At 38.2% G+C, this 57,671-nt stretch carries 52 protein-coding genes and 1 tRNA gene (1 of these 53 running past the window's edge); 21 read left to right on the top strand and 32 right to left on the bottom strand.

All coding sequences use genetic code 11. The features are described from left to right. The 3 genes from ftsZ to CHB68_RS15560 form a co-directional block, all read left to right on the top strand. Positions 1-1,538, top strand: the 3' portion of a protein-coding gene (gene ftsZ / locus CHB68_RS15570; protein ID WP_089262320.1) for a cell division protein FtsZ. It extends 361 nt beyond the left edge of the window; the window shows 1,538 of its 1,899 coding nt (coding positions 362-1,899); its start codon lies beyond the left edge, outside the window; it ends in the stop codon at positions 1,536-1,538. A gap of 90 nt (positions 1,539-1,628) precedes the next feature. Next, a complete protein-coding gene (locus CHB68_RS15565; protein WP_089262318.1) occupies positions 1,629-2,072 on the top strand; it encodes a GatB/YqeY domain-containing protein in 444 nt (147 codons plus the stop codon). Positions 2,073-2,119: 47 nt separating this feature from the next. After that, positions 2,120-2,193 (top strand) — tRNA-Arg (locus CHB68_RS15560). Between the two features lie 56 nt (positions 2,194-2,249). On the opposite strand, the gene CHB68_RS15555 is transcribed toward CHB68_RS15560, so the two are convergent. Continuing rightward, positions 2,250-2,651: a hypothetical protein gene (locus CHB68_RS15555; RefSeq protein WP_089262316.1), complete on the bottom strand. Its 402-nt coding sequence runs from the start codon at positions 2,649-2,651 to the stop codon at positions 2,250-2,252. 404 nt (positions 2,652-3,055) lie between these two features. Between CHB68_RS15555 and CHB68_RS15545 the strand changes: the two genes are divergently transcribed. Genes CHB68_RS15545 through CHB68_RS15530 form a run of 4 tightly spaced genes read left to right on the top strand, consistent with a single transcriptional unit; the run spans position 3,056 to position 9,261 of the window. Beyond that, the gene (locus CHB68_RS15545) at positions 3,056-3,541 is read left to right on the top strand and encodes a GbsR/MarR family transcriptional regulator (RefSeq protein WP_089262312.1); all 486 of its coding nucleotides are present in this window, start codon (positions 3,056-3,058) and stop codon (positions 3,539-3,541) included. 22 nt (positions 3,542-3,563) lie between these two features. Then, positions 3,564-4,685 carry an efflux RND transporter periplasmic adaptor subunit gene (locus tag CHB68_RS15540; RefSeq protein WP_089262483.1) on the top strand — a complete coding sequence of 374 codons (1,122 nt, stop codon included), beginning with the start codon at positions 3,564-3,566 and terminating at the stop codon, positions 4,683-4,685. A gap of 21 nt (positions 4,686-4,706) precedes the next feature. Beyond that, positions 4,707-7,847, top strand: coding sequence for an efflux RND transporter permease subunit (locus tag CHB68_RS15535; RefSeq protein WP_089262310.1), 3,141 nt, complete (start codon positions 4,707-4,709; stop codon positions 7,845-7,847). Positions 7,848-7,857: 10 nt separating this feature from the next. Further along, the gene (locus tag CHB68_RS15530; RefSeq protein ID WP_089262481.1) at positions 7,858-9,261 is read left to right on the top strand and encodes a TolC family protein; all 1,404 of its coding nucleotides are present in this window, start codon (positions 7,858-7,860) and stop codon (positions 9,259-9,261) included. A gap of 64 nt (positions 9,262-9,325) precedes the next feature. On the opposite strand, the gene CHB68_RS15525 is transcribed toward CHB68_RS15530, so the two are convergent. The 13 genes from CHB68_RS15525 to tamL form a co-directional block, all read right to left on the bottom strand. Then, positions 9,326-10,300, bottom strand: a complete 975-nt coding sequence (locus tag CHB68_RS15525) for a YpdA family putative bacillithiol disulfide reductase (RefSeq protein WP_089262308.1) — start codon at positions 10,298-10,300, stop codon at positions 9,326-9,328. Next, the gene (rpe, locus tag CHB68_RS15520; protein WP_089262306.1) at positions 10,297-10,947 is read right to left on the bottom strand and encodes a ribulose-phosphate 3-epimerase; all 651 of its coding nucleotides are present in this window, start codon (positions 10,945-10,947) and stop codon (positions 10,297-10,299) included. Before rpe ends, CHB68_RS15525 begins: the two co-directional genes overlap by 4 nt. 60 nt (positions 10,948-11,007) lie before the next feature. Next, positions 11,008-11,928 carry a tetratricopeptide repeat protein gene (locus tag CHB68_RS15515; RefSeq protein ID WP_089262304.1) on the bottom strand — a complete coding sequence of 307 codons (921 nt, stop codon included), beginning with the start codon at positions 11,926-11,928 and terminating at the stop codon, positions 11,008-11,010. Between the two features lie 91 nt (positions 11,929-12,019). Beyond that, positions 12,020-14,662 (bottom strand): c-type cytochrome, encoded by a 2,643-nt coding sequence (locus CHB68_RS15510; RefSeq protein ID WP_089262302.1) that lies wholly within the window; start codon positions 14,660-14,662, stop codon positions 12,020-12,022. A 45-nt stretch (positions 14,663-14,707) separates the two neighbouring features. Continuing rightward, on the bottom strand, positions 14,708-15,163 hold the full coding sequence (locus CHB68_RS15505; protein ID WP_089262300.1) for a tRNA (cytidine(34)-2'-O)-methyltransferase: 456 nt from the start codon (positions 15,161-15,163) through the stop codon (positions 14,708-14,710). Beyond that, positions 15,160-15,387 (bottom strand): VF530 family protein, encoded by a 228-nt coding sequence (locus CHB68_RS15500; protein ID WP_089262298.1) that lies wholly within the window; start codon positions 15,385-15,387, stop codon positions 15,160-15,162. Before CHB68_RS15500 ends, CHB68_RS15505 begins: the two co-directional genes overlap by 4 nt. Positions 15,388-15,414: 27 nt before the next feature. After that, positions 15,415-17,403, bottom strand: a complete 1,989-nt coding sequence (gene pulA / locus CHB68_RS15495) for a type I pullulanase (RefSeq protein ID WP_089262296.1) — start codon at positions 17,401-17,403, stop codon at positions 15,415-15,417. A gap of 253 nt (positions 17,404-17,656) precedes the next feature. Next, positions 17,657-18,520 carry a sigma-70 family RNA polymerase sigma factor gene (locus tag CHB68_RS15490; protein WP_089262294.1) on the bottom strand — a complete coding sequence of 288 codons (864 nt, stop codon included), beginning with the start codon at positions 18,518-18,520 and terminating at the stop codon, positions 17,657-17,659. Between the two features lie 160 nt (positions 18,521-18,680). After that, positions 18,681-20,903 (bottom strand): polyribonucleotide nucleotidyltransferase, encoded by a 2,223-nt coding sequence (locus CHB68_RS15485; protein ID WP_089262292.1) that lies wholly within the window; start codon positions 20,901-20,903, stop codon positions 18,681-18,683. Between the two features lie 212 nt (positions 20,904-21,115). Continuing rightward, positions 21,116-21,385 carry a 30S ribosomal protein S15 gene (gene rpsO / locus CHB68_RS15480; protein ID WP_058106043.1) on the bottom strand — a complete coding sequence of 90 codons (270 nt, stop codon included), beginning with the start codon at positions 21,383-21,385 and terminating at the stop codon, positions 21,116-21,118. Positions 21,386-21,493: 108 nt separating this feature from the next. Continuing rightward, a complete protein-coding gene (gene accD, locus CHB68_RS15475) occupies positions 21,494-22,360 on the bottom strand; it encodes an acetyl-CoA carboxylase, carboxyltransferase subunit beta (protein WP_089262479.1) in 867 nt (288 codons plus the stop codon). A gap of 31 nt (positions 22,361-22,391) precedes the next feature. Next, positions 22,392-23,459 carry a class II fructose-bisphosphate aldolase gene (gene fbaA, locus CHB68_RS15470; protein ID WP_089262290.1) on the bottom strand — a complete coding sequence of 356 codons (1,068 nt, stop codon included), beginning with the start codon at positions 23,457-23,459 and terminating at the stop codon, positions 22,392-22,394. Between the two features lie 60 nt (positions 23,460-23,519). Further along, positions 23,520-26,078, bottom strand: coding sequence for a translocation and assembly module lipoprotein TamL (tamL, locus tag CHB68_RS15465; RefSeq protein ID WP_245838964.1), 2,559 nt, complete (start codon positions 26,076-26,078; stop codon positions 23,520-23,522). Positions 26,079-26,132: 54 nt separating this feature from the next. Between tamL and CHB68_RS15460 the strand changes: the two genes are divergently transcribed. Then, on the top strand, positions 26,133-26,852 hold the full coding sequence (locus CHB68_RS15460; protein ID WP_089262286.1) for a TrmH family RNA methyltransferase: 720 nt from the start codon (positions 26,133-26,135) through the stop codon (positions 26,850-26,852). A gap of 49 nt (positions 26,853-26,901) precedes the next feature. On the opposite strand, the gene porT is transcribed toward CHB68_RS15460, so the two are convergent. Beyond that, positions 26,902-27,597 carry a type IX secretion/gliding motility protein PorT/SprT gene (gene porT / locus CHB68_RS15455; protein WP_089262282.1) on the bottom strand — a complete coding sequence of 232 codons (696 nt, stop codon included), beginning with the start codon at positions 27,595-27,597 and terminating at the stop codon, positions 26,902-26,904. A 55-nt stretch (positions 27,598-27,652) separates the two neighbouring features. Then, positions 27,653-28,387 (bottom strand): bifunctional demethylmenaquinone methyltransferase/2-methoxy-6-polyprenyl-1,4-benzoquinol methylase UbiE, encoded by a 735-nt coding sequence (gene ubiE, locus CHB68_RS15450; RefSeq protein ID WP_089262279.1) that lies wholly within the window; start codon positions 28,385-28,387, stop codon positions 27,653-27,655. A gap of 227 nt (positions 28,388-28,614) precedes the next feature. On the opposite strand from ubiE, the gene trkA reads away from it, so the two are divergent. Continuing rightward, positions 28,615-29,964: a Trk system potassium transporter TrkA gene (trkA, locus tag CHB68_RS15445; RefSeq protein WP_089262277.1), complete on the top strand. Its 1,350-nt coding sequence runs from the start codon at positions 28,615-28,617 to the stop codon at positions 29,962-29,964. A gap of 1 nt (position 29,965) precedes the next feature. After that, complete coding sequence (locus tag CHB68_RS15440) at positions 29,966-31,459, top strand: TrkH family potassium uptake protein (protein ID WP_089262275.1); 1,494 nt, start codon at positions 29,966-29,968, stop codon at positions 31,457-31,459. Between the two features lie 70 nt (positions 31,460-31,529). Here CHB68_RS15440 and CHB68_RS15435 read toward each other — a convergent pair whose 3' ends face one another. Continuing rightward, positions 31,530-32,720, bottom strand: a complete 1,191-nt coding sequence (locus tag CHB68_RS15435) for a pyridoxal phosphate-dependent aminotransferase (RefSeq protein WP_089262273.1) — start codon at positions 32,718-32,720, stop codon at positions 31,530-31,532. Between the two features lie 15 nt (positions 32,721-32,735). Continuing rightward, the gene (locus tag CHB68_RS15430) at positions 32,736-33,836 is read right to left on the bottom strand and encodes a fatty acid desaturase family protein (RefSeq protein WP_089262271.1); all 1,101 of its coding nucleotides are present in this window, start codon (positions 33,834-33,836) and stop codon (positions 32,736-32,738) included. 119 nt (positions 33,837-33,955) lie between these two features. Between CHB68_RS15430 and rsmG the strand changes: the two genes are divergently transcribed. Further along, positions 33,956-34,591: a 16S rRNA (guanine(527)-N(7))-methyltransferase RsmG gene (gene rsmG, locus CHB68_RS15425; RefSeq protein ID WP_089262269.1), complete on the top strand. Its 636-nt coding sequence runs from the start codon at positions 33,956-33,958 to the stop codon at positions 34,589-34,591. A 567-nt stretch (positions 34,592-35,158) separates the two neighbouring features. Here the strand turns inward: rsmG and CHB68_RS15420 are convergent. From CHB68_RS15420 to CHB68_RS15400, 5 genes are all read right to left on the bottom strand, one after another. After that, positions 35,159-35,671, bottom strand: a complete 513-nt coding sequence (locus CHB68_RS15420; RefSeq protein ID WP_089262267.1) for a DinB family protein — start codon at positions 35,669-35,671, stop codon at positions 35,159-35,161. Positions 35,672-35,781: 110 nt separating this feature from the next. Next, positions 35,782-37,410: an L-glutamate gamma-semialdehyde dehydrogenase gene (gene pruA / locus CHB68_RS15415; protein ID WP_089262265.1), complete on the bottom strand. Its 1,629-nt coding sequence runs from the start codon at positions 37,408-37,410 to the stop codon at positions 35,782-35,784. Positions 37,411-37,493: 83 nt separating this feature from the next. After that, positions 37,494-37,880 (bottom strand): Co2+/Mg2+ efflux protein ApaG, encoded by a 387-nt coding sequence (apaG, locus tag CHB68_RS15410; RefSeq protein ID WP_089262263.1) that lies wholly within the window; start codon positions 37,878-37,880, stop codon positions 37,494-37,496. A 2-nt stretch (positions 37,881-37,882) separates the two neighbouring features. Beyond that, positions 37,883-39,007 carry a DUF3667 domain-containing protein gene (locus CHB68_RS15405; RefSeq protein ID WP_089262261.1) on the bottom strand — a complete coding sequence of 375 codons (1,125 nt, stop codon included), beginning with the start codon at positions 39,005-39,007 and terminating at the stop codon, positions 37,883-37,885. Positions 39,008-39,032: 25 nt separating this feature from the next. Beyond that, positions 39,033-40,274, bottom strand: a complete 1,242-nt coding sequence (locus tag CHB68_RS15400; RefSeq protein WP_089262259.1) for a type IX secretion system plug protein — start codon at positions 40,272-40,274, stop codon at positions 39,033-39,035. Between the two features lie 153 nt (positions 40,275-40,427). On the opposite strand from CHB68_RS15400, the gene CHB68_RS15395 reads away from it, so the two are divergent. From CHB68_RS15395 to CHB68_RS15360, 8 genes are all read left to right on the top strand, one after another. Beyond that, entirely contained in the window at positions 40,428-41,780 is a 1,353-nt protein-coding gene (locus tag CHB68_RS15395) for a Na(+)-translocating NADH-quinone reductase subunit A (RefSeq protein ID WP_089262257.1), read from the top strand. 3 nt (positions 41,781-41,783) lie between these two features. Continuing rightward, positions 41,784-43,064 (top strand): NADH:ubiquinone reductase (Na(+)-transporting) subunit B, encoded by a 1,281-nt coding sequence (locus CHB68_RS15390; RefSeq protein WP_089262255.1) that lies wholly within the window; start codon positions 41,784-41,786, stop codon positions 43,062-43,064. A 2-nt stretch (positions 43,065-43,066) separates the two neighbouring features. After that, positions 43,067-43,819 (top strand): Na(+)-translocating NADH-quinone reductase subunit C, encoded by a 753-nt coding sequence (locus tag CHB68_RS15385; RefSeq protein WP_089262253.1) that lies wholly within the window; start codon positions 43,067-43,069, stop codon positions 43,817-43,819. Between the two features lies 1 nt (position 43,820). Then, positions 43,821-44,468: an NADH:ubiquinone reductase (Na(+)-transporting) subunit D gene (locus tag CHB68_RS15380; RefSeq protein WP_089262251.1), complete on the top strand. Its 648-nt coding sequence runs from the start codon at positions 43,821-43,823 to the stop codon at positions 44,466-44,468. 21 nt (positions 44,469-44,489) lie between these two features. Then, positions 44,490-45,248, top strand: a complete 759-nt coding sequence (nqrE, locus tag CHB68_RS15375) for an NADH:ubiquinone reductase (Na(+)-transporting) subunit E (RefSeq protein ID WP_089262249.1) — start codon at positions 44,490-44,492, stop codon at positions 45,246-45,248. A 2-nt stretch (positions 45,249-45,250) separates the two neighbouring features. Further along, a complete protein-coding gene (gene nqrF / locus CHB68_RS15370; protein WP_089262247.1) occupies positions 45,251-46,558 on the top strand; it encodes an NADH:ubiquinone reductase (Na(+)-transporting) subunit F in 1,308 nt (435 codons plus the stop codon). Between the two features lie 71 nt (positions 46,559-46,629). Continuing rightward, positions 46,630-46,992: a Na(+)-translocating NADH-quinone reductase subunit F gene (locus tag CHB68_RS15365; protein ID WP_089262245.1), complete on the top strand. Its 363-nt coding sequence runs from the start codon at positions 46,630-46,632 to the stop codon at positions 46,990-46,992. Continuing rightward, positions 46,989-47,996: an FAD:protein FMN transferase gene (locus CHB68_RS15360; RefSeq protein WP_089262243.1), complete on the top strand. Its 1,008-nt coding sequence runs from the start codon at positions 46,989-46,991 to the stop codon at positions 47,994-47,996. The genes CHB68_RS15365 and CHB68_RS15360 overlap by 4 nt, the downstream gene beginning before the upstream one ends. Here the strand turns inward: CHB68_RS15360 and CHB68_RS15355 are convergent, their stop codons facing one another. The 3 genes from CHB68_RS15355 to gpmI are packed head-to-tail and all read right to left on the bottom strand — an operon-like array spanning position 47,997 to position 51,137. Further along, entirely contained in the window at positions 47,997-48,761 is a 765-nt protein-coding gene (locus CHB68_RS15355; protein ID WP_089262241.1) for a class I SAM-dependent methyltransferase, read from the bottom strand. 9 nt (positions 48,762-48,770) lie between these two features. After that, positions 48,771-49,589: a type I methionyl aminopeptidase gene (map, locus tag CHB68_RS15350; RefSeq protein ID WP_089262239.1), complete on the bottom strand. Its 819-nt coding sequence runs from the start codon at positions 49,587-49,589 to the stop codon at positions 48,771-48,773. Between the two features lie 30 nt (positions 49,590-49,619). Continuing rightward, complete coding sequence (gpmI, locus tag CHB68_RS15345) at positions 49,620-51,137, bottom strand: 2,3-bisphosphoglycerate-independent phosphoglycerate mutase (RefSeq protein ID WP_089262237.1); 1,518 nt, start codon at positions 51,135-51,137, stop codon at positions 49,620-49,622. A 305-nt stretch (positions 51,138-51,442) separates the two neighbouring features. Here gpmI and CHB68_RS15340 point away from each other — a divergent pair, with 305 nt between their 5' ends. Continuing rightward, positions 51,443-51,835: an ankyrin repeat domain-containing protein gene (locus CHB68_RS15340; RefSeq protein WP_089262477.1), complete on the top strand. Its 393-nt coding sequence runs from the start codon at positions 51,443-51,445 to the stop codon at positions 51,833-51,835. A gap of 243 nt (positions 51,836-52,078) precedes the next feature. Next, positions 52,079-52,462 carry an ankyrin repeat domain-containing protein gene (locus CHB68_RS15335; protein WP_089262235.1) on the top strand — a complete coding sequence of 128 codons (384 nt, stop codon included), beginning with the start codon at positions 52,079-52,081 and terminating at the stop codon, positions 52,460-52,462. A gap of 102 nt (positions 52,463-52,564) precedes the next feature. Here CHB68_RS15335 and CHB68_RS18840 read toward each other — a convergent pair whose 3' ends face one another. The 6 genes from CHB68_RS18840 to CHB68_RS18620 form a co-directional block, all read right to left on the bottom strand. Further along, complete coding sequence (locus tag CHB68_RS18840) at positions 52,565-52,732, bottom strand: DUF6747 family protein (protein WP_304435128.1); 168 nt, start codon at positions 52,730-52,732, stop codon at positions 52,565-52,567. A 135-nt stretch (positions 52,733-52,867) separates the two neighbouring features. Beyond that, positions 52,868-53,638 carry a M48 family metalloprotease gene (locus tag CHB68_RS15330; protein ID WP_089262233.1) on the bottom strand — a complete coding sequence of 257 codons (771 nt, stop codon included), beginning with the start codon at positions 53,636-53,638 and terminating at the stop codon, positions 52,868-52,870. Between the two features lie 39 nt (positions 53,639-53,677). Beyond that, positions 53,678-54,412, bottom strand: coding sequence for a M15 family metallopeptidase (locus CHB68_RS15325; RefSeq protein ID WP_089262231.1), 735 nt, complete (start codon positions 54,410-54,412; stop codon positions 53,678-53,680). A 121-nt stretch (positions 54,413-54,533) separates the two neighbouring features. Then, on the bottom strand, positions 54,534-55,667 hold the full coding sequence (locus tag CHB68_RS15320; RefSeq protein ID WP_089262475.1) for a gliding motility-associated C-terminal domain-containing protein: 1,134 nt from the start codon (positions 55,665-55,667) through the stop codon (positions 54,534-54,536). A 219-nt stretch (positions 55,668-55,886) separates the two neighbouring features. After that, entirely contained in the window at positions 55,887-56,534 is a 648-nt protein-coding gene (locus CHB68_RS15315; protein ID WP_089262229.1) for a hypothetical protein, read from the bottom strand. A 2-nt stretch (positions 56,535-56,536) separates the two neighbouring features. Further along, positions 56,537-57,671, bottom strand: a 1,135-nt coding sequence (locus CHB68_RS18620) for a hypothetical protein (RefSeq protein WP_179213216.1), incomplete at its 5' end; no start/stop codon positions are given.

The following is a 57,671-nucleotide window of genomic DNA, read 5'->3' as shown; positions in this document are numbered from 1 at the left end:
GTGCTGCTCCCGTCATTGCAAAATTCGCAAAAGAAATGGATGTTCTTACCGTTGGTATCGTAACCATGCCATTTCAGTTTGAAGGTAAAATGCGTGTAGACCAAGCGCATCGCGGTATAGAAAAACTACGTAAAAATGTTGATTCGCTGATTGTTATTAACAACAATAAACTAAGGGAGGTATATGGTAACCTTGGTTTTAAAGCTGGTTTTTCCAAAGCGGACGAAGTATTGGCAACGGCCGCTAGGGGTATTGCAGAGGTAATTACGCATCACTATACACAGAATATAGATTTACGTGATGCCAAGACCGTATTGTCCAATAGTGGAACCGCTATAATGGGGTCCGCTATTGCATCTGGATCGGCACGTGCCAACGAAGCGATCATGAAAGCATTGGATTCGCCCTTGTTGAACGATAATAAGATTCAAGGAGCTAAAAACGTATTGCTGTTAATCGTTTCTGGGGCACAGGAAATTACGATCGATGAAATTGGAGAGATCAACGATCATATCCAAATAGAGGCAGGTTATGGCGCCAACATCATTATGGGTGTCGGTGAGGATGAAAGTTTAGGAGAGGCTATTGCCGTAACGGTAATTGCCACGGGTTTTAATATTGAGCAACAGGATGATATTGTAAATACGGAATCAAAAAAAATCATCCATACCTTAGAGGACGGCCAACGTGCCGAGGCAATGTTGCTATCCAATACCAAAACCGTACATACCTTGGAGATGGATGAGGAAGAGGAGGAAGTAAAGCCCGTATCTAAATATCAATTTGTTGACGAAGCGGAATTTGATTTGATACCTACCACGAACTACATTAAGAATTTTAATGTATTTTATGAGGAGGTAGTGGCAGAAAACGTCTCCGAAGATGATTTTGTAATCGTAGATACTGCCGCAAGAAATATTGAAGTTGTAGATCCAGAGGTTTTAAAGGCCAGAGATCATGATGAGGAAATTGCCTTTAATTTTGATATGCCATCCAGGGAAGAGGAAAAAGAGAATGTTATCACCTTTAACCTTAATGATGAAGTTAAGGATTTGGACGTAAAGGATAGTATAGAGATCATTCCTGTTCTGGAATATAATAAAAATGGGGAAAAGCGCTATAGCCTAGATGACTATATGAAATTGGAAAGCAAGCTGACCGGTGCAAAGTCTAAGGCAGAGGAATTTGAACCGAAAATAGTGGAGGACGAATTGATTTTTGAGAAAAGAACGGTTGCTCCAGTTAGGGAAGAAAGACCTACCGATGCTCCTTTAGATCCAATGGAAACTCCAATAGAGGAATTATTGAGGGAAAGGGCAGATGATCGTAGAAGAAAATTAAAGGATTATAATTATAATTTCAAAAATACAAAGCCAAGTTCCTATGATGAGAACAAACCGGCTTACCAAAGACAGGGAATTCATTTAAATGATGCCCCAAGGGAAAAGAAAATCTCTAGAACCTCGTTAAGCGATGATAGTAACGACGAGATCCAATTGCGTTCCAATAATTCTTTTTTACATGATAATGTAGATTAAGTAACGTAAATGGCACAGCTATTTTAAACCCGAAATCCGTAATGGATTTCGGGTTTATTTTTTATCTTCGCAATCCAAAATATAAAAGCTATGGGTTTACAGCAAAAGGTTATGGAACAGTTGAAATTGGCTATGAAAGCCAAAGATTCGGTTGCCTTGGAATCTCTTAGAGCTATAAAGTCCGCTTTGTTGGTGGCAAATACCAGTGGTGGGGGTGAAATTACGGAAGATGACGAAATAAAAATAGTTCAGAAACTGGTAAAGCAGCGAAAAGATAGTGCAGCAATTTTTATAGAGCAGGGAAGACAGGATCTTGCTGATCCAGAATTGGCTCAAATTGCCGTTATAGAACAATTTTTACCGGAACAACTTACGGAAGAGGAAGTAGAGAAAGTAGTGGTACAGACCATTGATTCGGTAGGAGCTACCGGAATGAAGGATATGGGTAAAGTAATGGGTATTGTATCTAAGGAACTTGCCGGTCAGGCGGATGGAAAATTAATATCTACCATCGTAAAAAGAAAGTTGGCATAAACTAAATATAAAGAATGATGCTAATCATTCGGTTTTAAATAGAAACTGGCTCCGTGGCGCAACTGAATAGCGCATCAGATTTCGGCTCTGAGGGTTGGGGGTTTGAATCCCTCCGGGGTCACTAGTAAAAAAGCCACATCCTAAAGATGTGGCTTTTTATTTTATTGGGTTACTATATTAATCTCTATTGATTTCTAAAATAGTACCGTCTTTTTCCATTAAGGATATTTCGTGTTTTGAGTAGCCAAAGTAAGTATCGGGATAGTTTTCCGGTTTATCTATTTTATAAATGCGTGAACGTTTGGAAATCTCATAATCGTTCAACGAAAGAAACAGACTATCTTGGGTAATGCTTACCAATTTCATTGTAGAGTAATTTCCGTTATCTACACGATACTTATAAATATCACCAATTTCAGGTTCGGATAAATATAGCTTGGTGTTTAATTTATCTCTACCAGTTGTGTAAATTATTAAGCCAATAAGGCATATTAAAAGTAAAAGTCCGGAAAACTGCCAAGTAGGACCTTTGACATTGCCTTTAATGTTTTTGTATTGTAGTTGTAGTTGATCGGACATTTCCTTCGGTTTTAAAACTTGTTTGCAGTGACTGCAGAAGGAGTTTCCACTTTTTATGAACGGAAATACGGGAATCCAGAAAATATGAAAATGTTTCCGGTATATATTAATATAGATGGTGTCTTCATTTTTGCAATGTTGACAGGTAATATTTCTGGTTTTTATACTGGCAATATTGGCCGAACCTGTTCCAAAAAATATCATAGTTCTAATTTATTGTGGGGAGAAAATTATTTATTAATAACGTATAAACCCTTAAACTATTGTTTTTAATAGTATCTGCGGATACAAAGAACTTAGCTTACCCTGCCATTTCTATGGGAAAAATTAATTAACATATATTTATAATGATTGGTTCGGAACTTAACGAACTAAATTATAGTTTTGCTTTTTAAAATAATGTTATGGGTATTTGTTCACAGGAAAAAAAGGATTTGGTAGAAGAATTGGGTTTGTTCTTTCAGGCACGCCATAAGCTTACACCATTATCAGCTCGTATTTATTCTATCTTGGTTTTGACCTCTTCGGATGGGTATACTTTTGATGAATTAATGGAGATAACCCAAAATAGTAAAAGTTCCGTAAGTACAAATTTGAATTTGCTGGTTTCACTAAAGTTCGTTGAATACTATACTAGAACTGGGGATAGAAAACGCTATTTCAGAAACAATGGCAGTTATATTAAAAATATGCTACAAGAGCGTATGGAGTCGGTATCCAAGGAGCTGAAGATTGCGGAAAAAGTAAATACCTTCAATAAGAACAACAATCCGGTAAAATATCAGGAAAAAGGATTTATAGGCAGTATTTTCCTTTCCTACCTACAATCAGAAAGAGACAATTTGGAACAAGCTATACTGAAAATTAATGAATTTCAAGACAAAAATTAATTCAATCCAACATATCAAAAAAATGAATAAAATAAAACTTTCCATAGTAGCAATACCATTAATCTTCCTTGTCGCATGTGGGGATGGGGGTAAAACCCAAGGGCCTTTGGCCGTCGCCAAGCCTTTTGAGGTAGTTACCATACCTACCAAGGACGTAACCTCTTATACTACATATCCGGCAAGTATAGAAGGTATAGTAAATAGTGAGGTCAGGGCCAAGATTTCCGGTTATATAACCGATGTATTGGTAGATGAAGGTCAAAAAGTGAGAAAGGGAGAAGTGCTCTTTAGGTTAGAAACCCAATCCCTTTCACAAGATGCCGCCGCTGCAAGTGCCAATGTAAATGCGGCTCAAGTAGAAGTGGACAAATTAAAACCTTTGGTTGAAAAAAATATCATTAGTAACGTACAACTAGAATCCGCCAAGGCCAAGCTTCAGCAGGCCCAAAGTACCTACAATGCCGTAAATGCAAATATAAATTACGGTAACATTAAAAGTCCGGTGAATGGTTTTGTAGGTTCTATACGTTTTAGAAGAGGGGCGTTGGTAAGCCCAAGTGACCAGCAAGCATTGACCACCGTTGCTGATATAAGTGAAGTTTTTGCCTATTTCTCCATGAATGAAAAAGATTATTTGGATTTTATACAGGATACCGAAGGTGATGATATATCAGAAAAAATAAATAATCTTCCTAAGGTTAAGCTGGTTTTGGCCAATGGTCGTGTTTATGATGAAGAAGGAACTATTGAGACTATAAATTCCCAAGTAGATGAAGCTACTGGTGCAATTACGTTCAGGGCCAAATTTAAAAACCCTTCAAGAATTTTAAGTAATGGCAATAGCGCCAAGATACAGATACCAAAACGTTTTAAGGATGTATTGGTAGTTCCCAAGGAAAGTACATTTGAACGCCAGGGAAGTACATATGTATATAAGGTATCCAAAAAGGATAGTATGGCCGTTTCTACATCTATCTCTATTATAACCGCTGTGGATAATCTTTATTTAGTGGAAGGTGGAATACAGAAGGGCGATGAAATAGTGGCAACAGGAGTGGATAAGATCAGGGGTGAAACCAAAATCATACCGCAACCCGTTGTCTTTGATAGCATAGCCACGCCAATGCAAAAAGTATTTAGATAAATACCCAAATACCAAAAGAACATGTTAAAAAAATTTATAGAACGTCCCGTTTTATCTACGGTAATATCCATTATTATCGTAATTCTAGGAGTGTTAGGGTTATATACCTTGCCCATTACCCAATATCCTGATATAGCACCACCCACTATAAACGTAAGTGCCAGTTATCCCGGTGCAAGTGCAGAGACCATATTGGAAAGTGTTATTATTCCGTTGGAAGAGCAAATAAATGGGGTAGAGGGTATGACCTATTTGACCTCTACGGCCACCAATAGTGGTACGGCATCCATTGATGTATTTTTCGACCAAGATGTGGACCCGGATATTGCGGCGGTCAATGTGCAGAACAGGGTGGCCCGTGCAAATGCATTTTTACCCCAAGCCGTTATCCAGACAGGGGTAACCACACAAAAGCAGCAGACTAGTGCATTAATGTTTTTGTCATTCTATAGCAGTAATCCGGATTATGATGAAACATTTATTCAGAATTACTTAAAAATAAATGTCATACCTGAATTTCAACGTGTTAACGGAGTAGGTAATGTAAACGTATTTGGCTCTAAGGACTATGCCATGCGTATTTGGTTGCAACCGGAAAAATTGGCTGCTTATGGACTTATACCATCAGATGTAACAGCTGTGTTGAATGAACAAAGTTTAGAAGCTGCGGCAGGTTCGTTGGGTGAAAATGATGGACAGGCCTTTAGTTACACCATTAAGTATTCCGGCCGTTTTAAAACCGAGGAACAGTACAGCAATATTATCGTAAAAGCACTGGATAATGGACGTTTTTTACGGTTAGAGGATATTGCGGATATTGAATTAGGGGCACAATCCTATGCATCCGGTTCTACGACTTCCGGTCATCCGGCAGTGAATTTGGGTATTTTCCAGACCAAAGGTTCCAATGCCAGTGACATTATCAATGCCATAGAGGACAAATTGGAGATTATAGAGCAAAATATGCCAGAGGGTATGGAAATCTTTATCCCCTATAATACCAACAATTTTTTGAACGCATCTATAGAAAAAGTGGTCAGTACATTGATAGAGGCATTTTTATTGGTATTCTTGGTTGTATTTATTTTCCTTCAGGATTTTAGGTCCACCTTAATTCCTGCAATAGCGGTGCCCGTGTCCATTATAGGTACATTTTTCTTTTTAAATCTCTTTGGATATTCAGTAAACCTGTTAACCTTGTTTGCTTTAGTATTGGCCATAGGTATTGTGGTAGATGATGCCATTGTAGTGGTAGAAGCCGTACACGCAAAATTGGATGAAGGGGCACAGGATGCCAAAAAGGCCACTATTACGGCAATGAACGAAATATCAGGAGCTATCATATCCATTACCTTGGTCATGGCTGCAGTATTTATTCCGGTAACTTTTGTACAAGGTCCTACCGGGGTTTTCTATGAGCAATTTGGGGTAACGTTAATCGTGGCTATTATGATTTCCGCAGTAAATGCATTGACGTTGTCACCGGCATTGTGTGCCCTTTTGTTAAAGCCGCATAAAGAGGAACATGAAAAAAGCAAAAATTTTATACAACGATTCTTCGATGCATTTAACGCCGGTTTTAAGGCTACTACCCAAAAGTATGGTAAAGCGGTACATTTTTTATATAGGAATAAATGGGTAACCGCTGTCATATTGATTTTGGCCGTTGTGGGTATCTGGTGGTCATCTGGCAATGTCAAAACCGGATTTGTACCTGATGAGGATAGGGCCATTGTATTTATCAATGTAGAATTGCCTGCAGGTTCATCCATAGATAGAACCCATGCCGTTAACCAGGAACTGTATGCCAAGTTAAAACAAATACCTGGCGTTTTGGAAGGCTCTGTAATTGAAGGCCGAAGTTTTTTAGGGGGTTCGGGAAGTAATTATGGTCTAGGATTTGTTCGTTTACAGGATTGGGACGAACGTAGTGCAGATTCATTGTCCATTCAGAATATTACCGCACAAATGTTTGGGGCAGCGGCTACCATCCCTGAAGCGAATATCATTTTCTTTGCACCACCTAGTATTCCAGGTTTTGGAAATTCCGCAGGTGTAGAGGTAAACTTGTTGGACCAGTCCAGTGGTAGTTTTGAGGATTTGGATAAAACCAATCAGGAATTTATTACCAAATTGATGCAGCGTCCCGAGATACAATATGCACAATCATCCTTCAACACTAAATATCCACAGTATGAGCTAGAGCTTAACGTACCCAGGGCCAAAGAATTGGGAGTTTCCGTAAGCAGTATCTTTTCAACACTACAAGGATATATAGGAAGTATTTTTGCATCGGATTTTTCAAGGTTTGGAAAACAATACAGGGTCTATGTGCAGGCATTGCCAGAAGACCGTGCAGGCATAGACAATCTAGATCAAATGTATGTAAGGACCAATGCAGGAGTAATGACACCCATAACGGAGTTCATTACTATGAAAAGGGTATACGGTCCCCAATCTGTTACACGGTTCAATCTGTTTAACTCTACCAAAATTACCGCGGCCACCAATCCTGGTTTTAGTACCGGTGATGCCATTGCGGCAGTGGAAGAGGTTGCGGCTACCCTACCCGTAAATTATACCACTGCCTATTCAGGTCTTACAAGGGAAGAAGTCAATGCAGGTGACCAGACGACGACAATCTTTTTATTGTCCTTGGTATTTGTGTACTTTTTATTGGCCGCACAATATGAAAGTTATCTCATCCCGTTTTCGGTTTTGCTTTCCCTACCATTAGGGGTGTTTGGGGCATATTTTACCACTCAATTGGCAGGCCTTCAAAACAATATTTACTTTCAAATTGCCTTGATTATGCTTGTGGGCCTATTGGCCAAGAATGCTATTTTGATCGTAGAATTTGCTTTGCAGCGAAGACGTGAAGATATCAGTATCGTAGATGCAGCAATGCAGGGGGCAGAATCACGATTGCGTCCAATCTTAATGACCTCGTTTGCATTTATCCTCGGTTTAATGCCGCTGGTATTGGCAAATGGAGTTGGTGCCGCTGGCAACAGGTCTATCGGTACGGGAGCCGTAGGCGGGTTATTGATAGGAACTGTTACGGGAGTGTTCGTAATACCCATTTTGTTTATTCTTTTTCAATGGTTACAGGAAAAAGTAAGTGGAGCCCCAAGTACAAACAAATTAGAAAATGCAGAATAATTGTAAGCATATGAAATTTTCAAAGATTATAAGAATTACAAGCGTAATAATATTACCGTTATTATTGGTATCCTGCTTTTCGGCGAAAACTTATGAGCGTCCGGAAAGTGAATTGTTGAACGCCCAATACTTTAGGACCGATTCATTACAAAAGGATAGTGTTTCTATAGCCGCCATTTCTTGGAAACAGCTATTTACGGACCCAATATTGCAGGGGTATATAGAAGAGGGCTTAACCAATAACATAGATATTAGGCAGGCCATTCAGCAAATTATGATTGCCGAGGCGTATTTAAAGCAAGGTAAGGCAGGTTATTTGCCTACGCTAAATGCTTCTGCACAATATACCCACAATGAGCTTTCTGCCAATAGTCAATTTGGTGGACAGTTTGATAGATTGGACCAATATCAATTAAGCGGTGGATTGTCTTGGGAAGCGGATATTTGGGGAAAAATAAGAAGTAATAAACGAGCCAATGAGGCTACATATTTACAATCTGTAGCTGCGCACAAGGCTGTAAAGAGCAGATTGGTAGCAAATATAGCTTCGTTATATTATCAATTGTTAAGTCTGGATGAGCAGATTGCCATTACTGAATTGACCATAGCGACCAGGGAAAGCGGTTTGGAGACTACCAAAGCCTTAAAGGAGGCCGGAAATGTTACGGAAGTTGGGGTAAAGCAGACCGAAGCCCAATTGTATACCGCCCAAGCAATTTTAATCGATTTAAAGAACAATGTACGTTTATTGGAAAATTCTTTGTCCATTTTACTGGGAAGTGAGCCTAAGGATATTGCCCGTAGCAGTTTAGATGAACAGAAAATTTCTACTCCTTTAAAAACAGGAGTTCCATATGAACTTTTGGCAAATAGACCAGATGTTATAGCCGCGGAGTATGCATTGTTAAATTCTTTTGAATTGAGCAATGTGGCGCGTAGTAATTTCTACCCTTCACTGACCTTGACCGCTAACGGCGGACTCCAAAGCTTGGATTTTGATAAGTTGTTTGATTCCAGTTCCTTATTCACCACCATAGTAGGGGGATTGACCCAACCACTATTGAACGGAAGAAAGATAAGGACCCAGTATGAAGTTGCCAAAGCAAACCAAGAACAAGCCAAGTTACAGTTTAAATATACATTGCTCAATGCATCCAAAGAGGTTTCAGATGCACTTTATTCCTATAATGCGGCATTGGATAAAATTAAGGTGAAACAAAAAGAATATGAGGCATATACCGTGGCCAGGGAATATTCACAAGAATTATTGGATAATGGTTTGGCCAATTATTTGGAAGTTTTGAATGCTAGACAAAATACTTTGAGTACCAACCTTGACCTTACCGGAACAAAGTATGCCAGATTACAGTCTATAGTAGACTTATATGAAGCTTTAGGGGGTGGATGGCAATAATAGTTTTATACTAAAAAAAGCATTGGTTAACTGATAGCCAATGCTTTTTTTTAAAAATTAGAAATTACACGGATTGTTTTGAAAGTATATCCTTAACAATTAATTTGGCGTGAACCCTTGAGTTTTCTATAAACCATTTATGGGTTTCCATACCGCCACAGATAACGCCCGCCAAGTAAAGTCCTTCCACATTGGTTTCCATACTTTCAGGGTCATATTGTGGCAGCTTTTTATCATCATCACTGATGTGGACGCCCAACATCTCCAAAAAGTGGAAATTTGGTTTGTAACCTGTTAATGCCAGTACAAAATCATTTTCAATGCTTATTTCCTTACCTTCTACTTGAAGTGTTATTGAGTGTTCTTCAATACGCACAAGTGTAGATTTGTAATATGCCTTAATGCTACTTTCCTCAATTCTATTAATGATATCTGGTCTTACCCAATATTTTACACGTTGCCCAACTTCATCACCACGAATGACCAATGTGACTTCAGCACCTTTTCGCCAACATTCAAGTGCGGCGTCAATAGCAGAATTGCTTGCCCCTACTACCGCAACTTTTTGACCGGAGTAGTAATGAGGGTTGTCATAATAGTGTGCAACCTTGTCTAAATTTTCCCCGGGAATGTTCAATAGATTGGGGATGTCGTAAAATCCGGTAGCCAATACAATATGATTACTGTTGTATTTGTTTTTGGATGATATAATAGTAAATGTATTAGCTTCTTTCTTTACACTTTCTACTTTTTCGAACAAATGCATGTTCAATTTGTTAGAAGTAACGATACGTCTGTAGTATTCCAAAGCTTCATCCCTTTTGGGTTTGGCCTCTTTACTTATAAAAGGTATTTCATCAATCTCCAATTTTTCAGAAGAAGAAAAAAATTGCATATTGGTGGGATAATGAAACAAAGAGTTTACTATAGGGCCTTTTTCTAAAATGAGGTAATCCAGCCCGTTTTTTTTGGCTTCCAATCCACATGCAATTCCTATAGGTCCGCCACCAATGATGATAAGGTCATATGCTGTTTTCATCCCTTCAGCGCTTTTATGGTTGCTTGGGGATCTTGACTTTTAAAAACAAAACTCCCTGCCACTAATATGTCTGCACCTGCATCTACCAATTTCTGCGCATTATTTGTAGTAACGCCACCATCAATCTCTATTAATGTAGAAGCATTTTTTTTGGTGATCAACGCTTTCAATGACTTTATTTTATCATAGGTGTTTTCTATAAACGACTGACCACCAAAACCGGGGTTTACGCTCATGATGATTACAATATCAATATCCTTGATGGTGTCTTCCAACAGTTGCACGTTGGTATGGGGGTTAATGGCTACCCCAGCTTTCATACCATGGGATTTAATTGCTTGAAGGGTTCTGTGCAGATGTGGACAAGCTTCATAGTGAACGGTCAAGTGTGCCGCTCCTAAGCGGGCAAATTCCTCAATATAGCGGTCAGGATCCACAATCATTAAATGAACATCCAACGGTTTTGTAGCGTGTTGTTGAATTGCTTTTAATACAGGCATACCGTAAGAAATATTGGGGACAAATACCCCATCCATAACATCAATATGATGCCAGTCTGCTTCACTTGCATTCACCATTTCCACATCTCGTTGTAAATTACCGAAATCTGCTGCCAGAAGTGAGGGGGCTATTAATGTCTTGCTCATTTTCTATGGGTTAAACGTTCATACAAAAGTAAGGATTTGAGTTCTCCTAGAATAATGTAATCACTTTTGAAAATAATGTAAAAGGTCACTTTCGGCAGCAATATATCCAAATGAACTCCATGCGGAACTCTCTACTAGGTCAGTCATTAGTTTTTTGGCCGTTTTCTTATCCCCATTATAGAAATACCAATTGGCTACCCCGTAGGAAACTGCATCGTTAGTCGGGCTTCCTGTACCAATTTGTAGTAAGGAATCTACAGGAACCATATTCTTATAGAGTTTGCATAGTCGATAATAACTCTGATTTTCAATGACATCCATATGTGGGGTAATTGGTCTTAACATTTCATTGGCCAATTCTTTGTTTCCTAATCTGCGTTGAATCATATATAGCCAATGGGTACTAGAAACAATATTATCCGGTAATGTGCCGGATTTTCTACATTTCACATAGGCATCAAATGCTTTTTCATAATCATGTTTTAAGTAATAGGCAAGTCCTAAGTGATACCATATATTGCCATGTAGCGTACTTACGGGAATATTTTTGGCATTGGGCATCCCATCCGGTTCAATGGTATTCACTGTCCCATCAATTAATTTACCGGCATACTCCAAATCCGCTATGGCTTCATCAAATTTACGAACGGAGATATACCTATGACCGCGATGCCTATATAATCTAGGTTCATTGGGAAATTGTGCTATGCCCTTGGAATAAACGGTAATGGCATCATCATAATGGCCAAGATAGGCCGTTCTCCTACCGTACCATATTATTGCTTCTATGCTGTCCGGATATTTTTCGTAGGTAGCTTTAGCTTCAGTGTATTGGTCCAATATTTTTTGGGATGGGTTTTCAATCTTGAATTCCTTGCCCAAAGGAGTGGTAAAAGTTTGGGCTTGGTCCTGTATATTTTTAATTTGGATGTTTTCGGTCTTTTTTTCGGTCTTGCAATGAATGTTCAATACCAATAGCATGAGGACAAAGATTGTAGGTAATTGACATAAACATTTTAATTTAGAAATTAAGGAACTGAAGCGGAAAATGACCCTTTGGAAAACGCTGGATTTAATCATTATTGTCGACATTATAGATTTCATGAGTGGAATCTCCACCTGAGATGATATAGGCGAATAAATCCGCAACTTCTTGTTTGTTCAATCTGTTCAATAATCCCGGAGGCATTGGGGAAACAGGTGAAAGCTCTTTTTTTACAATATTACTTTTGGCGATGCCAATGGTATAATTTTCATTGAACGGATTAGGTAAAATGACTATAGAGTCGCCAACTTCAGATTTAACTCTACCGGCAATCTTGGTATTGTCGTTTAAATGGAATAGCGTGTTTGCATATTGGTCGGAAATCTCATCATTTGGACTATAAATAGCAAAAAACAAATCATAGGTACTGAATTTGCTATGAGCCTGTGTTAGGTCTGGACCAGCCGCACCTCCTTCGCCACGCATTCTATGGCATAGAATACACGTTGCTGCGGCAAATGCCCTTTTGCCATTTTCAATATTGCCTTTATAATTGTCCAAGCCTCCCCAAACAATATCTCCCATATCCTCACCTGTGTATATTTTTCCGGGTCCAATAGGTTGGGGAATTTCTGCAACTGCACTAGATGGGGAATAGACACCTGAAATTTCTTGAAAATAATCCCAATCTTCCTTTGGTACATGGACCATGGCCCGTTGGCGTACATTTTCCATATACGCCTTAAAGCTTCTACCGCCATTTGAACCAAGTACATCAAAATACCAGGAAAAATAGCGTGTTCTTAAATCCTTGTTCCAACCTTCTTTTGCATTGCTCAATAACATTCCATAAAATATAGCTTCGCTTGGTGGCATTTTAGAGATGACGTCCCTGATCAAAGGGCCATATTCTTCACTGCGCAACGTAGCTTCTTCAGAAAGCATTTCCACCCCTTCGGTTACGGTTTTTTGTGCGGTATGGAATTCTAACCGTTCCTCGAGTTTTTTAACTGTATTTTTTTCGTCCAAGAATAATAGAAGTTGGGCCAGTTCTTTGCTTACGGCATTTGAACTAGCAGGAAATAAGGGCGCTAAGGTGCGGACCAAACTTTGTTGGTCTCTATTGTCTGGTTTACCTGATCTAATAAAGTTTATGGAATAAGCCCTTAAGGCATCCAATAGCGTGCTATTGTCAAGGTCTGGCAGCGTTATACCCTGTAATTTGTTCAATACTAAGGATTGATGTTCGGTAAGGCCTTTGTGGCTTAAAGCAATACTAGCTTCAATGATTTTGCGAGTATTTGTTTCATTTTTAAATGTTGGTAACCAAGTTTCCAAAGGTTGGTGCTCTAATACTATTCTGGCGGCATACCGTATAAAACGGTCTGGATGATCCAAATTGTCCCAAGCCAACTCTGTACCTTTCAACGAAGCTACGCCATGATATTTTTCCAGTTCCTTGCGAAGATTACGTGCCGCTGTCCCATCCGTATTCTTAGGATTGTTCTGGACGATTGTCTCTTTGGTATAACTTAATCTATATAAGCGCGAATCTAACCGTCTTCCCCCAGTGGCAAAATAGACGTTACCGTCATTGCCGGCAATCATATCGGTTAACGGTAATGGAGTGCCAGATAGAAATTCTTCCCTTTTAGCTTCGTATGAACTTCCTTTTGGTTTTAGGTCTATAAAGTATACGGTACCAAAACTCCAATCCATTGCTAGAAGTCCATTGGTATATTTTTCAGGAAAATTTAATGTTGAAGTAGATAGTACGGCAGTAGGTGAACCCTGTTCCAAATTATGTACGGCAGGAAGATTGTCAGGATAATAAGAAGGCCATTTACCTGAACCTGTTCTCCAACCATATTCGCTAGCACTGGTGACATGGCAGATTCTAGTAGGTCTATACCAAGGCATACCAATGTCCCATTCCATATCGGCATCATAGGTGAACAGTTCCCCATCGGCATTGAAGGCCAGATCAAAAGGATTTCTGTAACCTACGGAAATGAGTTCCCAGGAGCTGCCGTCCTCATTGAATTTGGTAATCCATGCGCCTGGTGCCTTTACATCGTTAGCATGGCCGCGGGCGTCAAGAAAAGGAGTGAATAAATTATCCTCGCCCCAATTGGTAGGAATACGGCTGTTTTTTTTGACCTTATCAGGAATTAAGGTATGGTTGCCAGCAATAAAGTAGATTTCGCTACCATCTGGTGAAAGCGTAAAGCTATGGGGCCCGTGTTCACCGCTACCCTCTAAACGAAGTAACATGGTAACCGTGTCCAACCTACCGTCATTATCTTGGTCCGTTATCCGATAAATTCCGCTTCCTTTTTCTTGATCATCCGGAACATCATCTTTCCATCTTTTGTTTACGGCTACGTATAGACTGTTAAATGCCCATAACATTCCATGTGCTTCTCCAATGTTCAGTGCTAAAGGAATTATATTCTTTGGGTCTAGTTTATCACCTTTTTCCGGGATGGTGAACTGATAGATTTCCCCATACTGATCACAAGCAAACATTTGATTGTGTTCACCTTGTGCCAGCGCAACCCAAGACCCCTGTTCATGGTCGCTAGGGTGATAAATTTCTTCAAGCTCAAAACCGTCGGGAATTGTGAACGAAATCTCTTGCTGCTCTTTTGTATTCTTTTCTTCTACGTTGCACCCCAGAAATAGGAAAACAAAAAGGAGATAAAAAAGACGGTTGGTCGTTTTGGTCATGGTCTTGTATATTTTACACTTAAATATACAAAGTAACCCTATAATTTAGTGGCCTAATTGTCGTAAACCTTCATAAATTGAAACGGCAACTGCATTGGCCAGGTTAAGGCTTCTAATATGTTCGCTATACAAAGGTATTTTTACGGTATGCTCTGTATATTGTTGTAACAATGGTTTTGGCAGGCCCACTGATTCCTTGCCAAAGATCAAGAACATGTCATCATAGTAATCTATTTCCCAATGATATTTAGTTGCCGAGGCAGAAAAGAAAATCATTTTTTTATCCTTGTTGTGCTCAAAAAATTCCTGTTGGTTTTCATAGATTATGACGTTTAAATGTTGCCAATAATCTAGTCCCGCCCGTTTTAATCTTTTGTCATTGAGCTCAAAGCCAAAAGGTTTTACTAGGTGCAATGTGGAACCTGTGCCCAAAGCTAGTCTGCCTATATTACCGGTATTATTTGGTATTTCAGGCTCAATAAGGACTATGTTAAAGCTCATTTTTTTTTAAAGGATTGTAAATATAATTGTTCTACTTTTTCCCTGGCCCAAGGTGTCCTACGCAAAAATTTTAAACTTGATTTTATTGAGGGGTCTTTCTTAAAACAATTGATGTTCACTTGACCTGCCAAATCTTCCCATGAATATTTTTCGGTAAGTTTTTCCAATATGGTCACCAATTTTACACCGTGAAGTGGGTTGTTGGGTTGAGAATCTGAGCTCATGAAATATGGTTGTTAATAAGGCTAATATTATTGTTTAAAAGCAATATACATGGACATTGCCGGAATATCAATAGTGCCCTTTATAATTTGTGAACCTTTAAGGTCAAAGGTACTACCGGACACCGCTTGCTGCCAAATTCCGTCTAGTTTATAATTTATTTTTTTGGCCGATGCATTATATACTACTAAAATAGTGTTCCAGTAATCACCATTGGCATTATTTTCCAGCGTAAAGGATACAAGTTGATGTCCTATTTGATGGAATTTTAAATGATCGCGTACCTCATTGGCATTTTTCATGGCAAATGCGGGATGTGCTTTACGTAGTTGAATAAGGTTTTTATAATATTCAAATACATCTTCAAATTCTTGTTTTCTGTCCCAATCCAATTGGTTGATGCTATCCGGAAGGTTATAGGAGTTATGTGCTCCTTTTTTGGTGCGCAACATTTCTGAACCGGCGTGTAAAAATGGAGTTCCTTGTGAAGTCAATACTATGGCATTTGCCAATTTGTCCATGGCAATAAGTTCGTCCATACCAGCCTTGGGCCTTGAAATTTTCAACTTATCAAAAAGTGTGTGGTTATCATGACAGGAAACGTAGTTTATTGATTGCCAAGGTGCAAGTGTGTAGGGGGCATCTGAATAATTGACCTTGGAATAATTAATCTGTGGATGTGAAATAGCCCCTACTATGCCAAATTTTATGGACTCTTCGGTATTTAAGGCACCGTTGACAAAACCTAAACTTTTATCATCAAAAACAGAACCTTTTAACGCATCACGTAGGTCGTCGTTAAATGCTGCAATGTGGGGCAATTGCTGCATATGCTTTTTTAAGGCTCTTTGCTCATAGGGTAATGGCGATTCTTTTGCTGTCCATCCTTCTCCATAAATAATAATATTAGGATTTATTTTTCTTGCTTCTTGAGCAATTTGGTTCATGGTTTCAATATCATGAATTCCCATAAGGTCAAATCTAAATCCGTCAATATGATATTCCTTGATCCAGAATTTTATGGAAGCCAACATGAATTTTCTCATCATTGCTCTTTCCGATGCTGTTTCGTTGCCACAAGCTGCTGCGTCTGCATAAGTGCCGTCTTGCCATTGACGATAATAGTAATCTGGAACTTCCAAATTAAAATTAGAGGTAGTGGTCTTGCCGGTGTGGTTGTAAACAACATCCATGATAACACCTATATTTTGATCATGAAAGTTTTTGACCATTTGTTTGAACTCGGCAATACGTACTTCTCCACGATAAGGGTCGGTTGAGAACGAACCTTCCGGTACATTGTAGTTATTAGGGTCATATCCCCAATTGTACTGTGGCTTATCTAATTGGCTTTCATCAATAGAATAGTGGTCAAAAGTGGGTAAAAGATGCACATGTGTAACACCCAATTCCTTAATATGGTCTAATCCCGTAGACCTGTTTTGTGGGTTTTTGGTGCCAATTTCCGTAGCACCGGTATAGGTACCACGGTTTGTTACACCAGACTGGGCCAGTATAGTAAGATCGCGCAAATGCATTTCATAAATTATGGCTTCATTGGGGTGGTTTAATTTAGGGCCTTGGTCCAATTCCCAATTTTTGGGGTTGGTGGTTTTTATATCCAAAATCATGGCCCTTTTTCCGTTGACGCCAACCGCTTGGGCATAAATTCCAGGGGTTTCCGCCAACCATGCTCCCTTTATTTTTACTTGGTAAGTATAGTATACGCCATCTAAATTTCCATTGATTTCTTTCTGCCAAATGCCATTGTTTCCGCTCAATAGTTGATGTTGTGATAATGCTTTGGAAGAGTTACCGCTCTTGTATAAGCGTAATATAACTTCTTGGGCAGTGGGTGACCAGATTTTAAAAAGGGTAGAACTGGGTGTATATTGAATCCAAAGATTTTCATTTACGGGGGTAGGATAGTCATTAAAATTGGTATAGGATGTTTTGTTATCGCAGGAGTTGAATAGCATAAAGCCCATTAGCATAAGTGTCGGTACAATAAATTTCATTTCATAGAATGTCAATACCCTAATATAAGAAGATTATTTTGGGTCGTAGTAGAGTAAGCATTTGCTAAATTTTTTGAAGATGAATGCGTCTTAAATGAAAAAACTCCGGTAATCAGCCGGAGTTTATTCATCAATCAAAAAACGAACAGTCATGATAAACTGTTGTTACCGTTAAAATTACAATTAATATGCCATATTACCAATTTAAGGAATATTTAACCTGTAATTTTTATAACTTAAATGTATTGAATTTTTAACCCAAATACGTTTTTAATATTTTACTTCTGGAAGTATGCTTTAATCTTCTGATCGCCTTTTCCTTAATTTGGCGCACACGTTCTCTTGTAAGGTCAAATGTTTCACCAATTTCCTCCAAAGTCATGGAATGTTGGCCGGCAAGACCAAAATACAAACGTATAACATCTGCCTCGCGTGGAGTCAATGTCTCTAAAGCACGTTCAATCTCGGTACGTAATGATTCGTGAAGCAATTCCCTATCTGGGTTAGGAGACTCACCACTACGAAGAACATCATAAAGGTTAGAATCTTCACCATCTATAAGTGGAGCATCCATAGAAACGTGCCTACCGGAATTTTTCAAGGATTGTTTAACATCCTCAACGGTCATATCCAATTCCTTTGCAATTTCTTCTGGAGAAGGCATTCTTTCGTGCGCTTGCTCTAGAAAGGCAAAAGTTTTGTTAATCTTATTAATCGAACCAATTTTGTTCAATGGCAAACGAACGATACGGGATTGTTCTGCCAAAGCTTGTAATATAGATTGACGGATCCACCATACGGCGTAGGAGATAAATTTAAATCCCCGCGTTTCGTCAAAACGCTGTGCAGCTTTAATTAACCCAAGGTTGCCCTCGTTAATCAAATCTGGTAAAGTAAGGCCTTGGTTTTGGTACTGTTTAGCAACTGAAACCACGAATCTGAGGTTGGCTTTTGTAAGTTTTTCAAGAGCGACCTGGTCGCCTGCCTTGATCTGTTGTGCCAACTCTACTTCTTCATCAGCGGTAATCAAGTCTACCTTTCCAATTTCTTGTAAGTACTTGTCCAAAGATGCGGTCTCCCTATTGGTGACCTGTTTTGTAATCTTAAGCTGTCTCATTAAAATAAATTAAGTTCAAATTGCATAGACTGCATATACTTATACGTAAAAAACTTATGAATGTTACAAAAGGGTAAAAAAAAATTGATTTTTCCGTTGAAATGCATAAAAAAAGCCCCAACATTAAATGTTAAGGCCTTTTTTTATAAACTTAAGAAGATTAATCCCTTCTTGGCTTTCTGTCACGATCGCGATTACGGTCGTTTCCACGGCGGTCATCTCTACGCTTATCGTCACGTGGCGGTCTTTCCTTAAAACCTTCCGGTTTTGGTAAAAGTGCTTTACGAGATACTTTTTCCTTTCTTGTTCTTGGGTCTATGCCAAAATATTTAACATCGAAAACATCGCCCATGTTAACAACATCGCTCACGTTTTCAGTTCTTTCCCAAGCCAATTCGGAAACATGAAGTAGTACTTCGTTGCCAGGAGCATCAATATACTCCACTACGGCACCAAAATCTAACATTTTAATGACTTTGACTTCGTATACGCTACCAACTTCTGGTTTGAACAACAAAGCATCAATTTTTGCCATTACGGCATTAATGCCTTCATTACCAACACCTAATATTTCCACGATACCTTCTTCGGTAACTGGATCTTCGTTGATAACGATCGTTGTTTCTGTTTCTTTTTGCATTTCCTGGATAACCTTTCCGCCTGGTCCGATCAATGCTCCAATGAATTCGTTAGGAATTCTTCTGGTAATCATTTTTGGTGAATGCTCTTTTACGTCAGCATTCGGTGCAGCGATGGTATCGGTCAATTTTTCCAAAATGTGTAAACGGCCATCCCTTGCTTGTTTTAATGCATTTACTAAAATTTCATAGGACAAACCTTTTACTTTGATATCCATTTGGCAAGCGGTAATTCCATCTGCGGTACCCGTAACTTTAAAATCCATATCTCCTAAATGATCTTCATCACCTAAGATATCTGAAAGAACCGCATATTTGCCGGTTGATGCATCGGATATCAATCCCATAGCAATACCGGAAACTGGTTTTTTCAATTGTACACCGGCATCCATTAATGCCATAGTTCCGGAACAAACCGTTGCCATAGAGGAAGAACCGTTAGATTCCAGCACTTCTGAAACAACTCTTACCGTGTATGGGCAATCTTCAGGAACCATACCTTTTAATGCACGTTGTGCCAAATTTCCGTGACCAACTTCCCTACGTGAAGTACCACGAATTGGTCTTGCTTCACCTGTTGAGAATGGAGGGAAATTATAATGAAGGTAAAAACGCTCTTCACCTTCTTGTGATGGCATGTCTATTTGGTTGGCATCTCTAGATGTTCCTAGTGTTACCGTTGCCAAAGCTTGGGTTTCTCCCCTGGTAAAGATTGCAGAACCGTGGGTTGATGGTAAGTAGTCCACCTCACACCAAATTGGTCTGATGTCAGTGGTCTTACGGCCATCTAAACGCAACCCTTCGTTTAATGTAAGGTCTCTTACGGCAGCTTTTTCCGCCTTATAGTAATATTTGGAAATCAACGAACCATAGTCTGCTTGTTCCTCTTCGGTAAAAGAAGCGGTGATTTCATCTTTTATCTCACTAAATGAAGCACTTCTTTCATGCTTTGCGGATCCGGCCTTTGCTACTGCATAAACCTTATCGTACGCCATATCATGAATTTTTTTGGCTAGCTCCTCATCTTCTCTTTCCGGCTCGTACTCACGTACTTCTTTTTTGCCAAAAGCTTCGGCCAATCTAATTTGTGCGGCACATTGTACTTTAATGGCCTCATGGGCAAATTTAATGGCTTCTGTCATTTCCTCTTCGGAAATTTCATCCATTTCACCTTCAACCATCATTACAGAATCGGCAGAAGCACCAATAACCATATCAATATCACACTCTGCCAATTGGGACAAAGAGGGGTTAATGATGAATTTTCCGTTAAGTCTACCTACCCTTACTTCAGAAATGGCACATTCAAACGGGAAATCTGAAAGTTGAATTGCTGCCGAAGCGGCTAGTCCTGCCATAGCATCTGGCATAACTTCCGGATCATGTGACATTAATTGGATCATTACCTGGGTCTCGGCATGATAATCCTTAGGAAAAAGTGGACGTAATACGCGATCTACTAAACGCATAGTCAATACTTCACCATCACTTGGTCTAGCTTCTCTTTTAAAGAAACCACCAGGGTAACGACCTGCGGCCGCAAATTTTTCACGGTAATCTACCGTAAGTGGAAGAAAGTCCACATCACTTTGTTTGTAATTGGAAACAACTGTACATAATAACATACATTTTCCAGATTGTACAACAACAGAACCATGGGCCTGCTTTGCCAATTTACCGGTTTCAATAGAGATTTCCCTACCGTCACCAAGGTCAATGACCTCTTTAAATACTTTTGGAATCATAAAATTCGATTAAAATCTGTGCATGACAGATTTGTTAAACAATGGTCTTTCCGACTTAATCTTCTCTGGTCGGAGTTGTTGTGTTGTTGTGTTGACCAATGAAAAACCGTGTGTAGCTTTTTGTGTTCGCCTTTACCAATGATAGGTGTAATCTCCCAAGGCACGGAGTAATCTTAAAAAAAGGGGATAGTTGCCTATCCCCTTTTGCATTATTATTTTCTAATACCAAGCTCTTTAATAAGCTCTCTGTATTTTACAATATCATTTTTGATCATATAATCAAGAAGACTTCTTCTCTTACCCACTAGTTTTACAAGTGAACGCTCAGTGTTGTAGTCTTTGTGATTTTTTTTCAAGTGACCGGTTAAATGGTTGATACGGTGAGTAAACAAAGCAATCTGTCCTTCCGTAGAGCCAGTGTTCTCTGCACTACCGCCGTATTTTTTAAAAATTTCGGCCTTTACTTCTTTAGATAAATACATTCCAATATTGTTTTAAATGATTTTTATGTATGTTGATTGATTTTCAATCAGGGCGCAAAGATACTCTTTTTTTGAAATCTGAGAACTTTTTAAAAAGAAAACATAGGATTACGCTTCTTTTCTTACCGGATTGTTTTGTATCAAATCTATATAAAGGTTAATTTTTCTTTTAAGGTCCTTTCTATGCGAGATAAAATCCAAGAACCCGTGCTCCAATAAAAACTCAGAGGACTGAAAGCCTTCGGGAAGTTCTTTCCCTGTAGTATCCTTGACAATACGTGGGCCTGCAAATCCGATCAATGCGCCCGGCTCTGCAATATTAATGTCGCCAAGCATGGCATATGATGCCGTTGTACCCCCTGTTGTTGGATCGGTACATAAGGAAATATACGGTAGTCCGGCTTCTGATAATTGGGCTAATTTGGCCGATGTCTTTGCTAGTTGCATTAATGAAAGCGCGGCTTCCATCATACGTGCACCACCAGATTTTGAAATCATCATAAAGGGTACCTTCTTTTTAATGGCATAATCTATACCTCTTGCAATTTTCTCTCCAACAACGCTACCCATTGATCCACCAATGAACTTAAAGTCCATACAGCAAACCACTAAATCTTTTCCTAGAGATTTGCCATATCCTGTTCTGACCGCATCCTTTAAGCCGGTTTTTTTCTGTGCCGCCTTTAAACGTTCCGCGTATTTTTTGGTATCCTCGAACTTTAATGGGTCCTTTGAGGTCAATTTGGCGTCAAGCTCGGTAAATTTGTTGTTGTCAAATAAGATTTCAAAATATTCCTTACTACCAATCCTTACATGGTAATCATCTTCTGGACTTACGTAAAAATTTTTGGCCAAATCTTCTGACTCCACAATTTTACCTGTGGGAGATTTGTACCACAGGCCTTTTGGTGTGTCTTTCTTCTCTTCCGTAGAAGTCTGTATTCCTTTTTCCTTTCTCTTAAACCAAGCCGTCATATCATCCATTTATAAGTTACCTTAATGTTGGTTATAGCGTATTAACGTTATTTAAATCTTCAAACGCTTTCTTTAAACGCTCTACAAAGGTAATTTCCCCTTTTCTTAACCAAACTCTTGGATCATAGAATTTTTTATTTGGCTCGTCCGCACCTTTAGGGTTACCGATCTGTGCCTGTAAGTATTCGTTGTTATCTTGAACATAGTCACGAACACCTGCTAAAAATGCATATTGCAAATCTGTATCTATATTCATCTTAATAACACCATAGCTAATACCTTCCCTTATTTCCTCTACGGTAGAACCGGAACCACCATGGAAAACAAAGTCAATATGGTTATGTCCTACATTGTATTTTTTAGATATAAACTCTTGTGAATTCAAAAGGATTTTTGGGGTCAACTTTACGTTACCAGGCTTATATACGCCATGAACGTTTCCAAAAGCTGCTGCTATGGTGAATTTTGGACTGACCTTTGAAAGTTCTTCATAGGCGTAAGCTACTTCTTCCGGTTGTGTATAAAGTTTGGAATCATCAACATCTGAATTGTCGACACCATCTTCTTCACCGCCTGTGATACCTAATTCAATTTCCAAGGTCATTCCCATTTTGCTCATGCGCTCCAAATATCCTTTACAGATTTCTATGTTCTCTTCCAATGGTTCTTCTGAAAGGTCTATCATGTGTGAGCTGAAAAGTGATTTTCCGGTTTCTGCATAATGCTTTTCACTGGCATCCAATAGTCCGTCTATCCAAGGCAATAATTTTTTGGCACAGTGATCCGTATGTAGGATTACTACAGCACCATAAGCTTCTGCCAATTGGTGTACATGCTTTGCTCCGGCAATTGCACCTTGTATAGCTGCTTTTTGGCCTTCGTTAGAAAGTCCCTTGCCAGCGTTGAACTGTGCTCCACCATTGGAGAATTGTATAATTACGGGAGAATTTAAGGTTGCTGCGGTTTCCAGAACGGCATTAATGGTGTTTGAACCAATAACGTTAACGGCTGGCAAAGCAAAACCCTTTTCCTTTGCGTAATTGAATATTGCTTGAACTTCGTCTCCGGTAGCTACTCCCGGTTTGATATTGTGAGCCATAATTGAGTGGTCTTTTAGTTTCTTAAAAAATGAAAAACAAAAGTAATAAAACAATTATATTTAAAAGGGATAGTTAATGCCTATTTGTAAAACGGCATTGGCAAAATTGTAATCTTTGAACCATCTTTCTGACTGTATTTCAGCAGGGTTATAGGTTTTAAAGCCTAAATCCAAACGGAACAGGAAATATGTAAAATCATAACGTAAGCCAAGGCCCGTGCCCAGTGCAATGTCCTTTAACGATGCAAAACTGTCAAAAGTGGCATTGGAATCCTCTACATTGTCAAATACGTTCCAGATATTTCCCGCATCCGCAAAAATAGCACCATTGATATCGCCTACAATAGGAAACCTATATTCTAGGTTTAGCGCCAATTTTAGATTGGCCTCGTTAAAATCATTGACTGCCGAAACACTTCCTGGACCTAGGGAATAGGGGAACCAAGCACGGTTATCATTAGATCCACCTGCAAAATAACTTCGTACAAAAGGAATGTTGTCAGAATTTCCGTAGGGTATGGCAATGCCGAAAAATGCCCTAGTGGCCAAAACGTTGGAGCGGGAGAGGTCCCAATATTTAACATATTCGAACTCATTCTTGATATATTGTGAAAACGGCACGCCAAATACCAATAATTGCTCATCGTCATTTTTGTTGAAAGGAATAAAGTTCGAAAAGGCGGACAGCAGATTGCCGGCACTTTCTAGTTTCCACCTAAATTGATAAAAACTATTATCCACAATACCCTCCCTATTGGTTTTGTTAAAGGTGTAGTTGGTAGCAAAGATGAGGTTGTTGTCCGTTAATCTTTTTCTTCTTTCCTCTAGCCTAGTGACATCGTTAAAGTCCGTTGTTGAGGTGGCAATGATTCCGTTTTCCACAGCATCGATAAAACCTGTCGTTCCTGATGGGATGATTAATGTGGGGTCATCCGGGTCAGAGTCAGATTCAAAAAATTCTGCCAGTTCAGGTTCGGTTTCATATCTATCTGCAATATCGTCCAAACGTTCAAAGGTATTTCGGTATACATTGAAAAACCTATTGCTGTTCACATTTCTAACAAATTGTATATTAAGTAATTCTACATTATGGTTAACAAAATCACTGGGGACCCAATTGTAACCCAATACATTGTTGAACGTCTGTTTGTCAAGACCTATATTGTTCTGAAAACTGGTGCCAATGGCAATACGGGTCTTTGGCAGGGTATAATTGGGAATTAATTTGGACGTATTGATAAAGGGAAACCAGATACGTGGAAAATCTAACGTAATATCGCCCCCAAATTCTGAAAAATAGTTGGCTTCAAAAGTATTGTTACTTAATAAGCCATAAGCACCATCTGCAGAGATACTTAAATTTTCTGCCCCTTTAAAAATATTCCGTATAAGTAAGGTGGTTCCAAGCCCCACACCTAATCTTCTCAGGTTAGATCTGCTTACTTCAAAATTGGTTCCCAGTGAATATTTGGGTTTGGGTGCCAAATAAATATTGGTATTTACTTTATTTCCCAGACTATCCGCTTCAAAAATAATATTGGGATACTTAAATATGTTTAAGGCATTGAGTTGTCTTGAGGTGCGTATTTTATCAACATCACGGTAAATACTGTCCTTTTTAAAAAATATGGCATTGGCCAATGTTTTTGGCTTAATGTCAAAATTGGGGGAGTAGTGGATGGTATAGTCCCCATACTCAATAATGTTGATGGAATCTAAAGTTGAAGTCGATAAATAATCAGTGTAAATATTAATTTTGTTGATCTTTTCTACCTTGTAGGCAGATGTAGTCACTTCATTTTCGCCTCTTATTTTTAGATCGCCTATGTTAAGGGTAATGTTCATTTTCTGGTCATCCGCAGATTTAACGGTGTCCCTAACAATATCAAATGTTATGGAGCTTTCCTGAAAGTTGCGTATACCACTGTTTCTGAATATTCCGGTTAGTCGCTCCCGTTCCATATTAAAATTGGCCAAATCAAACTGTTGACCCTCTTTGACCAATGAATTAGCGGAATTTAAAAAATAAAGCGAATCAATTGCCGTAGAAGAAATATCGTTGGAAAGCGAGTCTATTATATAGGGTTCCCCAAGGGATACTTGATAATTGACCTTGGCTTTTCTTTTGTTTTTGGTGGTATCGATTACATAGCTGGTATTATTTGTAAAATACCCTTTACCTTGGTAATAGGCGCTAAGCCTCGCAAGGCTCAGGCGTGTTCTTGTGGTGTCCAGTATTGTTGGTGCTTCACCTATATCCTTTAGCCATTCGCTTAAGCCTTTGACCAGAAAGGATTCTCCCAAACGGTTTACTTGCTTGGTGGACAAGAGTTTTTCTAGTCTTTTTTTTCTATTTTCCTTATTATTTAACCATGCATTGTACGATGAATCTGGGTTTTCTTTGGCGAGATTGTATAAATTAAGTCGCAGAGGGTAGCCTAAAACTGTAGAATTTGGTTTTTGGTATATGAGACTTTCCAGTTCTTCATTATTAATTTTTACAGAATCTGCATAAATTAGGTTTTTGGTCACCAAATATTCATCTTCCTCTACTTTTTTAAGTGAGTTGCAGGATAGCAAGACTATTGCCAGTAGGGATAATAAGCTTAATTTAGCCATGTTGTTTTTGGAGCAAAGTGCCGTCCTCATAGAAATCAAAAATACATTATTTGTATGGTTGTCAAAAGTGAATTGAAACTTATCAAAAGTCTACAGCAAAAAAAGTACCGAAATGAACACGGGCTGTTTGTTATTGAAGGAAAAAAGTCCGTTGAGGAATTGGTGGGCTCTAATTTTAAATGCTACGGAATTTTTGCAACGGCACCCAATGAGCTTAACTTGGGAGACAGTAGGGTCAATTTAATTTCTGCAAAAGAATTGGCACTGATCAGTAGTTTAAAGAACCCCAATGGGTATTTAGGGGTTTTTCACATCCCAAAAAAAGAAATGGATATTCTGTCTGACTGGATTATGGTGTTAGATGGCGTACAGGATCCGGGTAACTTAGGGACTATCATACGTTTGTGCGATTGGTTTGGGGTAACGGATATAGTCTGTTCGTTGGATACCGTGGATTGCTACAATGCCAAGGTTCTACAGGCCACTATGGGATCTATTGCCAGGGTTAACGTACATTATGTAGATTTGGATTCCTTTTTAAGATCAACAGACCTGCCCGTTTATGGCACTTTTATGGATGGGTCCAATATCAATACCTATTCATTGCCTAAAAAAGGAATTATGGTCATGGGAAACGAAGGCAAGGGTATTTCAAGTAGAGTTACTGAATTGTGTACAGACAAAATAGCCATACCGCAATTTGGTAACCAAACTACGGAAAGTTTAAATGTAGCTTCCGCAACGGCAATTTTATTACATGAAATAAGAAAGTAGTGGGGTGTAAACCATTACTTTTTTTTTGACTTTTACTAATTTCAAATGTCTATTCGAAGGTAAAATTGATGAAGATGCCGCGAGTTTTCATGGATTCAATATTTCCCGTCCACGGGCTGTTGGGGTCAAGGTCCGGTACCAGTTCATCGGTTATGGCAAATACGCCACGGATAGATGGGGTGAATTTAAAGTATTCCAAATAAAAATCAATACCAAAACCTAGTTCGTAATTGTAGACCCATTTTTTCATTCTAAAGGTACCAGAGCTATTATCGTCCAAACTTTCTTCGTTGCTACCAAGGTTTAAGCTTCTAGAGCCCCCGCCAATAACAAAAGGTTTCCAGTTTCCAAATCTTTTGGCGCTCGCCTTTAATAGGATAGGAAAATTGATGTAAGTTGATTTTACTTCCCTAATGGCATCGCGTTCCTCGTCAAATCCCGGAAAACCCAACAATCTAGAACCATAATGAAGTCCGGGTTCAAAACGCAAGTCCAAATGATCGTTCAAACGCATTTCTCCTATAAGTCCCACGTTGAAACCAAAACTTTTGCTAACTAGAATATCAGGTGCATTTTCTTTGTATTCAAACTTAAAGTCATATTGGTTCAATCCTAGGAAATAGCCCCAGTTCAAGAACTTTTTGTCTTCGTTCTGCTTGTTTAGTATAGGGTTTTCGTTAAATTGGGCACTTAACGAAGTTGTTGTCATCAATACCAATACGGGTATAAAAAACCATATCTTCATATATCCTGGTTTACGATTGTAAAGCAATTAATTCATAAAGCAAATTTTAATTTCCTTAAGCGGACTTTTTTGCAATATAGATAGATGCCACCCCAAATGTTTGAGGTTTGTTCGTTACATCTATAAACCCAATTTCCCGTAAAATATTGTTGAACTTTTCACCATGTGGAAAAACCGAGGCAGATTCACTTAAATAACCGTAAGCGGAATTGTCCTTGGAGAAAAGTTTTCCTATTAATGGAAGAATGTTTTTGGTGTAAAAACGGTACCCTTGTTTATATGGGGTTTTGGTGGGTACGGAGGTTTCCAGGATAACCAAGGTTCCATTTGGCTTTAAAACACGTAGTATTTCGGCCATTCCTGTGGTTAAGGTCTCAAAATTACGCACCCCAAAAGATACGGTAACGGCGTCAAAAGTATTGTCTTCAAAACTTAGGTTTTCACTATCGCCAACGACCATCTCAATAGTATGGTCCAAATCTTTATTTTTTACTTTCTCTTTTCCAACGGAGAGCATACCGGGAGATATATCTAAGCCAACTATTCGTTTAGCCCCTGTATCGACTAGGGCTATGGCCAAATCTCCTGTACCGGTGGCAATGTCCAAAATAGATTTTGGCTGTTCTTTTTTTAATAGTTCAACCACTTTTTTTCGCCATTTAATATCTATACCAAAAGAGATTACACGATTTAAGCCATCATAATTTGTAGAAATGGTATCGAACATCTTGGTGACCTGTTCTTTTTTGCCAAGCTCAGAATCTTTGTAAGGTGTAACTTTTTGTGACATCGCAAATTTTTTCACAAAGATACAATATACCACATGCTTAATTCTAATTTTATGGTCAGGGTTGCACCATGTTAGGTTAAAGAACTGAAAATAAATAATAAACTAATTAAATTATGTAATTTTGCCCCATAATAATTGCTACGATTATCAAGATAGTTTTACCATTGTTCATAGGTAAAGAAGTAACTTCTAGTAATATCTTGATGTTTAGCGGTCTAACAATATAAATGAAGATTATAATTGCTGGTGCTGGAGAGGTTGGCTTTCATTTGGCCAAATTACTTTCCTATGAATCACAGGATATAACCTTGATCGATAGTCAAAAGGAAAGTCTTGCATATGCGGACAATCATTTGGATATACGGGTTTTAAAAGGCGATGCAACCTCTATTGAAGTATTGCGTGATGCCCAGGTTCAGGATTCTGATCTAGTTATTGCGGTAACTTCCTCTGAAACAACGAACTTAACGTTGTGCATGTTGGCAAAACAATTAGGTTGTAAACGTACCATTGCCAGGATTTCCAATACAGAATTTATAAAGCACAAAGACCTTTTAAGGTTTTCTGATCTAGGGATCGATGAATTGATTTCCCCTGAGGCATTAGCTGCTACTGAAATACAATTGTTGCTGAACAAATCCGCTTTTAACGATACTTATGAGTTTGAGGAAGGGGAGTTGATCATGGTAGGGGTTTCCTTAATAAAATCAGCCCCGTTCGTGGGTAAAATGGTAAAGGAAGCCGCAAATATTTTTCCTGAACTTCATTTTATGCCCATTGCCCTGCAACGTACGGGTACACAATACACGGTAATTCCCAGAGGAGATACCTTGTTCAAGGAAGGTGACCAGGTATACTTTATAACGGTTAAGGAAGGTGTTGATGAATTATATAAACTTACAGGAAAGAAAAAGGCCGAAATAAAGAATGTAATGATATTGGGTGGCAGTAAGGTAGGATACAAAACTGCCCGCGATCTATGTGCCAATAAATTCAATGTTAAGTTAATTGAAAAGAACAAGGAAAAGGCATTTGACCTGGCAGATGAATTGCCCAACGCGCTAATCATCAACGGGGATGGTAGAAATGTTGAATTATTGGAGGAGGAAAGTTTAGAATCCATGGATGCGTTTATTGCCGTAACCGGTAATTCCGAAACCAATATCATGTCTTGCCTGGTGGCGAAGTCTAAACATATAAAAAAGACCATTGCCTTGGTAGAGAATATGGATTATTTTCAGCTTTCGCACTCTATTGGTATAGATACGTTGATCAATAAAAAATTATTGGCGGCCAACAATATTTTTAGGCATATTAGAAAAGGTGAGGTCGTAGCTTTAATGCGCTTGAACAATTTAAATGCAGAACTGTTGGAATTTATCGTCAAAAGAAATTCCAAGGTTACCGGATCTATTATTAGGGACTTGGATTTTCCTAAGGCAGCTACCATAGGTGGAGTTGTAAGGGATGGAGTTGGCCATATTGCCCTAGGTGGATTCAAGATCAAGGAAGGTGACAGGGTCGTAGTATGTTGTTTGCCATCAGAGATTCCTAAAATAGAACGAATGTTCCTTTAGTATGCAGCTTAATCTAAGAATCATATTCCATTTAATGGGACTCCTTTTACTCTGTAATGGGGGGTTTATGCTTTTGGCCGCGGTGATCAGTGGTTTTTATAAGGACGGTGCTACATTAAGTATAACCTTGGCTTCCATTACAACAATGTTTGTAGGCGTTTTTGCCATGTATTATACAAGGGGTCATAAAAAAGAAGTAAAGCAAAAAGAAGGATATATTATAGTAACTTTTGGTTGGATCGTGATGTCCATTTCCGGTATGTTGCCCTACCTGTTTAGCGGGGCTATACCAGATATCACCAATGCTTTTTTTGAGACCGTTAGCGGGTATACTACTACGGGAGCTTCCATAATGGACGATATTGAAGCCATGCCGGAAGGTATTTTGTTCTGGCGAAGTTTAACCCATTGGATAGGTGGTATGGGAATTATTGTATTGGCCATAGCAATATTGCCTCTATTGGGAATAGGCGGTATGCAGCTTTTTTCCGCAGAAGCACCTGGGCCAAGCGGGGATAAATTGCACCCTAGGATTACCGATACGGCCAAACGTTTATGGTTGATCTATTTTGGATATACCATAGCGGAAACCATACTTTTGCAAGTAGCCGGAATGTCTTTTTTCGATGCTATAAACCATGCTATGGCTACACTGTCCACAGGTGGTTTCTCCACTAAAAATGCTAGTCTTGCCCATTGGAACGATCAGCCCTTAATACAATATATCGTTATCTTCTTTATGTTTTTGGCGGGAAGTAATTTTGTATTGAGCTATTTTGCTTTTAAAGGAAGGTTTCAGAAAGTCTTCAAAGATGAAGAGTTTAGATATTATGCCGGTTTTGTTCTGGTCTTTACACTAATTGTCGCAGTCGTAATTTATTATAAGGCTAACATAACGGATATGACACCGGGGTATCCTATGGTTTTAGGAAATGCTGAAAGTGCTTTTAGACATGCACTTTTTCAAATTGTATCGGTGATAACCACTACTGGTTTTGTTAGTGCGGATTTTACACAATGGACACCATTTTTGACCGTATTCTTTTTTGGCCTATTTTTTTTAGGAGGGTCCGCAGGTTCTACCGCTGGGGGCATTAAGGTAATGAGGCATCTGCTTATTATAAAGAATGGTGTGTTGGAATTTAAACGAACCTTACATACCAATGCCATAATTCCCGTTCGTTATAACAATAAAACGGTCAAGGAAAAAATTGTCTATAACATCATTGGTTTTTTTGTGCTTTATATGTTGTTGTTTATCATAGGCGCCCTAGTATTAGGTTTTATAGGGTTGGATTTTGAATCTGCCATAGGCGGTTCCGCATCTTCGTTGGGCAATGTAGGTCCTGCCCTAGGTAGTTTAAATCCTGTCAGTAACTTTAATGGCTTGCCGGTATTGGCCAAATGGTGGTGCGGATTTTTAATGTTGGCCGGCAGGTTGGAATTATTTACCGTATTAATTCTCTTAACGCCTTATTTTTGGAAGAATACCTAATTGAATTTGGGCAATAAAAAAGTCCCTTCGTTAGAAGAGACTTTTATTTACGAATAAGTAAGCGGTAATTTTATTTTAACGCTTCCTTAATTCTTGACATTGCATCTTTAATTTCCTTTACTGAGGCGGCGTAAGATATACGAATACAATTTCCATTGCCAAATGCATCGCCTGTAACGGTGGCAACATTGGCAGCCTCTAAAATATACATGGAAAAATCAGAAGCGTTATTTATTGTTGTACCATTGAATGTCTTGCCAAAAAAGGAAGTTACATCTGGGTATACATAGAACGCCCCTTCAGGCTCATTGCATTTAAAACCTTCAATATCGTTCAATAGGTCCAATATTAATTTGCGACGTTCCTTGAACTCATCTACCATATACTGAATACGGTCTGGAGATTCTTCCAATGCTGTAATTACCGCACGTTGTGCAATACAGTTTGATCCACTGGTAACTTGGCCCTGTAGTTTGTTGGTAGCTCTGGCAATATAAGCTGGTGCACCAATATATCCTATTCGCCATCCGGTCATAGCAAATGCCTTTGCAACACCATTTACGGTTACAGTGCGATCGTACATGTCCTCAAACTCTGCCATAGAAGCATGTTTTGTGACACCATAATTAATATGTTCGTAAATTTCATCACTTACCACTATGATTTGCGGGTGTTTTTGTAACACATCGGCCAAGGCACGTAACTCCTCTTTACTATATATAGAGCCGCTAGGATTACAAGGTGAGCTATACCAAAGCATCCTGGTTTTAGGCGTTATGGCCGCTTCCAACTGCTGTGCGGTCATCTTAAAATCGTTCTCTAAAGTTGTAGGAACTTCCACGGGGACCCCATCTGCCAGTTTTACAATATCACTATAACTTACCCAATATGGACAAGGTAAAATAACTTCGTCACCAGGGTTCAAGATTACCTGGGCTACATTGTACAATGATTGTTTTGCACCTGCGGAAACAACAATTTGTGCAGGGTCATAAGTAAGGTTATTATCTCTTTTGAATTTAGTGATAATTGCCTTTTTTAAATCTACATACCCATCTACTGGAGAGTATGAGTTGTAGTTGTCGTTGATGGCCTGTATAGCCGCCTCCTTAATATAATCAGGAGTATTAAAATCCGGTTCGCCTAAACTTAAGCCAATAATATCTTTTCCAGCAGCTCTTAATTCACGGGCCTTTGCAGCCATTTCTAAAGTAGCTGACGGTGTAACACTGTTAATCCTATCCGAAAGTTGATTGCTCATAGGTACTTTAAATTTCTAATATTGTAATGAAGGCTCCTTGCCTAATTCCTTTAAATGTTTAAAGTGCGAAATTATAGCTTTTCTGGTAGTTTTATACTCGTGGTATGGCAAATTAAACTCCTGTGCGGTCTGTTTCACAATTTTGGAAATTTTTGTGTAATGTACATGACTGATATTTGGAAAGATATGGTGCTCTACTTGATGGTTCAAGCCACCGGTAAACCAGTTTACGATCTTGTTCTTAGTTCCAAAATTGACCGTAGTAAACAATTGGTGAATGGCCCAAGTGTTTTTCATTGTTCCGGATTGATCTGGTAACGGAGTGTCCGCATCATCTACAATATGTGCAAGTTGAAAAACTACACTCAGGATAACACCCGCTACATAATGCATTAGAAAAAAGCCGATCAATATTTTCCACCAAGCAATATCCAATATTAGCATAGGAATAACGATCCAAATAGTAATGTATAAAATTTTGGTAATGATCAATGTACTCCAATTTAATGTGGCGCTCGGTAGTTTTCCATATGATAATTTACGTTTCATATACCGGTACATTTGCTGAAAATCTGTAGTAATGGCCCAATTGAAGGTCAATAGGCCGTATAGGAAAACAGAGTAAAAATGTTGAAATCTATGGTGTTTTTTCCATTCGGCATGTTTGGAAAAACGTAATATTCTACCAGCTTCCATATCTTCATCATGTTCATGGATATTGGTATAGGTATGGTGTAGTACATTATGCTGTACTTGCCAATTGTAAACATTACCGGCCAATATGTAAATACTGCTGCCCATTAGTTTATTTACCCATTTTTTATTGGAGTATGCGCCATGGTTGCCATCGTGCATTACGTTCATGCCTACACCTGCCATACCAATTCCCATTACTATTGTTAAAAGTAAATTGGCCCAAGTGGGCAAGCCTAATGTCAATATTAAAAAATAGGGTGCAAGGAAAAGGGTGAACATTACTACCGTTTTAAGGTGTAATTTCCAGTTTCCTGTTTTTTTCAACTTATTGGTTTTAAAATAATCGTTTACTCTGCTGTTCAAGGTCTTGAAGAACTTTGCAGAATCCGTTCTTGAGAAACGTATGGTTTTTTGTTCCATAATGGGGTAATATTAATTTTTTATAACTTAAATGAATGTATAATAGTTTGATAGCTTAATTAAAAGCGAAATCTTTGCAAAAGTGAATATACTAATAAAATCTATTTACAAAGATACGGATGACTGTTGAAACCATATTTGAATATTTTCCCAATTTATCGGAAAACCAAAAAGAACAATTTAAGAAGTTAGAAGAATTATATAAGGATTGGAATCAAAAGATTAACGTGGTATCCAGAAAAGATATCGATGAATTATATCTTAGACATGTCTTACATTCTTTGGCTATTGCAAAATTCACTTCGTTCAATAATGGAGCTTCAATATTGGATGTGGGTACTGGAGGTGGTTTTCCTGGTATACCTTTAGCCATTTTATTTCCTGAAGTTCATTTTACCTTGGTAGATTCCATAGGAAAAAAAATAAAGGTGGTCAATGAGGTTGTTGAAGGTTTGCAGTTGACCAATGTTACTACCGTTAACAAGCGTGTAGAGGAAATACCTGGGCAATTTGATTTTATCGTGAGTAGGGCGGTTGCCGCTATGCCTACCTTTGTACATTGGGTCAAAGGAAAAATAAAAAAAGAGTCCGTACATGAAATCCGTAATGGAATACTGTATTTAAAGGGAGGTGATTTGTTAGAGGAACTTAAGGATTACAAGACGGCCAAAATTTATGATTTGACGGATTATTTTAAGGAAGATTTTTTTGAAACTAAAAAAATGGTGTATCTCCCCTTAAAATTTAAGGGGTAGTATACATTGTGTTTCAATATTTACAGGCTAAAGGCTTGGTAGTAAGCTCTTCTGTATTTTTGAACAAATAGTTTTACAGCGTTCCAAGTTGCAATATGGAAACTAGCTTTTTTAACAATCTTTGTTGAAGTTTTCATAGCAGACTAAATTTAAGGTGAACTTGAATTTCGTAAATTTACCTCTAATTTACAATTAATTAACGTTAAATTTACATTGATATTGTGTTTATCATTAATGCGCTTATATGTATATAGACCTTCGCCGTTTTAAACTATTCACTTATTATGATTTTTGTTCATATAAAAATCCGTAGCATGGTAAAAAATTGGAATTGATCTAAATATTAAAGAATTTATTTTTTTTCAATTAACCATTGCATTCAAAAATTATCTACAGTGATGTATTTTAGGTTGTAGTCCTTATAAGGGCAAGCAGTATGAAGGGCAATTGGCTTTGTTGTAAAAACAGTTTTTTGGAAGATTCCATGAAAGATAAATAGTTTCGCAAAAGAAAAAGCCTTCAATCAATGAATGATTAAAGGCTAGAATTACTTAATACTTTTTGATGTTATTTGCTCCAAGGTGGAACAATATCGTTTGATCTGGCATAAGCTATTAGTTGTCCTTTATGTTCGCCGTTATGTTCCATAATCGCAAGAAGTCCGCCTAATTTATTTGCTTTCATAAACCCAAAATCCACTTCATCGTTTAATTGTCCGTCCTCTATCATGGTGATCTTTTCAAGGACAAAATCATTGGATTTTTTTAATGCTGCTATAATATTTTCCTTACCGGTTATTTTGCCCAAGTTCATTACATCGACATCTTCTGGGGGAGCAAAACCCAGTTTAGAGGCTAAAAAATAATTTCCGCCCGCTACATGTAATAAAGCCTCGCCAACCGAATTGACCCCTTCCGTAGGTCGCCAATCATATTTATCGTCAGGGAAAGCTTCAGCAAGTTGTATAACTTGAGATTGGTTACCGGCCAAAACCGCCTTAATGGTGTTTTGTGCCAGTTCATCCTGTGCATATGAAATACAGGAGCAGCTTACTGCAAGTAACAATAGTAACTTTTTCATAATTAGTGTGTTAAGTGAGAAATAAGAGATTGATTAATTCTTCAATGTACCTCTTTATTTTTAGATTTTCAATAAAAAAGGCCGAATTCAATTTCGGCCTTTTTTAAAAATTACCCTAAAAAGGGATATCTATAATCTTCTGGGGTGACAAAGGTCTCTTTTATTAACCTTGGGGAAACCCAGCGCAATAAGTTTTGTGCGGACCCAGCCTTATCGTTTGTTCCGGATGCTCTTGCGCCACCAAACGGTTGCTGGCCAACTACTGCTCCGGTAGGTTTGTCATTAATATAGAAATTACCTGCGCAATTCTGTAACGCCTTGGTAGCCTCTTCAATAGCATATCTATCCTTTGAAAGTACTGCGCCTGTCAAAGCATATTCAGATGTTGTGTCTATCAATTTAAGGGTTTTGCTCCATTCTGCATCATCATAGATATATACGGTAACTACAGGGCCAAAAAGTTCCGTTTCCATGGTTGTGTATTTTGGGTCTGTAGTTACAATCACGGTAGGTTCAATGAAATAACCTTTTGTTTTATCATAATTACCTCCGGCAACAATTTCTGCTTGGGTATCTTTTTTGGCCTGGTCAATATATTTGGCCAATTTATCAAAAGAGCCTTCGTGGATAACTGCTGTTATAAAGTTGGACATATCTTCTGGAGAACCAGGTTTGTTAAAAGAATCGATATCCGCTTTAACCAAGTCCAAAATTTGCTTAGATGTGGATTTGGGAAGATAAACCCTAGACGCCGCACTACATTTTTGACCTTGGAACTCAAATGCCCCCCTGGATATTGCCGTAGCAACTTGTTTGGTGTTTGCGGTAGGGTGTGCTAAAATAAAGTCCTTGCCACCGGTCTCCCCAACAATTCTTGGATAGGTTTTGTAGGTATCTATATTGGTTCCAATTTGTTTCCACAATGATTTAAATACATGGGTGGAGCCAGTAAAGTGAATTCCCGCAAAATCTGGACTGGCCAGTACGGTATCCGTAATCATTACCGGGTCTCCATATACCACATTGATTACCCCGTCCGGTAAACCGGCCTCTTTAAAGATATCCACGATAACCTTTGCTGAAAATATCTGACTATCGCTAGGTTTCCAAACCACAACATTGCCCATTAGGGCAGCACTTGCTGGTAAGTTACCGGCAATTGCGGTAAAGTTAAAAGGTGTAATAGCGTATACAAAGCCTTCAAGCGGTCTATATTCCACTCTGTTCCAAATTCCTGCAGCTGATGCGGGTTGCTCAGCATAGATTTGGGACATGTATTCCACGTTGAACCTTAAAAAATCAATTAGTTCACAAGCAGCATCTATTTCAGCTTGGTGTATATTTTTTGACTGGGCGATCATTGTAGCCGCATTGATTTTTGAACGGTAAGGACCTGCGATCAAATCGGCCGCTTTTAAGAATATAGAGGCACGTTGTTCCCAACTTAAATTGGCCCATTCCTCCCTAGAGGTAAGGCAATTGTCAATGGCATCTTGAATATTTTTTTTGGTAGCCGTATGGTAGGTGCCAACTATATGCTGATGGTCGTGAGGTGGTGACATAGGTTTTGTATTTCCAGTACGCACTTCATCAGGACCTATATACATAGGTACATCTATTTGGTCATTATAATATGCTTTATATTGTTCCAGAACCAATGCCCTTTCAGGACTGCCTGGAGCGTAGCTTTTAATTGGTTCGTTAATTGCTTTTGGAACTTGAAAAAAACCTTTTCCCATTGTCAAATTTTTTAAATTAAAAAGTTGACCAAAGGTACTAAAACGGTGTTGGACTTAAAACTAATAAGTAGTTTAAAAAAGTGTTAGTTCAGGGCAAATGGGGCACTAAACTTAAATGTGGGTATGTAAACCCTAAATTTTTCTGAGGTGTTAAAATTGGACATGTTGTAGTGACCTTTCATGGCACCGATAGGTGAAGTCAATAAGCAACCGGAATTATAGGTATGTGATTCTCCTGGTTGGATAACAGGTTTTTTTCCTATAACGCCTTCACCGTCCAATGTTTCCATATCATTTAGGGAATCATATATTTTCCAATGGCGAGATGTGAGCTGTACTGCATCCTTACTTTGGTTTTCAATGCATATCGTATACCCAAATGCATAATGCATTTTATAGTTTTTAAAGAACGTACCTTCAAAACTGGTCTGAACCGATATTTTTATGCCCTTGGTTACCTGTGTGATCATACTTAATATGTAAATACGCTAGCAGCTATTAAAATTGTAATTGCAATGATTCCTAAAATTATAAAAACAGAATTCAGGAATACATATTTTACAATCGTTTTAAATCGTCCTTGTTGATAGAAATTTCGCATTGCCTTGTACAGATAGAGGGCGAAAATCAATATAAAAATACCCTCACTGCTAAAGTTGAAAATGGCATTTACCAAATAGCTAACAATGAGCAAGATAAATAATAACGATTGATTGTGAAAACTAAAGATTAAATGATCGGTATAAGTGTGTTTTTTTCTGATGTAGGCCAACCATATGAACAAAGAAAAGAAAGGTAGAAAGAAGAATGTGGCAAAGGGTGATTTTGAAATTAAGGTATTTACGAAAGTACCCGGTCTTTTTTCTATTTCCACCAAACTATTGGATAGGTTGTAGGCCATTTCATTCTCGGTAGAGTTGGCCAGATCATATTTGGCTACACTTTCCGTGAAACTAAATATCGTATCATTTTTAATAGCGGCATTGAAGAACTGTATCTTGTTAAAAAATCTTTCCGTAACCCCATCGTTATTTATATTTTTAAAATGAAGAACTGGGTTAGAAAGGATTATGGAATCCTTATTATTGATTTTATTGCCAATATACTGTTGTTTTTTCAACGAGTCTATAGCGGCCAATGCTTGTTTCTTTTCTTCTTCAGAATCAAATTCAATATTATTGATCTGCTTTTGGAAATTGAAGATGGATTCCTTGTTTTCCGAACCAAATTTGTTCAAATTTTCAAATTCACCGCTAATACTGATCAATAGAAAATAAATTATGGCCAGGCTTAGTAAAAATCTAAAAGGATTGGTGTAAGAAAGGCGTTTACCCGCAATATAGTCCCTCGTTATTTTTCCTGGCCTTAAAAGAAGCGCGGTAAGCGTTTGTAGGATTTTGGAGTCATAAGAAAGGATATTGGTAAAATACTCTTCAAAAAAATCTAAAAGTGAAAGTTTTTTAGTGCTGTTTGCTTGGGAGCAATTTGGGCAGTATTTATCGCTAAGGTCTAAGGGATGACCACAATTAAGGCATTCAACGCCTCTATATTGCAATTTGTATCTGCCGGTTGTTCTGGTGGTTGGTGGGTTTTTCATAAGCGATGAAAAACGTAAAGATACATTAGTTGGTTATATTTCTTGAATTGGCGGATCCTACGCCAATAATACTGTCGTACATATCTCCAAAATTTCTGTAATAAACCAAAATAACATAATTATTTTCGGTAAAGTGGAAATTTCCGTCTACGGCGTTCAAATCTATACCCTTATTGTTTTTTAATACATATTTATAATTGTAGAATCCTTGCTTCATTTTAATAGTTGCTTCCATCATGCCCGTATTCTCGTTGTAGGTCATTTTGTTTTCATCCGTCAATGCATAATTATTGAATTTTCCAAAAACGTATACATCGTCCAATGCTATATATTCGGTATAGGGCAGGCTAAAATGAACCAAGGAATATTCAGCTTCCCTAGAAGCATCGTCACCTTGTAATGTTCGGATGACAAAATCTCCGTTAATATCGGGAAAATAGGTGTATGACTGGTCGTTCCTTGGGCTATCCGCAAATAGGTAATGGTTGTACAGATCAGAAAGTTCTATACTGGATATTTGGGAACTGGGCGCTCTAAGGTCGCTCGTATCGAACAGTAAAAATTCGTTACCACCATAAAATGCAGTTTCTTGGTCGTATTTATAAACAAGTTCACTGCCAATGGTGTATTGTGGAGATATGTCATATATGGCTGTGGGCCAGTAATAATTTTGTAGAATGGCTACCTTGACCTCTTTTTTGGGGTTCACCAAACGTAAACTACTGGGCTGAATAGTAAATTGGACCACTTGCTTTTCGTTCAAATAATTAAAATCGCGCGAACGTTTAATACTGGCCCCCACATTGACCAAATCCTTATAGACAACAAATCTTCTTGAAAACTGTAGTTCGTAATTGTTGTTGTAAATTTCAATTAGATAGTTGCCGCTTACCTTGAGCCGTACATTATCATTAGGTATGGTCAATTGATAATTGCTATAAGTCTCTAAAGTTGTGTAGCTGTTTTCGTAATTGATGATACGCTGGTTGTCCACCCCATCAAGATACTGGGATTTTAAAAGTGCAGATTTGTTCCAATCGTAATCACAATGTGTAATTTTATAATAATAGTCCTGTTCGTTGGCCAGTATATCATCAAATTCAAGGTAAATAGGCTCACCTATTTTTATGATGGGAAATTGATCGTCCGTTGGACCTTTAAATATGATGGATTTAATATGGTTTGGCGGATTTACCTCTTCCTGGACCTGTGCAGCAACGTTTTGAAGAAATGCCAATAGTATAATAAGTTTAACGAAATAACGCATTTAATAGCTTTTTACGTGGTAAAGGTAAACAAAAACGATACCTAAAAAATATAGCTCGTTGTATTGTCTAAATTATGGGGTAATAATTATGAAAACGAAGTTTTTGTACTTAAATTTGCGTCAAATTTTGTTAACCTAAAGGTCTACACGCAAATGTCCAAAGACATACGAATTAAAAAAGGGCTCAATATTAACCTGGTGGGCGCCGCGGAACAAGCTACTTCAAAAGCTGTTCTAAGTAATGTTTACGCAATTCAGCTTAGTGATTTTCATGGTATTACCCCTAAGATGTTGGTAAAGCAAGGTGCCGAAGTCAAAGCCGGTGAGCCGCTGTTCTATAATAAGAATATAGAAGAAATGCTTTTTGTTTCTCCAGTAAGTGGTGAGCTTATTGAGATAGAAAGAGGGGATAGAAGACGCATTTTGACATTGAAAATCTTGGCGGACAAAACACAGGAGTCCGTTACAGGGTCTGTGTTAGATGTGGAAAAAGCGTCTAAGGCAGAGATCAAAGCTTCATTGTTAAAAGGTGGATGCTGGCCGTTCATTAAGCAACGTCCTTATGATGTTATCGCTAATCCTGATACAACGCCAAAATCAATCTTTGTTTCAGGCTATGCCAGTGCCCCGTTACAGGCAAATGTAAATTATGTGCTACAGGGCAAGGAAAAGGAATTGCAGGCGGCAATTACCGCATTGGGTAAATTAACGCCGGGTAAAGTGCATGTCTCCGTAGATGCTAAAGGAACTTCTCCTTTATCAACTTTAAAAGGGGTGGAATTACATAAAGTATCCGGTCCACATCCGGCAGGTTTGGTCGGTACCCAGATCAATAGAATAGACCCAATTAACAAAGGGGAATTGGTATGGACGGTATCTCCCCAAGATTTGGTTATTATTGGCGAATATTTACTTACAGGAAAATATAATGCGGAACGTATTGTTGCTCTTGTGGGATCTTCGGTTAAAGCGCCTAAATATTATCAAACCAAAATTGGTGCGGAAATTTCTACCTTTTTATATGCCAGTGGTGTAAATGAAGAAAATTTTCGTGTAATCAATGGTGATGTGTTAACCGGTTCCAAAAGTAGGCCAGATGGTTATTTAGGAACTTATAATAATACGGTGACCGTAATACCAGAGGGTGATGACTATGAGTTCTTTGGATGGAACAAGCCGGTATTCAATAAAATTTCAGCTACCAGGGCATTAACGTTTTCATGGTTACAGCCAAATAAAAAGTATGATTTAACGACCAATACCAATGGTGAGCACAGGGCCTTTGTGGTAACTGGCCAGTATGAGGAGGTTTTTCCATTGGATATTTATCCTATGCAGCTTTTAAAAGCGTGTATGGTAAAGGATTTGGATGAGATGGAACAGTTGGGCTTATATGAAGTGGCTCCGGAAGATTTTTCGTTAACGGAGTTTATATGTATTTCCAAACAACCACACCAAAAAATTATTCGTGAGGGGTTAGATTTATTGCAAAAAGAAATAGGATAAGAAATGAGTTTAAAAAGTAAATTACACGAACTTAAACTAAAGTATCAGGGTAAAAAGATGGCGCCTGCCTTCAACGCTTTTCATACTTTTTTGTTTGCGCCGGATGAAACTACCCATGCAGGTGGTACACACGTAAAAGCGGCAGATGATTTAAAACGAACAATGAACACGGTAATCATGGCTTTGATTCCGGTGTTGATATTTTCTATGTTCAATGCAGGGTATCAGCATTACTCTGCCATAAATGGATTTCCTACGGATTTTTCATTAATGAACGATTTCCTTACTTGGGACAATTTTTGGATCGGTATTATAAAGGTATTGCCGTTAGTGGTGGTTTCCTATGGTGTAGGTCTTATAGTGGAATTTATATTTGCCGTTATCAAGGGTCATGAAGTTGAGGAAGGGTATTTGGTTACCGGTATGTTGGTTCCTCTAATAGTACCTATAGATACTCCGTTATGGATGTTGGCCGTAGCCGTAATATTCGGTGTGGTAATCGGTAAAGAGGTGTTTGGTGGTACCGGAATGAATATTTTGAATCCGGCATTGACAATTAGGGCATTTTTATTCTTTGCTTACCCTACTTGGATGAGTGGTGATAAGGTTTGGGTACATGGTGCACGTGAACGATCGGAGGAAATTTTGGCCGGTGCTAATTTGGACGCCATTTCAGGAGAAACAATTTTAGGATATCTGGCACAGAATAAAGGAGCGGAAATGTCCTATTCCGTATCGGATATGTTTTATGGATTTATTCCTGGTTCTGTAGGTGAAACCTCTGCTTTTCTTATTCTTTTGGGTGGATTATTCTTGATTTTTACCAAAATTGCCAGCTGGAGAATTATGGTAAGTGCCGTAATTGGTTCATTGGTAATGGGCTTTATTTTTAACCAGGTAGTAGATTTGGGATGGGTTGCAGAGTCTAGCAAATTTTATGGTTTAATGAGTTTTGAGTTTTGGAAACATCTCATTGTTGGTGGACTAGCATTTGGAATTGTCTATATGGCTACAGATCCGGTAACGGGATCCCAGACCAATAAGGGCAAATGGTATTATGGTTTCTTTATTGGGTTTATTTCCGTAATGATTCGTGTATTCAATCCAGCATATCCAGAAGGGGTGTTCTTGGCTATCTTATTAATGAACGTATTTGCACCAACTATAGACCATTATGTGGTAAGGGGTAATATTAAAAGAAGAATGAACCGATTAAAAGATGCTACGATCTATCCAAAGGATTCAGATGGTAAAGCAGAAGAACTTAAAGCTGAAACAGTTTAATTATGGCAATTAGTACAGATAAAAACAGTTATACCGTAATTTTTGCGGCCGTTATGGTTGTGGTCGTAGGGTCGATTCTAGCTTTTTTGGCATCGGCATTGCGTCCAAATATCAAAGAGAACGAGCGTTTTGAAAAACAGCAGAACATTCTTTACGCTATGGGCGTAAATGAAAATGGAGATGACGCAGGTAGTGTTAATTTTATACCTACGGATGTTGTAGAGGATGAGTTTGCAAGTTACATCAAGGAACAATTGGTGATCCAAGGTGATCAGATCACCCAAGATGATGAAGCATACTTAATTGATTTAAAAAAGCAATTGGCCAATATAAAAAAAGGCGAAGATTATAAGTTACCCGTATTTATAGGAGAAAAGGATGGAAAGAAATTTTATATCATTCCTATGTACGGTAAAGGGCTTTGGGACGCTATTTGGGGCTTTATCGCATTAGATAATACAATGACCGTTCAAGGTGTCTACTTTGACCATAAAGGAGAGACTCCCGGTTTAGGTGCTAATATCAAGATGCGTTATTTTATGGATGACTTTAAAGGGGAAACCATTTTAAAAGGCACCCAGTATGCGGGTATTGATGTTGCCAAAGGAAACAATGACCCTTTAAACAATACCAAAGACGATAATGAAGTAGACGCCTTGGCAGGTGCTACGATCACAGGTAACGGTGTATCCGCAATGATCAGGGAAACCGTTAAATTATACAAACCTTATTTAGAAACCATTAGAGCAAAGTAATATGGCACTACTCTCAAAAAAAGATACAAATCTAATTACGGATCCGCTTGCGGATAATAACCCTATCACCATTCAGGTATTAGGTATATGTTCTGCCTTGGCTATTACGGCAGAATTAAAAGCGTCATTGGTAATGGCTATTTCGGTAATGTTCGTTTTAGGAGCAGGTAACGTAGTTATCTCCTTAATGAGAAATATAATTCCGTCAAAAATTAGAATCATCGTTCAGTTGATCGTTGTGGCAACATTGGTAATTATAGTGGATCAGGTCTTAAAAGCTTTTGCCTATGAGTTGAGTAAAACGTTAGCTGTATTCGTTGGTCTTATTATTACGAACTGTATAATCATGGGGCGTTTTGAAGCATTTGCTTTGGCTAACGGACCATGGCGTTCATTTTTAGATGGTATAGGTAACTCTCTAGGTTATGGTGTAATCCTGGTTATAGTTGGGTTCTTTAGGGAGCTTTTAGGTTCAGGAACACTGTTCGGTATTCCTGTGCTTGGGGATCCTATAGCCAAAACCGGATTATATGCTACTGGTTATGAGAACAATGGTTTCATGATTATTCCTCCGGCCGCCTTAATTGTAGTAGGTATTATAATCTGGGTACAGCGTTCAAGGAATCCTGCACTTGTAGAAGAGAATTAAACAGACATTTAAGTAGAAATTATGTTAGAACATGTAGAATTATTTTTTAAGTCCATCTTTATTGATAACATGGTATTTGCTGTGTTTTTAGGGATGTGTTCTTATTTGGCGGTATCCAAAAAAGTGGCTACTGCGGTTGGTTTAGGTGCTGCTGTAATATTCGTATTGGCGGTTACGGTGCCTTTAAATTGGTTGTTGGATAAATACTTGTTGCAAGATGGTGCATTGGTTTGGTTAGGTCCAGAGTATGCCGAATATAACCTTAGCTTTCTATCTTTTATTTTATTTATAGCAACCATAGCTACTATGGTACAATTAGTAGAAATTGTGGTAGAAAAATTTTCTCCTTCATTATACAATTCACTTGGTATATTCTTGCCATTGATTGCGGTAAACTGTGCAATTTTAGGCGGATCATTATTTATGCAGGCTAGGGAAATTGAAACATTGGGCTTGGCATTTAATTACGGGGTTAGTTCCGGTATAGGTTGGTTCTTGGCTATTTTGGCGATTGCGGCAATACGAGAAAAAATCAGATACAGTAATGTACCTGCACCTTTAAGAGGGCTTGGAATAACTTTTATCATTACCGGTTTAATGGGGATCGGTTTTCAAAGTTTTGGGGGAATGTTGACTGGCGGTGGCGAGGAGACGGAAGAAGCTACCGAACAAGTAAACCAAGTACAACAACTGGAGGTTGTTGAACCTAAGGAAGAGATTGTAGAAAAGAAAACTGAAGTTGACGAAAAGGTCATTTCTTATAACGACGTAAAAAAATAAATATGATTTTAGCTGCAAGTACTGGCGGAACTATACTAATAACCGTTGTCGCATTTCTAATACTATTAATGGTATTGGTTGCATTACTTCTGTTTACAAAACAAAAATTATCTCCTTCTGGTCCTGTGACCATAACCATTAATGGGGAAAAGAAGATAGAAGTGGCCTCTGGTGGTTCATTATTGTCCACTTTGGGGAACCAAAAAGTGTTTTTACCCTCCGCTTGTGGTGGTGGCGGAACATGTATTCAATGTGAGTGTCATGTTTTATCTGGTGGTGGTGAGGCCTTACCTACTGAAACTCCTCATTTCTCCAAAAAAGAATTGAATCATGGTGCACGTTTAGCTTGCCAGGTCAAGGTAAAGCAAGATATGGAAATTACCATTCCTGAAGAAGTATTCGGTATTAAGAAATGGCCTGCAAAAGTGGTGCGTAATTATAACGTTGCTTCTTTTATTAAGGAATTTGTAGTCGAAATTCCTGAGGATATGGGCTATAAAGCTGGCGGTTATATCCAAATTGAGATTCCTGAATGTGAGGTAAAGTATGCTGATATCGATATTACTGCGCACCCAGAGGAACATGAAACTCCGGATAAGTTTCAAGCTGAGTGGGATAAGTTCAATCTTTGGCCTTTGGTAATGAAGAATCCGGAAACTGTTGAGAGAGCTTATTCAATGGCTTCTTTCCCTGCTGAGGGTAGAGAAATTATGTTGAACGTACGTATTGCTACTCCGCCATGGGATCGTGCTAAGAATGGTTGGATGGATGTTAACCCTGGTGTTGCGTCGTCTTATATCTTTAACTTGAAGCCTGGTGATGAGTGTACAATATCTGGTCCTTACGGTGAATTCTTCATCAATGAATCAGATTCAGAAATGTTGTACGTAGGTGGTGGTGCAGGTATGGCGCCCATGCGTTCACATTTATACCATCTATTCAAAACCTTAAAAACAAAGAGAAAAGTAACATACTGGTATGGTGGTCGTTCCAAGAGAGAATTGTTCTATTTAGATCACTTCTATAAATTGGAAGAGGAATTTCCAAACTTTAAATTCTACTTGGCATTATCCGAACCTCTAGAAGAGGATAATTGGAAAGTAAAAGAGAATATAGATGCTCCCGGTGATGGTTTTGTAGGATTTATTCATAATTGTGTAATAGATAACTATTTAAGTCACCATGAATCTCCTGAGGATATCGAGTTGTATTTCTGTGGTCCTCCATTGATGAACAAGGCCGTTCAAAAAATGGGAGAAGATTTCGGTATTCCAGATGAGCATATCCGATTTGACGATTTTGGCGGATAGATTATAACTATCTGATTTTAAATAACATAACCGATATACTTTATATCGGTTTTTTTGTAAAAAAGAATGAAATGCACGTTTTAACTGAACAGGAATTACATAATTTGGCCATGAACATTGTGGGCAAACAGTTAGAGGAAGATGGTTTTGAGTTTTTGGCTGTAAACAGTGAGCTGCGTAAGAACCCGCAATTTGTATGTATAAAGGAAAAAAAAATGCGTTTTGTGGTGGTCAAGGCTATAGAATATCCTGCTGATCCAAAGGACATGGATTTTTTTATGTCAGACCTTAAGAAAATGAAAGAGCATGCGCTTAAATTTGAAGCTACCACTTTTTATGCAGGTGTAGGTTTGGTCAATGCGGCAGACCATAATTTACCGGTATACTTAAACGAAGAATATATTGTTGATTTTGATGGTTTGGTAGAGATATGAGAAAATGGCTTTTAGTAATATTGATAATATCGGTTTGTTGGGTATCCTGTAAAAAAGAAGGCAATTTTAGAAGTGATTATTCTGGAGGTGCATTGGGAACATCATATAATATAGTTGTCATATCCGATGAAAAAATCAACGTACAAAATGAAATAGATTCCGTTTTTACGGTTATCAACCGATCATTGTCCACTTATATTCCAAATTCTGATATTTCAAAAATCAATAATGGGGATACGACTTTGGTGGTAGATCATATGTTTCAGGAAGTTTTTAAGCTTGCAAAAGATATTCATTTGAATACACGTGGATTTTTTGACCCTACTGTTGGTACTTTGGTAAATGCATGGGGTTTTGGGCCAGAGCGCCAAATAACTATGGATAGTGCAAAAGTGGATAGTCTTTTACAATACGTGGGTTTTGATAAAGTGTCTTTAACTGATGAAAATTACGTGAAAAAAACTGCACCTAACATATATATAGATTTTAATGCAATAGCTAAAGGCTACTCCATAGACCGACTTGCAACAATGTTAGATGCCAAAGGTGTGCAAAATTATTTAATTGAGGTTGGTGGTGAATTAGTGGCAAAAGGTAAAAATACCTTAAAAGGAAAATCTTGGGTGGTGGGTATAGATGATCCAGAGATGATGGTTGATAGAAAGGCCAAGATACTCATTAATCTAAACGATCGCGCATTGGCTTCATCTGGTAATTATAGAAAATTTAGGATTGATGATACGACAGGTAAAAAGTATGTTCATACCGTAAATCCTAAAACAGGTTTTACTCAAATTTCCAACACATTGGCAGTGACTATTTTGGCAGATAATTGTGCAACTGCTGATGCTTATGCTACCGCTTTTATGGCAATGGAATTAGATGAAGCTTTTAAACTGGTAGCGGAAAATGAAACGTTAGAGGCTTATATAATTTATTCCGATGAATTTGGTGAAACACAGGAATTTTTGACTAAAGGTTTCAAGGATGTAGTAGTTCACTGATCATTTACGAACAAAAGGTATAATTTCGCCTTTTGCCAACCTGTATCTATCAATTTCCCCAGGCGATAGTTCATTGGTATACGCTATTTCGGTAACCGTAAAGCCAACGCTTCTCAGCTTATTAAAGTAATCTTTACCATAAATACGTACATGGTCGTATTGACCAAATATTTTTGCACGTTCAACCTTATCCACAATGGTATTATCTTCAAATGTACGTTCACGGTCTAATTCTTGTGGTACTTGGAATATTCCCCAGCCACCTGGTTTCATAACCCGATAAAGTTCTTTCAGTGCCTTGGTGTCGTCAGGAATATGTTCAAGTACATGGTTGCATAGAATAACATCAAAGGTATCGTCATTGAATGGCAAATTGCAGATATCCGCTTTAACATCTGCCAAAGGGGAATTTAAGTCCGTAGTAACATAATTTAAGTTTTTCAGTCTTTTAAATCGCCTATAGAATGCTTGTTCAGGGGCAAAATGTAAGACATGTAAAGGAGCGGAGAAAAAGTCTGTATCGTTTTTTAAAAATAACCAAAGTAACCTATGACGTTCCAAGGATAGGGTAGAAGGTGATAAAACATTTTCGCGGGGATGTTCATAACCATAAGGCAAAAAGCTACGAAATTTCTTTCCGTCTATAGGGTCTTCATAGGAATTACCACGGTAATAAATTTGAAAGAAAGGTTTTACCAAATAGCTTAATGATATCAGTACAGGTCTGGGAACAAGGTTTAGAAAAAATTTAAAAATTTTCTTCATCTACCTTGTTTAGTTTGCTATTGGAGATGCCCTAAATTCATCTTCTTCATTGCTTTCAATACCTAATTCGTCGTAAATATATTTAAATGTGGAAAGTAGCTCTGGCTTACCGTTTACGATGGCAACATTATGTTCAAAGTGAGCACTGGGCTTACCGTCAGCTGTTAAAATTGTCCAGCCATCCTTTAATTGTTTAATATGTTTGGTGCCCATATTGGTCATAGGTTCAATTGCGACCGTCATTCCTTCCACAAATTTTTTGCCCCTTCCGCGCCTACCATAATTCGGCATTTCTGGATCTTCGTGCATTTTTCTGCCCAATCCGTGACCAACAAGTTCACGTACCACACCATAGCCATGTTCTTCCGTGAATTTTTGTATGGCATAACCTACGTCCCCAACTCTATTGCCAACTTTAAATTCACGAATACCTACATACAGGGATTGTTTGGTAACCTCTAATAATCTTTTAATTTCAGGAGAAACCTCACCAACTTCAAAAGTGTAGGCGTGGTCGCCATAAAAATCATTTTTAAGCGCCCCACAGTCAATAGAAATAATATCCCCCTCAACCAATGGTTTGTCATTAGGAATTCCGTGTACCACCTGTGCATTGGGGCTCATGCATAGCGAATTGGGAAAATCATACAAGCCTAGAAAACCGGGTACCGCGCCGTGGTCACGAATAAAGGCTTCGGCTAATGTGTCTAATTGCAAGGTAGTAACGCCAGGTTTAACTTCTGCTGCGAGCATACCCAATGTTTTGGAGACGATCAATGCACTCTCTCGCATCAATTCAATTTCTTCGGCTGTTTTTATTTTAATCATACGTTCTATAAAATGGGAAAACCTAAAATACTAAACCAATGAATGTTGGGTCATGTATTTAGATTTTTCTACACCCATTAGTTTTAAAATGGTAGGAGCAATATCCCCCAATACGCCATCATTTATTTTTTTAATATCCTTATCCACCAAAATAAGAGGAACCGGGTTTGTGGTGTGGGCCGTATTTGGACTTCCGTCCGCATTAATCATGGTTTCGCAGTTTCCATGATCTGCAATGACCAATACGGTATAGTCGTTTGCCAATGCCGTAGTAATTACATCTTTGGCACATTCATCTACGGTTTCACAAGCTTTTATGGCTGCTTCCATTACACCTGTATGTCCAACCATATCTGGATTGGCAAAGTTTAAACAGACAAAGTCTACTTCACCTTCCTGTAGCTCAGGAATGATTTTGTCCCTAATTTCATAAGCGCTCATTTCTGGCTTTAAATCATAGGTAGCAACTTTTGGGGAAGGGCATAATATGCGAGATTCTCCATCAAAGGGCACTTCCCTTCCGCCATTAAAGAAAAAGGTAACATGTGGATATTTCTCCGTTTCCGCTATGCGTATTTGTTTTTTACCAGCTTTGGATAAAACTTCTCCAAGGGTTTCAACAATATTATCTTTGTTGTAGACCACTTTTACCCCAATGAACGATTCATCATAATTGGTCAAGGTTACATAATAAAGTTTTAATTTATGCATGTTCAGTTCATGCATATCTTCTTGGCTTAGTACTTGGGTAAGTTCTCTTCCCCTATCTGTTCTAAAATTAAAAAATATGACCACATCGTCTTCCATTACACTTGCTATGGGTGTACCATCTGTAGTGGTCATCACGATTGGTTTTATAAACTCGTCCGTTATTTCATTATCGTAACTGTGTTGAATACTTGCGCCTATATCCGTAGATTTTTCACCTACCGCATTTACTATGACATCATATGCTTCTTTTACACGTTCCCAACGTTTGTCACGATCCATTGCATAATATCTTCCAACGACGGTTGCCAATTGGGTATTTTTATCTGCGGAAAATTGTACCAAATCCTCTAAAAAACCTTTGCCACTTTTTGGATCTACATCCCTACCATCGGTAAATGCATGTATATACATGTTTTTTACCCCGGAAGCGTACCCTGCATTAATAAGGCCCTTAATATGGTTGGTATGACTGTGTACGCCACCATCACTTACCAAACCTAAGAAATGTACATTTTTATTGTTCGTCTTTGCATATTCAAAAGCATCTTTTAAAACTTGCTCGTCCTTAAGGGTATTCTCTTTGACAGCTTTGTTTATTTTGGCCAAATCCTGATAGACAATTCTACCTGCACCCAAGTTCATATGGCCAACCTCGCTATTGCCCATTTGTCCTTCCGGTAAGCCAACGTTCATACCGTCGGTCAACAAATTGGAGTTAGGATAATTGGTATATAGACTATCAATAAATGGAGTGTTTGCTTTATCTACTGCAGATACTGCAGGGTCTGGAGATTTTCCCCAACCGTCCAATATCATTAAGATTACTTTCTTGTTCATCTTTACTTAGGTTTAGATGGCAAAAATACTATGTTCTACTTAGTTAAGCTACTAGAAAACCCGCCTTTTTTAGATCTTGCGCTATTTTCAAACAGGCAAGTTATAATTTTGGTCATTTGTGATATTTACAGATTTTTAAGGGGGGTTCAATAAATTTGTTATAACCTAATTAATATATGTGGTCATTAAAGGTCAAATGCCCTGTCTTTGTTAAAGTTTAGTTATAAGTCTGTTAAAGCATGAAACATTTTTTCATTGTAGGCGTCTTTTCTATAGAATCAATTCATCAATTAAAATCAATCATCATGAAAAAATCAATGTTAACTATCGCTATGGTAATTTTTGCCATGGGGGCCAATGCTATGGCCAAAGAATCCAACAGATTAACAACTTCTGAAACAACACATCTTACAAGAGTTGTTGAAGTAAATACCTTTTGCAAAGCCGTTATACAGGGCGATATTGCAATGGTGAAAAAAATGATTGCCATGGGCGAGGATGTAAATCAAAAATCTTTGGGGATGACTCCGCTTATGTTCGCTGCAAGGTATAATAAAGTAGAAGTGCTATCACTCCTAATTCAAAATGGTGCGGATATCAAGGCTGTCAGCAACCAAGGGTTTACTGCCAAAAGGTATGCGGAGCTTTCAAATGCTAAGGAAGCCTTACAAATTATTGAAGTGGCACTAGGGAATTAAAGTTAATAGCTGTATCAATTAACTTGATAAAAAAGCCATTGCATATATTGTAATGGCTTTTTTATTGGCTGTGCTCAATGGTAGGCTTAACATAAATTAGGTAACATTAAAATTAACGTATCACCATATACATTTCAGAAATGTTAAATATTTATTATTTCTTTCTTAAATTAAATTATTGTCATTTAATATAGTGTAATTTTATTTTATCAATAATTTAAATCAATTTAAAAGGAAATAATTATGAAAAAATCAATTTCAATTTTGATGCTGGCAGGACTACTATCGTTCTCAGTATCATACGCAAATACGGTCAAGGAATTTTCTGCAAATAACGAGTTTAGTGCAGTAAACGATGACATAAGTCCGTTATGTAAAGCAGCAATGAAAGGAGATGTGGAGCAGGTACGTAGTCTCATTGCCATAGGTAATGGACCAAATGAAAAATCTTTGGGAATGACACCGGCCATGTTCGCCGCTAGATACAATAGGGTAGAAGTCTTAAAGGTATTATTGTTGAACGGGGCAAATTTAAATATGAAGAGTGAAAAGGGCTATACTGCCAAAGAGTATGCAGAAATGTCCAATGCTAAGGAAGTTTTGTCAATTATTGAGGAAAATTCATAAAGTTATAGCACAGGAATATAAAAGGCTCGTTGAATTTCAACGAGCCTTTATTGTATAATGAATTTCTACTCCAAATAGTGTTCAAGTAAAAGAGTAAAAGCGTTAAAATTCAAAACCGTTTGCGGCTCTATAGACAAAGGCATATAATGCCATAAATAACATTAAGGCACAAAATACCGAATAGACTTTTAAAATAGAAACCAAAATACCAGGTTTGCAATTTTCAAACGCCTGAACGTATATATTTTTAAAATGTGTAATTGTTCCCATTATAGTGTTCTTCTATGATTACATCATAGCTATAAAGGCAATTCAATATGGTAAAATAAGCTTGGGACTTACTCAAAGTTACAAAATATTCTCATTGGGAATATATGTAGCACGTTAAAAGACCAAAATAATCGATTAACCTTGGTTTTTGTACTTTGCTATGGCCTCTTTGATTTTTTCAATACGATTTTCGGGATCTGGGTGTGTACTTTGGAATTCAGGTACACGATTAGGACCGCCGGCAGCTTTTAAAATTTCCATGACCCTGATCATTTCGTAGGGATCATATCCGGACTGTATCATGAATAGAACACCTAGTTCATCACTTTCCAATTCGTCCCCACGGCCATTTTTCAATAATGTATTCTGGCCAATGCTACCCACTATACCTCCAATATCCCCGGCACCTACCGTAGCGCCCATTGTGGCTGTCTGCCATGTTTGGCTATCTGCGATACGCTCTGCGGAATGTCTGCCTATAACATGACCTATCTCATGACCCAGAACTCCCGCAAGTTGCGCTTCGTTCAACTGGGAAAAAAGGGCATAGGTAATAAAACACTGCCCCCCGGGCAATGCAAAGGCATTAATAGTTTGGTCATCTGCAAGTAAATGAAAATCATAACGATAGGGAGTTTCCCTTGCAATACTGTTCTGTACTAATTTGTTGCCTACCGAGGCTACGAATGACTGTAATCGCTGATCTGGATATAGGCCCCCATGTTGTTGCGCCATCTCCGGAGCACTTTGTAGGCCAATGGCAATTTCTTGCTCGGAAGTCATGGTAATATGTTGTGAACGTCCTGTATAAGGGTTTTCCTCTGTATTGCTACATTTTTGTATAAAGGCAAAGGCTACAATGGCCAACCCTATGAATATTCTAATTTTCCAACTTCCTCTGTTCATGGTAATGTGTTCTAATACAGGGCCTAAAATACAAAATGCCTACAAAAGGTCTTCATTAATATCCAAAATATTGTTTTGGATATAGGATCGTAAGAAGCCTTTGGTAAAATGTTCGGCGCCGTAAAAATTTTCCTTGGTCAATAGGGCGGCAATATTTTTGCCTCTAAATTGTTCAAGCATAGGTATGGATAGGGGAGCATAGCTATAATGCCAAGGCTCATATTTAAAACCCCTTCTTTTTGGGTCATTGGTATAGACCAAATAAAAACCATAGGTTTCAGAATGTTCGTCCATCCATAATTTAAAGTCCTCATAAGGACCTCCGGCTTCAAATTTACTTGGGACAAGAACGTCGCCTTCTACTTTACGATAACCATCTACAATATCAATATCTGTACCCCAGTGGTGTCTACTTGTACCGGGTATCGTTGAGTATTCAATTATTTTGTCAATAGCGTCCAGAGGTGCCATTCCTTGATCGGTATAGGTAATATATTTGCGTTCAAAAATGGCTTCTTGACGGGAAAAATCACGATAACTTGAGACAACCTTTAAATCAATACCAGCATTATAGGCTGCCATTTTCATTTCCAAAAATGCGTCATGGGCTTCCTTTCTAAGATTTATTCCTTTGCCGAACAATTCAATATCAGCCTTGCCCATAAGTTCCAATATGGAATATTCATAATCATCCTGTTTTATGAATACAGTGGGCAATAATGAAATTGCCAGTGCTGCAGAGCTGCTTTTTTGAATAAATGTTCTTCTTTGCATAATTATACAAGGTTTTACCGTTGATTTTTTGCAGGCTTTAAATTTAGTTTAAAGCACTGTATAAGTACGATCGTATTTTACAGGTAAAAGTAATGAATATCTCCTTTACTGTTTGATTGTGTTAATTATTGACATACGTTGAAAGGTATAGATAGCCTTGATGTTTAACATCTATATCGTTTAAACTTACTATATAATAATAAATCCCAGAAGCCAGGCCTGAATTTTTTGCAATAACCCCATTTACGTTAGATAGTCCGTCAAATTCATTGTTGTAATTGTTTCGGCTATAAACCAACCTACCGTATCTATTATAAATCTGAAGGGAGTTATTAGGTGAATTCTCAATACCATCTATGACCAGAAAATCATTTTTGCCGTCCCCATTAGGTGTCATAAAATAATTGTCCAAGGTAATGTTGTCCAATTTTTCCAAAAAATCGTTACTACCCCCTATGGTCAAGATTTCATAATCATCTGGTATAAATTCTATAGAGGTAATGGAGCCAGTGGTCAAATCTCCCAGAACCTTAGTATTGCCTAAGTTTATCCATTGTTTTTTTATTTTGCTCCACCCAACAACTTTTAAATCAGATAAAAACCCTCCTAGTTCATCTACATTGCTCTGCTCGTTCCATGTTAGCGTTACTTTAGAAGGTATACTGCTTTCCAAGTGCCAAAATTCATATTCACTTACAATAACCAAGTCTTCATCAGTATTTACTGTATTGTAAGAAGTAGGGAAAATACTCGGCATTTCTGGATTTTCAAAATAGTAAGCAGCTTTGGCGTAGTCGTTAGAATCGTTAGATTCTATGGTTAAAGGCCTTAGAGTATTGCGCTGTCCTATTGGAAAGGTAAAATTGGCCGTGTTGCTGATAGCGGCATACCCATCTACCTTACTGTTGTTATTTTCTCCGTTATAGAATGAGTTGTTCTGAAAATTTATATTTATTTCGGATGCCGTCCTATCGGTAACCAGATTTCCCGTTATAAAATTAACGTTATTTGAGATACCTATTGTATTATCTATGTACAGGTCATTGTCCACTGCAATTTCAAAATCAAAGAATATGGGGTTTGATCCTCCTGATATTGTTAATGCCTTGTCCAAGGAATAAAAACCTACCAAACCTTTATTTCGGTTAAATGGACCATTATTGATAATATCCATATGAAAGCCAACTAGACCATCTTCATGAATCTGAATATTGCCATAATTGTGTACCGCATCTTGTGAAAACAAAAATGGCATGGAAATGAATAATATGAAGATTCTTACTATAATTGTTAGATTTTTGGGAGTGCTTAAGTTGGTACATCTTATTGTGTGCCGCTTATGAACATTTTTGGAGTGGGTTATAATATTGCTAATGTCTTTAAATATCCTAAACATTTGAGCACTCCATTCATTACCTATATTTTTTATGGAATTAATCATTTTATTATGTAAGGCAATGTGCATCATATTTGCTTATTTATAGGCATGGTATAGAACCACCAAATTATCGGCATGGCTTGTAATGTTTAAAGTAAAGCCATTGGTGTCAAAACTTGTTAAAGATCCAGAAGTAATACCCAGATTATCCCCGTTCTGATTACTATATCTAATTCCTATGCATGCACTATCCGATGAAAATCTTGAAATATCGTTAATGGAATTACCATTTCCGCCAACATAAATAACCTGTTGTACCGTACTACCATTGTCATCTCTGGCAAACCCGTTCATGGAGCCGTATGTGTTTGCAATTCCATTATCATTGTTTCTGGTGCCATTATCTGTATTAAGATTTAGATCTTCAATATTGGCGTGAGCTACAAAACTTATCTGCGATGGTTGAAAAGGTAGCCCGGTTACCGTTAAATTCCCTGATGCCGTTATGTTCAGTACGCCCATGAATACCTTTGGTTGGCTATATTGTATCCATGAAGTGCCGTTGTATACGAATACTTGATCTTCATCCGTATTATATAGCATAGCACCCTGTTCCAAATTAATAGCAGCATTCATTTCAGAGGTGGTAGCTCTAGTTAAACCTAATAGCAGGCTGCCATCTAATTGCGAAAAGCATATGATGGTATGAAAAAATACTATAATTGTTAAGGCTATATTTTTCATTATCATAAATCTAAAACTGTAAACATAAATTCAGAATCAAAGCGACTTCGATCGGTACCTCCATTATCGTTATCTCCAATGATTACCTCAAAACTTATAGATGTTTGGTTAGAGTAAGAAATACCGGGATCATCATTGCCAGCGCCACCTCTTCCTGGTTGTGTTAATTGAATGATATAATTTGCGTCGGATACGGCACCTGCTGGTAATGTCACACGGTAATACCCAACACTTATTCTTGTTACGGTTACGCCAGAAGTAGCTTTGGTGACGGACCCAGCGGAACTTATCTTTCCAAAGGCTTTTATGGGGTTCATGGAGTCTACCCATTGTGTACCCGTTGCAGTAGAGCTTAAAACCTGACCCGATGTACCGGGGGAATCATTGGAGTCTAAAACAGCACCTTGTAATTCTAAGGTTTCATTCACTATAACGGAAGTGGCGTTTGATGTTTCTTCAACTTTTAAAGCTTCTATTCCTCCAACGCTAAACGCTATTTCATCTGCGGCAGGTCTAAATATACCTGTATTTGTATCATCGTTAAAGCGATATGCAGGTTCGTTAACCGTGCCATTGGAGTTAAGTATTCCTTGCGAACGAATAGCACCTGTAACATGTAGTTTATTGGTAGGGCTTGCTGTACCTATACCTAAACTGTTGCTACTCGTATCCCAAAATAATTGGGAGTTGTTTTCTGTTGCGGATCCATCATTATCCGCAAAAAATATAGATCCCGTTGTACCGGATGTTGCTGGTAGCGTTACAGAATTTCCGCCGGTCCCGGATATACTTAATTCATTCCCGGATATGGATAAGGTCTGAATTTCGTTTGAATCGCTCAGGTCCCCGTCCGCCAGGTTGTGCGCCGCGATGGCGTCCGCATTGGCGGTGATGTTGGAGGTGTTGTCGCCGATGTTCGTATCCTGTACCGTCTGTTCGGACTGTAGGTCGGTGATGTCCGAAACATTGGTCGCGATATCCGAGGTGTTCCGGTCCACATCGGCCCTAATGGCAGTATCGTCATAGGCGAGTCCGCTGATGTCCACGCTCTGGTCTCCGCCAAGGTCGGTGATGGTCAGTTCGGTCCCGTCAAAGTTGATCGCCGTGTTGAACTCGTTGGAATCGCTCAGGTCCCCG

The organism is Maribacter sedimenticola (assembly GCF_900188415.1).
Taxonomy (GTDB): domain Bacteria; phylum Bacteroidota; class Bacteroidia; order Flavobacteriales; family Flavobacteriaceae; genus Maribacter; species Maribacter sedimenticola.
This window is presented reverse-complemented; position numbering and strand designations above follow the sequence as displayed.

Bases quoted from the DNA above. Each gene is read 5' to 3' on its own strand.
- CHB68_RS15555 (WP_089262316.1), bottom strand. From the start codon at position 2,651: ATGTCCGATCAACTACAACTACAATACAAAAACATTAAAGGCAATGTC.
- porT (WP_089262282.1), bottom strand. From the start codon at position 27,597: ATGAAGATATGGTTTTTTATACCCGTATTGGTATTGATGACAACAACT.
- ubiE (WP_089262279.1), bottom strand. From the start codon at position 28,387: ATGTCACAAAAAGTTACACCTTACAAAGATTCTGAGCTTGGCAAAAAA.
- pruA (WP_089262265.1), bottom strand. From the start codon at position 37,410: ATGGGAAAAGGTTTTTTTCAAGTTCCAAAAGCAATTAACGAACCAATT.
- CHB68_RS15335 (WP_089262235.1), top strand. From the start codon at position 52,079: ATGAAAAAATCAATTTCAATTTTGATGCTGGCAGGACTACTATCGTTC.
- CHB68_RS15390 (WP_089262255.1), top strand. From the start codon at position 41,784: ATGAGTTTAAAAAGTAAATTACACGAACTTAAACTAAAGTATCAGGGT.
- accD (WP_089262479.1), bottom strand. From the start codon at position 22,360: ATGACGGCTTGGTTTAAGAGAAAGGAAAAAGGAATACAGACTTCTACG.
- tamL (WP_245838964.1), bottom strand. From the start codon at position 26,078: ATGGCTAAATTAAGCTTATTATCCCTACTGGCAATAGTCTTGCTATCC.
- CHB68_RS15380 (WP_089262251.1), top strand. From the start codon at position 43,821: ATGGCACTACTCTCAAAAAAAGATACAAATCTAATTACGGATCCGCTT.
- CHB68_RS15355 (WP_089262241.1), bottom strand. From the start codon at position 48,761: ATGAAGAAAATTTTTAAATTTTTTCTAAACCTTGTTCCCAGACCTGTA.
- CHB68_RS15485 (WP_089262292.1), bottom strand. From the start codon at position 20,903: ATGATTCCAAAAGTATTTAAAGAGGTCATTGACCTTGGTGACGGTAGG.
- CHB68_RS15440 (WP_089262275.1), top strand. From the start codon at position 29,966: ATGCAGCTTAATCTAAGAATCATATTCCATTTAATGGGACTCCTTTTA.
- CHB68_RS15510 (WP_089262302.1), bottom strand. From the start codon at position 14,662: ATGACCAAAACGACCAACCGTCTTTTTTATCTCCTTTTTGTTTTCCTA.
- CHB68_RS15540 (WP_089262483.1), top strand. From the start codon at position 3,564: ATGAATAAAATAAAACTTTCCATAGTAGCAATACCATTAATCTTCCTT.
- CHB68_RS18840 (WP_304435128.1), bottom strand. From the start codon at position 52,732: ATGGGAACAATTACACATTTTAAAAATATATACGTTCAGGCGTTTGAA.
- gpmI (WP_089262237.1), bottom strand. From the start codon at position 51,137: ATGAACAAGAAAGTAATCTTAATGATATTGGACGGTTGGGGAAAATCT.
- fbaA (WP_089262290.1), bottom strand. From the start codon at position 23,459: ATGGCTCACAATATCAAACCGGGAGTAGCTACCGGAGACGAAGTTCAA.
- CHB68_RS15395 (WP_089262257.1), top strand. From the start codon at position 40,428: ATGTCCAAAGACATACGAATTAAAAAAGGGCTCAATATTAACCTGGTG.
- pulA (WP_089262296.1), bottom strand. From the start codon at position 17,403: ATGAAATTTATTGTACCGACACTTATGCTAATGGGCTTTATGCTATTC.
- nqrF (WP_089262247.1), top strand. From the start codon at position 45,251: ATGATTTTAGCTGCAAGTACTGGCGGAACTATACTAATAACCGTTGTC.
- CHB68_RS15365 (WP_089262245.1), top strand. From the start codon at position 46,630: ATGCACGTTTTAACTGAACAGGAATTACATAATTTGGCCATGAACATT.
- CHB68_RS15420 (WP_089262267.1), bottom strand. From the start codon at position 35,671: ATGAAAAAGTTACTATTGTTACTTGCAGTAAGCTGCTCCTGTATTTCA.
- CHB68_RS15400 (WP_089262259.1), bottom strand. From the start codon at position 40,274: ATGCGTTATTTCGTTAAACTTATTATACTATTGGCATTTCTTCAAAAC.
- CHB68_RS15530 (WP_089262481.1), top strand. From the start codon at position 7,858: ATGAAATTTTCAAAGATTATAAGAATTACAAGCGTAATAATATTACCG.
- apaG (WP_089262263.1), bottom strand. From the start codon at position 37,880: ATGATCACACAGGTAACCAAGGGCATAAAAATATCGGTTCAGACCAGT.
- CHB68_RS15320 (WP_089262475.1), bottom strand. From the start codon at position 55,667: ATGCCATTTTTGTTTTCACAAGATGCGGTACACAATTATGGCAATATT.
- CHB68_RS15505 (WP_089262300.1), bottom strand. From the start codon at position 15,163: ATGAGCTTTAACATAGTCCTTATTGAGCCTGAAATACCAAATAATACC.
- CHB68_RS15340 (WP_089262477.1), top strand. From the start codon at position 51,443: ATGAAAAAATCAATGTTAACTATCGCTATGGTAATTTTTGCCATGGGG.
- CHB68_RS15360 (WP_089262243.1), top strand. From the start codon at position 46,989: ATGAGAAAATGGCTTTTAGTAATATTGATAATATCGGTTTGTTGGGTA.
- CHB68_RS15525 (WP_089262308.1), bottom strand. From the start codon at position 10,300: ATGAAAACAGCATATGACCTTATCATCATTGGTGGCGGACCTATAGGA.
- rpe (WP_089262306.1), bottom strand. From the start codon at position 10,947: ATGAGCAAGACATTAATAGCCCCCTCACTTCTGGCAGCAGATTTCGGT.
- rsmG (WP_089262269.1), top strand. From the start codon at position 33,956: ATGACTGTTGAAACCATATTTGAATATTTTCCCAATTTATCGGAAAAC.
- CHB68_RS15385 (WP_089262253.1), top strand. From the start codon at position 43,067: ATGGCAATTAGTACAGATAAAAACAGTTATACCGTAATTTTTGCGGCC.
- CHB68_RS15490 (WP_089262294.1), bottom strand. From the start codon at position 18,520: ATGAGACAGCTTAAGATTACAAAACAGGTCACCAATAGGGAGACCGCA.
- CHB68_RS15435 (WP_089262273.1), bottom strand. From the start codon at position 32,720: ATGAGCAATCAACTTTCGGATAGGATTAACAGTGTTACACCGTCAGCT.
- CHB68_RS15545 (WP_089262312.1), top strand. From the start codon at position 3,056: ATGGGTATTTGTTCACAGGAAAAAAAGGATTTGGTAGAAGAATTGGGT.
- nqrE (WP_089262249.1), top strand. From the start codon at position 44,490: ATGTTAGAACATGTAGAATTATTTTTTAAGTCCATCTTTATTGATAAC.
- CHB68_RS15565 (WP_089262318.1), top strand. From the start codon at position 1,629: ATGGGTTTACAGCAAAAGGTTATGGAACAGTTGAAATTGGCTATGAAA.
- map (WP_089262239.1), bottom strand. From the start codon at position 49,589: ATGATTAAAATAAAAACAGCCGAAGAAATTGAATTGATGCGAGAGAGT.
- CHB68_RS15515 (WP_089262304.1), bottom strand. From the start codon at position 11,928: ATGCTATTGGTATTGAACATTCATTGCAAGACCGAAAAAAAGACCGAA.
- CHB68_RS15315 (WP_089262229.1), bottom strand. From the start codon at position 56,534: ATGAAAAATATAGCCTTAACAATTATAGTATTTTTTCATACCATCATA.
- CHB68_RS15460 (WP_089262286.1), top strand. From the start codon at position 26,133: ATGGTTGTCAAAAGTGAATTGAAACTTATCAAAAGTCTACAGCAAAAA.
- CHB68_RS15405 (WP_089262261.1), bottom strand. From the start codon at position 39,007: ATGAAAAACCCACCAACCACCAGAACAACCGGCAGATACAAATTGCAA.
- rpsO (WP_058106043.1), bottom strand. From the start codon at position 21,385: ATGTATTTATCTAAAGAAGTAAAGGCCGAAATTTTTAAAAAATACGGC.
- CHB68_RS15500 (WP_089262298.1), bottom strand. From the start codon at position 15,387: ATGAGCTCAGATTCTCAACCCAACAACCCACTTCACGGTGTAAAATTG.
- CHB68_RS15325 (WP_089262231.1), bottom strand. From the start codon at position 54,412: ATGCAAAGAAGAACATTTATTCAAAAAAGCAGCTCTGCAGCACTGGCA.
- CHB68_RS15430 (WP_089262271.1), bottom strand. From the start codon at position 33,836: ATGGAACAAAAAACCATACGTTTCTCAAGAACGGATTCTGCAAAGTTC.
- CHB68_RS15330 (WP_089262233.1), bottom strand. From the start codon at position 53,638: ATGAACAGAGGAAGTTGGAAAATTAGAATATTCATAGGGTTGGCCATT.
- trkA (WP_089262277.1), top strand. From the start codon at position 28,615: ATGAAGATTATAATTGCTGGTGCTGGAGAGGTTGGCTTTCATTTGGCC.
- CHB68_RS15535 (WP_089262310.1), top strand. From the start codon at position 4,707: ATGTTAAAAAAATTTATAGAACGTCCCGTTTTATCTACGGTAATATCC.